The 57,671-nt window shown below is 34.9% G+C and carries 54 protein-coding genes and 1 riboswitch (2 of these 55 only partly in view); of the genes, 23 read left to right on the forward strand and 31 right to left on the reverse strand.

Going from position 1 to position 57,671, the window contains the following annotated elements:
• Together BUA89_RS09385 and cphA are read right to left on the reverse strand one after the other, a co-directional pair.
• A protein-coding gene (locus BUA89_RS09385; RefSeq protein WP_143152306.1) for a hypothetical protein crosses the window boundary here: on the reverse strand, nucleotides 1-571 show its 5' portion. Its footprint begins 140 nt before the window's first position; only the first 571 of its 711 coding nucleotides appear in the window; its start codon is at nucleotides 569-571; its stop codon lies beyond the left edge, outside the window.
• An 81-nt stretch (nucleotides 572-652) separates the two neighbouring features.
• The gene (cphA, locus tag BUA89_RS09390; RefSeq protein WP_072956263.1) at nucleotides 653-3,280 is read right to left on the reverse strand and encodes a cyanophycin synthetase; all 2,628 of its coding nucleotides are present in this window, start codon (nucleotides 3,278-3,280) and stop codon (nucleotides 653-655) included.
• A 201-nt stretch (nucleotides 3,281-3,481) separates the two neighbouring features.
• On the opposite strand from cphA, the gene BUA89_RS09395 reads away from it, so the two are divergent.
• The 3 genes from BUA89_RS09395 to BUA89_RS09405 all read left to right on the forward strand — a co-directional run bounded on the left by BUA89_RS09395 (nucleotide 3,482) and on the right by BUA89_RS09405 (nucleotide 5,686).
• Nucleotides 3,482-4,369 carry a cyanophycinase gene (locus tag BUA89_RS09395; protein ID WP_072957099.1) on the forward strand — a complete coding sequence of 296 codons (888 nt, stop codon included), beginning with the start codon at nucleotides 3,482-3,484 and terminating at the stop codon, nucleotides 4,367-4,369.
• A 140-nt stretch (nucleotides 4,370-4,509) separates the two neighbouring features.
• The gene (locus tag BUA89_RS09400) at nucleotides 4,510-5,352 is read left to right on the forward strand and encodes an isoaspartyl peptidase/L-asparaginase (RefSeq protein ID WP_072956267.1); all 843 of its coding nucleotides are present in this window, start codon (nucleotides 4,510-4,512) and stop codon (nucleotides 5,350-5,352) included.
• 97 nt (nucleotides 5,353-5,449) lie between these two features.
• The gene (locus tag BUA89_RS09405) at nucleotides 5,450-5,686 is read left to right on the forward strand and encodes a YtxH domain-containing protein (RefSeq protein ID WP_072956270.1); all 237 of its coding nucleotides are present in this window, start codon (nucleotides 5,450-5,452) and stop codon (nucleotides 5,684-5,686) included.
• Between the two features lie 50 nt (nucleotides 5,687-5,736).
• Here BUA89_RS09405 and BUA89_RS09410 read toward each other — a convergent pair whose 3' ends face one another.
• The 6 genes from BUA89_RS09410 to BUA89_RS09435 form a co-directional block, all read right to left on the reverse strand.
• Nucleotides 5,737-6,534, reverse strand: a complete 798-nt coding sequence (locus tag BUA89_RS09410; protein ID WP_072956273.1) for a class I SAM-dependent methyltransferase — start codon at nucleotides 6,532-6,534, stop codon at nucleotides 5,737-5,739.
• Nucleotides 6,535-6,559: 25 nt separating this feature from the next.
• The gene (locus BUA89_RS22910; RefSeq protein ID WP_072956276.1) at nucleotides 6,560-7,387 is read right to left on the reverse strand and encodes a PH domain-containing protein; all 828 of its coding nucleotides are present in this window, start codon (nucleotides 7,385-7,387) and stop codon (nucleotides 6,560-6,562) included.
• 22 nt (nucleotides 7,388-7,409) lie between these two features.
• Nucleotides 7,410-8,339 carry a PH domain-containing protein gene (locus BUA89_RS22915; protein ID WP_143152322.1) on the reverse strand — a complete coding sequence of 310 codons (930 nt, stop codon included), beginning with the start codon at nucleotides 8,337-8,339 and terminating at the stop codon, nucleotides 7,410-7,412.
• Nucleotides 8,340-8,498: 159 nt separating this feature from the next.
• Nucleotides 8,499-9,848 (reverse strand): histidine--tRNA ligase, encoded by a 1,350-nt coding sequence (gene hisS, locus BUA89_RS09425; protein ID WP_072956282.1) that lies wholly within the window; start codon nucleotides 9,846-9,848, stop codon nucleotides 8,499-8,501.
• Between the two features lie 209 nt (nucleotides 9,849-10,057).
• Nucleotides 10,058-10,510, reverse strand: a complete 453-nt coding sequence (locus tag BUA89_RS09430) for an HRDC domain-containing protein (protein ID WP_072957102.1) — start codon at nucleotides 10,508-10,510, stop codon at nucleotides 10,058-10,060.
• Nucleotides 10,511-10,528: 18 nt separating this feature from the next.
• Nucleotides 10,529-10,861, reverse strand: coding sequence for a single-stranded DNA-binding protein (locus tag BUA89_RS09435; RefSeq protein WP_072956285.1), 333 nt, complete (start codon nucleotides 10,859-10,861; stop codon nucleotides 10,529-10,531).
• An 817-nt stretch (nucleotides 10,862-11,678) separates the two neighbouring features.
• Between BUA89_RS09435 and BUA89_RS09440 the strand changes: the two genes are divergently transcribed.
• From BUA89_RS09440 to BUA89_RS09490, 12 genes are all read left to right on the forward strand, one after another.
• Nucleotides 11,679-12,281, forward strand: a complete 603-nt coding sequence (locus BUA89_RS09440; RefSeq protein WP_072956288.1) for an HPP family protein — start codon at nucleotides 11,679-11,681, stop codon at nucleotides 12,279-12,281.
• A gap of 5 nt (nucleotides 12,282-12,286) precedes the next feature.
• Nucleotides 12,287-12,631 (forward strand): hypothetical protein, encoded by a 345-nt coding sequence (locus tag BUA89_RS09445; RefSeq protein WP_072956292.1) that lies wholly within the window; start codon nucleotides 12,287-12,289, stop codon nucleotides 12,629-12,631.
• Between the two features lie 18 nt (nucleotides 12,632-12,649).
• Nucleotides 12,650-13,552, forward strand: coding sequence for a TIGR01777 family oxidoreductase (locus BUA89_RS09450; RefSeq protein WP_072956295.1), 903 nt, complete (start codon nucleotides 12,650-12,652; stop codon nucleotides 13,550-13,552).
• A 27-nt stretch (nucleotides 13,553-13,579) separates the two neighbouring features.
• On the forward strand, nucleotides 13,580-14,161 hold the full coding sequence (gene nudK, locus BUA89_RS09455; protein WP_072956298.1) for a GDP-mannose pyrophosphatase NudK: 582 nt from the start codon (nucleotides 13,580-13,582) through the stop codon (nucleotides 14,159-14,161).
• A 16-nt stretch (nucleotides 14,162-14,177) separates the two neighbouring features.
• Nucleotides 14,178-14,756, forward strand: coding sequence for a hypothetical protein (locus tag BUA89_RS09460; protein ID WP_072956301.1), 579 nt, complete (start codon nucleotides 14,178-14,180; stop codon nucleotides 14,754-14,756).
• An 11-nt stretch (nucleotides 14,757-14,767) separates the two neighbouring features.
• On the forward strand, nucleotides 14,768-15,229 hold the full coding sequence (locus tag BUA89_RS09465; protein ID WP_072956304.1) for a hypothetical protein: 462 nt from the start codon (nucleotides 14,768-14,770) through the stop codon (nucleotides 15,227-15,229).
• Between the two features lie 10 nt (nucleotides 15,230-15,239).
• Nucleotides 15,240-16,004 (forward strand): hypothetical protein, encoded by a 765-nt coding sequence (locus BUA89_RS09470; protein ID WP_072956308.1) that lies wholly within the window; start codon nucleotides 15,240-15,242, stop codon nucleotides 16,002-16,004.
• 12 nt (nucleotides 16,005-16,016) lie between these two features.
• Nucleotides 16,017-16,439, forward strand: coding sequence for a hypothetical protein (locus BUA89_RS09475; protein ID WP_072956311.1), 423 nt, complete (start codon nucleotides 16,017-16,019; stop codon nucleotides 16,437-16,439).
• A 70-nt stretch (nucleotides 16,440-16,509) separates the two neighbouring features.
• A riboswitch (cobalamin riboswitch) is annotated at nucleotides 16,510-16,694 on the forward strand.
• A gap of 516 nt (nucleotides 16,695-17,210) precedes the next feature.
• Nucleotides 17,211-19,526: a 5-methyltetrahydropteroyltriglutamate--homocysteine S-methyltransferase gene (metE, locus tag BUA89_RS09480; protein ID WP_072956314.1), complete on the forward strand. Its 2,316-nt coding sequence runs from the start codon at nucleotides 17,211-17,213 to the stop codon at nucleotides 19,524-19,526.
• Nucleotides 19,527-19,645: 119 nt separating this feature from the next.
• Nucleotides 19,646-20,848 (forward strand): DUF2075 domain-containing protein, encoded by a 1,203-nt coding sequence (locus BUA89_RS23375; RefSeq protein WP_262487537.1) that lies wholly within the window; start codon nucleotides 19,646-19,648, stop codon nucleotides 20,846-20,848.
• Nucleotides 20,833-21,594 (forward strand): DUF2075 domain-containing protein, encoded by a 762-nt coding sequence (locus BUA89_RS23380; RefSeq protein ID WP_262487538.1) that lies wholly within the window; start codon nucleotides 20,833-20,835, stop codon nucleotides 21,592-21,594. Before BUA89_RS23375 ends, BUA89_RS23380 begins: the two co-directional genes overlap by 16 nt.
• 93 nt (nucleotides 21,595-21,687) lie before the next feature.
• Nucleotides 21,688-22,134 (forward strand): KTSC domain-containing protein, encoded by a 447-nt coding sequence (locus BUA89_RS09490; RefSeq protein ID WP_072956317.1) that lies wholly within the window; start codon nucleotides 21,688-21,690, stop codon nucleotides 22,132-22,134.
• 251 nt (nucleotides 22,135-22,385) lie between these two features.
• On the opposite strand, the gene BUA89_RS09495 is transcribed toward BUA89_RS09490, so the two are convergent.
• The 5 genes from BUA89_RS09495 to BUA89_RS09515 all read right to left on the reverse strand — a co-directional run bounded on the left by BUA89_RS09495 (nucleotide 22,386) and on the right by BUA89_RS09515 (nucleotide 29,693).
• Entirely contained in the window at nucleotides 22,386-25,571 is a 3,186-nt protein-coding gene (locus BUA89_RS09495; RefSeq protein WP_072956321.1) for an efflux RND transporter permease subunit, read from the reverse strand.
• A 7-nt stretch (nucleotides 25,572-25,578) separates the two neighbouring features.
• Nucleotides 25,579-26,640, reverse strand: a complete 1,062-nt coding sequence (locus BUA89_RS09500; RefSeq protein WP_072956326.1) for an efflux RND transporter periplasmic adaptor subunit — start codon at nucleotides 26,638-26,640, stop codon at nucleotides 25,579-25,581.
• Nucleotides 26,641-26,646: 6 nt separating this feature from the next.
• Nucleotides 26,647-27,999, reverse strand: coding sequence for a TolC family protein (locus tag BUA89_RS09505; RefSeq protein ID WP_072956332.1), 1,353 nt, complete (start codon nucleotides 27,997-27,999; stop codon nucleotides 26,647-26,649).
• Between the two features lie 95 nt (nucleotides 28,000-28,094).
• Complete coding sequence (locus BUA89_RS09510) at nucleotides 28,095-28,688, reverse strand: TetR/AcrR family transcriptional regulator (protein WP_072956337.1); 594 nt, start codon at nucleotides 28,686-28,688, stop codon at nucleotides 28,095-28,097.
• A gap of 180 nt (nucleotides 28,689-28,868) precedes the next feature.
• Complete coding sequence (locus BUA89_RS09515) at nucleotides 28,869-29,693, reverse strand: CvfB family protein (RefSeq protein WP_072956342.1); 825 nt, start codon at nucleotides 29,691-29,693, stop codon at nucleotides 28,869-28,871.
• Nucleotides 29,694-29,791: 98 nt separating this feature from the next.
• On the opposite strand from BUA89_RS09515, the gene BUA89_RS09520 reads away from it, so the two are divergent.
• A complete protein-coding gene (locus BUA89_RS09520; RefSeq protein WP_072957105.1) occupies nucleotides 29,792-30,238 on the forward strand; it encodes a hypothetical protein in 447 nt (148 codons plus the stop codon).
• Nucleotides 30,239-30,272: 34 nt separating this feature from the next.
• On the opposite strand, the gene BUA89_RS09525 is transcribed toward BUA89_RS09520, so the two are convergent.
• Nucleotides 30,273-31,133, reverse strand: a complete 861-nt coding sequence (locus tag BUA89_RS09525) for a DUF4476 domain-containing protein (RefSeq protein WP_072957108.1) — start codon at nucleotides 31,131-31,133, stop codon at nucleotides 30,273-30,275.
• Between the two features lie 137 nt (nucleotides 31,134-31,270).
• Here BUA89_RS09525 and BUA89_RS09530 point away from each other — a divergent pair, with 137 nt between their 5' ends.
• Complete coding sequence (locus BUA89_RS09530; protein WP_072956345.1) at nucleotides 31,271-31,759, forward strand: hypothetical protein; 489 nt, start codon at nucleotides 31,271-31,273, stop codon at nucleotides 31,757-31,759.
• Between the two features lie 129 nt (nucleotides 31,760-31,888).
• Here BUA89_RS09530 and lpdA read toward each other — a convergent pair whose 3' ends face one another.
• The 6 genes from lpdA to recQ all read right to left on the reverse strand — a co-directional run bounded on the left by lpdA (nucleotide 31,889) and on the right by recQ (nucleotide 38,064).
• Nucleotides 31,889-33,292, reverse strand: a complete 1,404-nt coding sequence (gene lpdA / locus BUA89_RS09535; protein ID WP_072956348.1) for a dihydrolipoyl dehydrogenase — start codon at nucleotides 33,290-33,292, stop codon at nucleotides 31,889-31,891.
• Nucleotides 33,293-33,414: 122 nt separating this feature from the next.
• Complete coding sequence (locus BUA89_RS09540; protein WP_072956351.1) at nucleotides 33,415-33,771, reverse strand: DUF2489 domain-containing protein; 357 nt, start codon at nucleotides 33,769-33,771, stop codon at nucleotides 33,415-33,417.
• A 21-nt stretch (nucleotides 33,772-33,792) separates the two neighbouring features.
• Nucleotides 33,793-34,143 carry a hypothetical protein gene (locus BUA89_RS09545; RefSeq protein ID WP_072956356.1) on the reverse strand — a complete coding sequence of 117 codons (351 nt, stop codon included), beginning with the start codon at nucleotides 34,141-34,143 and terminating at the stop codon, nucleotides 33,793-33,795.
• Between the two features lie 70 nt (nucleotides 34,144-34,213).
• A complete protein-coding gene (locus tag BUA89_RS09550) occupies nucleotides 34,214-35,293 on the reverse strand; it encodes a glycosyltransferase (protein WP_072956359.1) in 1,080 nt (359 codons plus the stop codon).
• A gap of 10 nt (nucleotides 35,294-35,303) precedes the next feature.
• The gene (locus BUA89_RS22920) at nucleotides 35,304-35,507 is read right to left on the reverse strand and encodes a hypothetical protein (protein WP_143152307.1); all 204 of its coding nucleotides are present in this window, start codon (nucleotides 35,505-35,507) and stop codon (nucleotides 35,304-35,306) included.
• Nucleotides 35,508-35,859: 352 nt separating this feature from the next.
• Nucleotides 35,860-38,064: a DNA helicase RecQ gene (gene recQ, locus BUA89_RS09560; RefSeq protein WP_072956366.1), complete on the reverse strand. Its 2,205-nt coding sequence runs from the start codon at nucleotides 38,062-38,064 to the stop codon at nucleotides 35,860-35,862.
• A gap of 157 nt (nucleotides 38,065-38,221) precedes the next feature.
• On the opposite strand from recQ, the gene BUA89_RS09565 reads away from it, so the two are divergent.
• From BUA89_RS09565 to BUA89_RS09580, 4 genes are all read left to right on the forward strand, one after another.
• The gene (locus BUA89_RS09565; protein ID WP_072956369.1) at nucleotides 38,222-39,181 is read left to right on the forward strand and encodes a KpsF/GutQ family sugar-phosphate isomerase; all 960 of its coding nucleotides are present in this window, start codon (nucleotides 38,222-38,224) and stop codon (nucleotides 39,179-39,181) included.
• An 85-nt stretch (nucleotides 39,182-39,266) separates the two neighbouring features.
• Nucleotides 39,267-40,094, forward strand: coding sequence for a twin-arginine translocase subunit TatC (gene tatC, locus BUA89_RS09570; RefSeq protein ID WP_178362446.1), 828 nt, complete (start codon nucleotides 39,267-39,269; stop codon nucleotides 40,092-40,094).
• Nucleotides 40,095-40,381: 287 nt separating this feature from the next.
• Nucleotides 40,382-42,010 (forward strand): M1 family metallopeptidase, encoded by a 1,629-nt coding sequence (locus BUA89_RS09575; RefSeq protein ID WP_072956372.1) that lies wholly within the window; start codon nucleotides 40,382-40,384, stop codon nucleotides 42,008-42,010.
• Between the two features lie 160 nt (nucleotides 42,011-42,170).
• Nucleotides 42,171-44,027: a M61 family metallopeptidase gene (locus tag BUA89_RS09580; protein ID WP_072956374.1), complete on the forward strand. Its 1,857-nt coding sequence runs from the start codon at nucleotides 42,171-42,173 to the stop codon at nucleotides 44,025-44,027.
• A 56-nt stretch (nucleotides 44,028-44,083) separates the two neighbouring features.
• On the opposite strand, the gene BUA89_RS09585 is transcribed toward BUA89_RS09580, so the two are convergent.
• From BUA89_RS09585 to pepE, 4 genes are read right to left on the reverse strand one after another with little or no spacing between them, the layout of a single operon-like run.
• Nucleotides 44,084-45,238, reverse strand: coding sequence for an ATP-binding protein (locus BUA89_RS09585; protein ID WP_378125873.1), 1,155 nt, complete (start codon nucleotides 45,236-45,238; stop codon nucleotides 44,084-44,086).
• Nucleotides 45,239-45,244: 6 nt separating this feature from the next.
• Nucleotides 45,245-46,615 carry a D-alanyl-D-alanine carboxypeptidase/D-alanyl-D-alanine endopeptidase gene (gene dacB, locus BUA89_RS09590; protein WP_072956379.1) on the reverse strand — a complete coding sequence of 457 codons (1,371 nt, stop codon included), beginning with the start codon at nucleotides 46,613-46,615 and terminating at the stop codon, nucleotides 45,245-45,247.
• 43 nt (nucleotides 46,616-46,658) lie between these two features.
• A complete protein-coding gene (locus BUA89_RS09595) occupies nucleotides 46,659-47,513 on the reverse strand; it encodes a hypothetical protein (RefSeq protein ID WP_072956382.1) in 855 nt (284 codons plus the stop codon).
• A complete protein-coding gene (pepE, locus tag BUA89_RS09600; RefSeq protein ID WP_072956385.1) occupies nucleotides 47,513-48,205 on the reverse strand; it encodes a dipeptidase PepE in 693 nt (230 codons plus the stop codon). The genes BUA89_RS09595 and pepE overlap by 1 nt, the downstream gene beginning before the upstream one ends.
• A gap of 200 nt (nucleotides 48,206-48,405) precedes the next feature.
• Between pepE and BUA89_RS09605 the strand changes: the two genes are divergently transcribed.
• Nucleotides 48,406-48,933 carry a hypothetical protein gene (locus tag BUA89_RS09605; protein WP_228420546.1) on the forward strand — a complete coding sequence of 176 codons (528 nt, stop codon included), beginning with the start codon at nucleotides 48,406-48,408 and terminating at the stop codon, nucleotides 48,931-48,933.
• A 260-nt stretch (nucleotides 48,934-49,193) separates the two neighbouring features.
• Here the strand turns inward: BUA89_RS09605 and BUA89_RS09610 are convergent, their stop codons facing one another.
• The gene (locus BUA89_RS09610; protein WP_072956391.1) at nucleotides 49,194-49,679 is read right to left on the reverse strand and encodes a YdeI/OmpD-associated family protein; all 486 of its coding nucleotides are present in this window, start codon (nucleotides 49,677-49,679) and stop codon (nucleotides 49,194-49,196) included.
• A gap of 232 nt (nucleotides 49,680-49,911) precedes the next feature.
• Between BUA89_RS09610 and fsa the strand changes: the two genes are divergently transcribed.
• Entirely contained in the window at nucleotides 49,912-50,565 is a 654-nt protein-coding gene (gene fsa / locus BUA89_RS09615) for a fructose-6-phosphate aldolase (RefSeq protein WP_072956394.1), read from the forward strand.
• A 59-nt stretch (nucleotides 50,566-50,624) separates the two neighbouring features.
• On the opposite strand, the gene BUA89_RS09620 is transcribed toward fsa, so the two are convergent.
• From BUA89_RS09620 to BUA89_RS09645, 6 genes are all read right to left on the reverse strand, one after another.
• A complete protein-coding gene (locus BUA89_RS09620; protein WP_072956398.1) occupies nucleotides 50,625-51,464 on the reverse strand; it encodes a GLPGLI family protein in 840 nt (279 codons plus the stop codon).
• Between the two features lie 21 nt (nucleotides 51,465-51,485).
• Nucleotides 51,486-52,052 (reverse strand): sugar O-acetyltransferase, encoded by a 567-nt coding sequence (locus tag BUA89_RS09625; RefSeq protein ID WP_072956401.1) that lies wholly within the window; start codon nucleotides 52,050-52,052, stop codon nucleotides 51,486-51,488.
• An 87-nt stretch (nucleotides 52,053-52,139) separates the two neighbouring features.
• The gene (locus BUA89_RS09630; RefSeq protein WP_072956405.1) at nucleotides 52,140-53,030 is read right to left on the reverse strand and encodes a GLPGLI family protein; all 891 of its coding nucleotides are present in this window, start codon (nucleotides 53,028-53,030) and stop codon (nucleotides 52,140-52,142) included.
• 88 nt (nucleotides 53,031-53,118) lie between these two features.
• Nucleotides 53,119-54,663, reverse strand: a complete 1,545-nt coding sequence (locus BUA89_RS09635; protein WP_072956408.1) for a M56 family metallopeptidase — start codon at nucleotides 54,661-54,663, stop codon at nucleotides 53,119-53,121.
• Nucleotides 54,664-54,760: 97 nt separating this feature from the next.
• Nucleotides 54,761-56,587, reverse strand: a complete 1,827-nt coding sequence (locus tag BUA89_RS09640) for a M56 family metallopeptidase (RefSeq protein ID WP_072956412.1) — start codon at nucleotides 56,585-56,587, stop codon at nucleotides 54,761-54,763.
• Nucleotides 56,588-56,641: 54 nt separating this feature from the next.
• Nucleotides 56,642-57,671: the 3' portion of a M56 family metallopeptidase gene (locus BUA89_RS09645; RefSeq protein ID WP_083531645.1), read on the reverse strand. The gene runs 236 nt beyond the window's last position; the window shows 1,030 of its 1,266 coding nt (coding positions 237-1,266); its start codon lies beyond the right edge, outside the window; the stop codon is at nucleotides 56,642-56,644.

The following is a 57,671-nucleotide window of genomic DNA, read 5'->3' on the forward strand; positions in this document are numbered from 1 at the left end:
ATCCAAAAGCTTTTTCAATAAATTTCAAAAGTGTGTCTTTATAATTATTTTTATTTATATAAACAGGATCCTTAAGTTTTTTTTCCATCAAATAATCTAGTGATTTAGTTTTATAAAACTCTAAACTTTCTCTGTAATTGTCGTCCCAAAATTTTTCGTACAAATAATGATCCGTAAATAACAAAAATCCTTCAATACGGCTCAGTTTGTTATCTTCATTGAGCATTTTTTTCTCATATTCCTCAGAAATCGGATATTTTTTTTCTTCAAAATACTTAACATTTTCATAAGGATTGTTTATTTCCAAATAGCTTTTAAGATCCTTTCGTAAGTCATTCATTTTATTTTCCAGATAAAATTCTCTTCCAAAATTTAAACTATCTCTTCTGATGTATCCCTCAATATTATCATCAACAATTTCAAAGTGTTTAGCAGCACCATAACCAATATTAAAATTATCATCAGCTATCAGGTAAAATTTTAAATTATTCTCATGAAGACCAAATCCTATTACCAAATAATTCTCTAAATTTTTAAAATTCTGAAGATCTTTTGTAAACCGTACTTTCATAAAATCTTTATTTATTATAAAATAAAGTTTCGGCGGCATCTTCGATGCCGCCGAAACTTTTAGCTTAGTTAAATAAATTATTTAAATCTTATCATCTTCAAGCAATTCCCTCGCCTGATATTCCTGAACGAGGTCTATCGCATTAGAAATCACATCACTTAAAGCGGTGATGAAAGTTCCTTCTTCAGCCATTCCCATTGCGTGTTTCAGGGCTTCAATTTCTTTTGGAATGATTTCATAGCTTACATCTCTTCCGGAAGCCTGCATTCCGTCGATAATCAACCCGTTGATTTCATCTTCTGTTCTTCCACGCAGATGTTTTTCGTTTCTGATAATAATATGATCGAACATTCTTCCTGCAATCTTTCCGCATTCTCTGATATCGTTATCCCTTCTGTCTCCAACCCCCGAAATAATTCCTATTTTCTTGGTGGCTTCCACATTCTTAAGGTAATCTTCAATAGCCTCATATCCAGACGGATTATGGGCAAAATCAATTAACACTTTAAAGCTTTTAAACTTGAAAACATTCAGTCTTCCCGGTGTCAGCTGGGCACTCGGGATAAAGGTTCTCAAAGAATTGGAAATATCTTCAATCCCGAAGCCGTACAGATAAGAGGCAAGACTTGCCGCCAACACATTCTCGATCATGAATTTGGCTTTGCCTTCCATCGTAATCGGGAAATCTTTCGCTTTACCGATTCTTATCTTCCAGTCTCCTTTTTTAATCGTCACAAAACCTTCTTCATACACACAGGTAATTTTTCCTTCTTTCGCAAATTTTACGATATGAGGATTGTTCTCGTTCATGCTGAAAATAGCAACATTACTGTCCAGATCATTAATAATCTTCATAGAGTATTCGTTATCTGCGTTCAGAATGCTCCATCCGTTTTTCTTTACACTGTCCAGAACAACTCGTTTTACCCTTGTAAGATCTTTCAGGTTATGGATATCATTCATGCCTAAATGATCTTCTTCAATATTCGTTAAGACACCAATATCACATTGCGAAAAACCCAATCCGGAACGTAGAATTCCACCTCTTGCGGTTTCTAAAACAGCAAATTCTACTGTTGGGTCTTTCAGGATAAACTCAGCAGACAAAGGCCCTGTTGTATCTCCTTTCGATAACATCGTATTCTGAATATAGATTCCGTCGGAAGTTGTAAATCCAACCCTGTAACCATTACTTTTAACGATATGGGAAATCAGTCTCGTTGTCGTCGTTTTACCGTTTGTTCCCGTTACCGCAATAATCGGAATAGTAAAAGGTTTTCCCGGCGGATACAGCATATCAACAACCGGAGCGGCAACGTTTCTGGGCAAACCTTCGCTTGGTGCCAGGTGCATCCTGAATCCGGGAGCTGCGTTTACTTCAATAATGGCACCGCCGCTTTCTTTTAAGGGTTGTGTTAAGTTTTCGGCCATAATATCAATTCCACAGACATCAAGACCGATGATCTTTGAAATTCTTTCGGCCATCGTGATATTTTCGGGGTGAACCATATCGGTAACGTCTATAGAAGTACCTCCCGTCGAAAGATTTGCTGTTGATTTTAAATAAACGACTTCACCTTTATGCGGAACTGTTTCTAATGTATAATGAAGTTTGTCAAGAAGTTCTGTTGTATCCTTATCAATTAAAATTTCGGTTAAAACATTTTCATGACCGTAGCCTCTTCTTGGATCTTTATTTTCTTTATCAATCAATTGCTGAAGATTCAGTTCACCGTCACCAACTACGTGGGCAGGAACTCTTCTCGCTGCAGCAACCATTTTATTGTTGATCACCAAAACCCTGAAATCATAACCTGTAATGTATTTTTCGACAATTACTTTTCTGGAGTACTTCTGGGCATGTTCCAATCCGATTTTAGCCGCTTCCCAATCATTAACATTGATGGACGAACCTTTTCCATGGTTTCCGTCCAATGGTTTTAAAACAATCGGATAGCCAATTTTTTTGATAACATGATTCAAATCCTCTTCATCCACCACCAAATCTCCCGTCGGAACAGGGATTGCGGCATCATGAAGCATTCTTTTTGTTAATTCTTTATTACATGCAATATCTACAGCAATTGAACTGGTCTTTCCGGTAATGGTTGCCTGAAATCGTTGCTGATTCACACCATACCCCAGTTGTACCAGAGAATTTGTTCCCAAACGAATCCACGGGATTTTTCTGGAAACCGCTTCTTCAACGATGCTTCCAGTAGACGGACCCAGACGAACCCTTTCCCTGATTTCTTTTAATCTATGAATACAGGCATTTAAATCGTACTCTTCCCCTTTAATTAAAGCTTCAGCAATTTTCACAGATTCTTCGGCTGCATAAATTCCTGCATTTTCTTCAATATAATTAAATACTACATTATAAATTCCGGGAGTTTTTGTTTCGCGTGTTCTGCCGAACCCAACATCCATCCCTGCCAAAGTCTGAATTTCCAAGGCAATATGTTCAATGACATGCCCCATCCATGTTCCTTTTTCTACACGGTGAAAAAAGCCGCCTTCAACCCCTTCGGAACATCTGTGCGTAAATAAAGAAGGGATAAGCTTTTCTATCCTTTCTCTGAAACCCTCGATTTTATTGGTAGGGAAATTTTCCATTTCTTCAAGATCCAACCGCATCTGTATCAGCTTCTTTCTTCTGATACTCCAGATATTCGGGCCACGCAACGCCTGTATCTTTTCAATTTTCATAATCTATTTGCATTTTTAATAGTTAACAATAACTTCATTTAAAATCAAAGATAATGTAAAACCCTAAACGAAACTATACCACAGTTCAACATTTACTAAAAAATAAAGAAAATTTATTAACAATTCTAAAATCCTCAAAATCATTTATATGAATATATGATTTCGTCAAATATTAATTATTTTTTAAATTTGCAGTCTATGATGAAACCTGTTGGAAAATTAATTGTTATCGGTGGCGCTGTAAACAAAGGTAGTTTTGCAGAAACCGATTTTGATCAGAATATAGAGAAAAACCTGAATTTTTTTGAAAGAGGAATTCTCCGAAAAATCATTAATGAATCTAAACATAAGGAAGATTCTGTTATTGAGATCATCACAACCGCTTCTCAGATACCTCAGATTGTCGGCTCAGAATATAAAAAAGCATTCGAATTTTTGGGTGCTAAAAACGTTAATATCCTCGACATTCATAATCGTGAAGAGGCTAATTCTGATGCCATGGTTGCCAGGGCAAACGCGGCAGATGTTGTCATGTTCACCGGGGGAGACCAATTGAGACTGACTTCAATTCTTGGAGGAACAAGATTTCATGATACGATTTTACTAAAATATCAGGAACAGGATTTTATTTACTCTGGTACTTCTGCCGGAGCGGCTGCCGCTTCTGAAAATATGATCTATCAGGGAAGCAGTTCTGAGGCCTTGCTGAAAGGTGAAATTAAAACGACACAAGGTTTAGGATTAATTGACAACGTTATTATCGATACGCACTTTGTACAGCGGGGAAGAATCGGGAGACTTTTCCAGGCTGTTGTGAATAATCCGAGAACGCTGGGAATCGGTTTGGGAGAAGACACAGGACTCTTCATTCATAATGATGTGATGACAGCTGTAGGCTCCGGACTGGTAATTTTGGTAGACGGAAGATTTATTAAAGACACCAATCTGACGAATATTAATCTTGGAGAACCTATTTCTATTGATAATTTAACCGTTCATGTAATGTCAATGAACGACCATTATGATTTGACCACGAAAACTTTAACCATTGAAAATTCCCAGTTTAATCCGATTCCGCAAGACAGATAATTGAATTATAAATTATAAATGATTAATTATGAGTTTTAAGACGCAAATAAATTGTAGATTTTAGCTCAGATTTAATTTATATAAAATAAAACATACCTTCTCAAATCACTCATAATTTATAATTCATAACTTTCAAAACTATGAAATTAATCATTCACGGAGGTTTTTTCTCAGAAAGCGACCAAAGCCACGAAGTAAAAGTTGCCAAGCAGAAATCTTTAAAAAATATAGCCCAGAAAGCATTCGAATACCTTCAGTCTCATTCCGCATTTGATACAGTAGCGTACGCCGTTTCCCTTTTGGAAGACGATCCTTTATACAATGCCGGAATCGGGTCACAAATCCAAAGCGACGGTGTCATCAGGATGAGTGCTGCCATCATGAATGGCGAAACCCAGAAATTGAGTGGTGTCATCAATATTCAGAATGTAAAAAATCCGATTTTTGTTGCGAAAGATTTAATTACTGAAGACGACAGGGTTTTAGGTGGAAATGGCGCGAAAATCTACGCCAATGAGAATGGTTTCGAAGATTTTTCAACCGAAATTCCTCAAAGAAGAAAAGAATACCAGGAAAAACTTAATAATGGCGGAAAAGGAACAGTTGGCTGTGTCGCCATTGATAAAGATGGTAAATTAGCTGTTGCCACCTCTACAGGAGGAAAAGGTTTCGAAATTCCGGGAAGAATTTCAGATTCTGCCACGGTTGCCGGTAATTATGCGAATTCTTTCTGTGCCGTAAGCTGTACCGGAGTAGGTGAAGATATTGTAAGTAATGCCACAGCCACAAAGATTGTAACAAGAGTGACTGACGGAATGACTCTTGAAAATGCTTTTACGAAAACTTTCGAAGAGCTTAAAGCCATCGATGGGTTTGCCGGCGCCATTGCCATTGATAAAGATGGAAATATCTTCCATCAGGATTCTTATCCCACTATGGTTTTTGCGAGCTTTGACGGAGAAAATTTTGAAATTTTCAATTAATTTAACATTATTTTATAAGTCATCAGATTTTTTTTGGCACACATTTTACATGATACCTAACATCAAACTTTAATATTAACATTAAAAAATAGAAATCATGGGAAATAAGACAAAAGGTTTATTAGCGCTAGTAGGATTAGGAGCATTGGCATATTGGAAGTATAAAAACTCTTCTGATGAAGAAAAACAAATGGTAAAAGATAAGATCAATACCGCAAAAGACAACCTCAATAAATGGGGAAACGATCTTAAGGATAAAGCCAATAATCTTGCCTCTCAGGCTCAGGACAAAGTAGACGAAGTGAAAAACAAAGCACAGGAGTCTGTAAGTTAAGACTAGTTTATTTAACATTCATATATACAGAAAGTCATCGTAGTTTTTAATTACGATGACTTTTTTTGTGCATCAATAGCAAAAACCAGTGGTATTTTGTTTCCGAACTGCGGAATTCTCCACTTTCCTTTTTCAAATTCTTCCACATGTTTAAAGCAAGGATATGGCGACCAATCGAATTCTTTGAATTTTTTTATCTGAATATTATTTTCAATTAAATTCTGAAGGATATCCGACAAAGGATGATTCCACATGACATAATCCTGAACGATATCAGCCGACTGATCGGCATAAGTACCCTCGTAAGTTTCTACGATTGGTTTTTCATTGAAATAATTATATTTTACGCCTTCAAAATCATCGTCAAACATCCAGACCATGGGGTGAAATTCTGCCATGATAAATTTTCCGTCCGGTTTCAGGAAATGATTAATAATTTTTGCCCATTTGTTGAGATCCGGAAGCCAGCCAATGGTCCCATAACTTGTAAAAACGATATCGAATTTCTGGTCTAAAACATCAGGAAGGTTATAAACATCCGTACAGATAAACTCCGTGTCCATTTCTGCTTTTTTTGCTAAATCCCGAGCCGTTTCAATCGCTTTATCAGATAAGTCAATTCCGGTCACTTTCGCTCCCAATCTTGATAACGAAATAGAATCCTGGCCAAAATGACACTGCAAATGTAAAATGGTTTTATCCTTCAGATCCCCTAAAAGTTCTAGTTCGATCGAGTTTAATGAAGTTCTTCCTTTTAAAAATTCATCAACAAAATAGAAATCCGATTTTACATGTGTATCTACTTTGGCATTCCAAGAGTTTTTATTGATTTCTAAATAATTTTCCATTGGTTTTTAGTTTTATGATAATTATTTACAATTTATCTAGCAATTTTTTCTTTTGTTCTGCAAATTCTTCTTCGGTTAAAATTCCACTTTCTCTCAGTTGAGCCAGTTTTTCAAGCTGCTCGAAAACCTCCTCTGAGGAAAACTTTTTCACTTCTTCTGAATTTGTCTGAGGTTTTTCCTTATTGTAAATTTTTCCGATGAAATTATAAAAATCTTCGGCGTAATCTTTATTAAAAAAAGACTCGAACTCGGCAATTTTATCGGCTGTATGAATTTTAATAACCGGTGATAAAAAATTTTTCACAAAACTGACCTCCACAATATTTTCATTAAGATATTCGTGAACTTTTGCCAAAGAAAACATGACTTTTGAAACAGAAATAATCCTTTTCGGAGTTACCAGCAAAATCCCGGCGTCAGTTGTTTTTACAAACTGTGCGTCTGTAATTGCTAATATAGTCTCATCAAGACCTAAAATATGGGGCAGTTCTTTGATCTCTCCTTTGGTAAACATAGAAAGATTAGCTTTTAAACCTTCTAATTCCCGTTTTATTTCTTTCAGTCTTTTTTTATAAAGATCTTTGGACAATACATTTTGATTAGAATTTACAGCGAGTGGCAAGTTCTCATCATCCTCAAACGTATTTTCCTGAACTACAGTCCCACTTTGAATAAGACTTTGAATATCTTTGATGCTGAATTGATGCAGGTCTGAAAGTAATTCCTGATTGATGTTGCTTGCTTTTTCCAGACATTTATTGCAAAGGATATTTCCGTCTGAAAGTAAGTTCTCCCCCAGCATCGTATCCATTGAGGTCAGTTTATTCCCGCACAGTCCGCAATGATCATTCATTTTTTAATTGAAATTTTAATATTTAAAGCCTTTCTAATAATTTTTTCTTCTGTTCTGCGAATTCTTCTTCTGTTAAAACGCCCATTTCCCTTAGTTTTCCAAGCTTCTCCAATTGATCAAAAATAACTTCGGCAGATTCTTTTTTCACTTCGGATGAACTTTGCTGAACAGGAGCCGAATTGCTTTGCTGCTGAAACGGATTTTCCGATGTCGGTAAATTATACAAATTAAAAGATGATGCTTGAATTTGTTGTTGTTGCGGAACAGGCTGCTTTACAGAGCCATTAAGATAAGCGTTTACTGCATTGCAAAATGTTTTCCCATCATTTTTATTATGAAGTTTAAATTCTGCCATCGAACCGCTTTTCGTAAAAACCTTTAATGTTGAATATAAAAGACTTTCCACATGATCTACCGAACGGATATTCTGATATAAGTATTCGTCTTTCTGAACGTTTCCAAAGAATTTTTTATCAATAAAAACCACTCTTTTCTGCGTTGAAAAAATCAAACCTTCAATTTTTCCGGGTATAGTTAATCCTTCAGCGATAGCAGTAAGCCTTTCATCTTTTTCCAAAACATTTACAAGCTCTTTTACTTCCGCATTGGCAAAAACGCTCAGTCTCGCATTCAAAGCAACAATCTGATCCTGAATCTCATCCAGTCTTGTCGGTATTCCACCAAATCCAAAACTTGGTGTCTCAGTATGTTGGAAACCCGAAGTTTGTGAAGCTGCTGGACTTTCAGATTCCCCGATTTTACTCTGAAGAATAAATCCTCTGATCTCAGGAAGGAAAAACTGGTTCAGGTTATTGACAATATCTTTATTGATGCCGGTCGCCTGATTCAGGCATTTGTTGCACAAAACATGGCCGTCTGCCAGTTTATTTTCTCCCAAAAGCGTATCCATAGACGTTAAAGGTGTTCCGCACAATCCGCAAATGTTGTTCATCTGGTTTTATGTTTAATAGTTTTAAAATCATCAATAAACCTTGTTCAGGTTTTATGACACTCTAAAATACAAATTTTGTATTTAATTTTCATCTTTAAAACGATAAATGAGAAAAGCACTATCAAATGATAATGCTTTCAGTTTTATATCTGTTAAATATTAGCCTAAAAACTCCTCCAGAGAAACCGTTTTCTGTTCTCCCGCCTCAAGATTTTTATAGGTAATATTTCCGTTTTTAATCTCTTCCTCGCCCAAGAAAACAAGGTTTTTAATTCCTTTCTTCTCAGCATAGGTGAACTGTTTTCCGATTTTGGCAGCTTCAGGATAGATTTCTGCAGAAACTCCTTTTTCTCTTAACTGTCTGATCAGTTTTAAAGCTTCAACCGTTTCATTTCCTCCGAAATTGGCGAATAAATATTCTACTTTTGAAGTGGCTTCTTCAGGGAAAAGTCCTAATTCTTCCATCACAAGATAAATTCTGTCAAGACCGAAAGAAATTCCGATTCCTGGAATATTTTTCACTCCGAACACTTCTGTAAGGTTGTCGTATCTTCCGCCACCACCGATAGATCCCATCTGAACCTCATCAGCTTTTACCTCGAAAATCGCTCCGGTGTAATAATCCAGCCCTCTCGCCAGGGTAATATCAAAAACAAGATTCTGAATATCGACACCAAGATCTATAGATTGCGTGATTACGGTTTCCAATTCTTCAACACCTTTTAACCCCACCTCATTTCCTGCAAATTTTTCTTTTAACTGAAGAAGATTTTCCAAAGCATCATTTGATTGTGTGAATAAGAAATCCAGCTTATCAATCGATTCTTGAGCAATTCCTCTTTCCAAGAGCTCCTTCACTACTCCATCTTTCCCGATTTTATCTAATTTGTCCAGAGCGACCGTAAAATAAATTAATTTATCTGTAATCCCGGCAAACTCTGCCAAACCTGAAAGAATTTTTCTGTTATTAATATGAATCGTTACAGAAACTCCAAGTTCTGCAAAAGATTTTAGATACAATTGAACCAAATCAACCTCCTGTAAAAGACTTTCACTTCCTACCACATCGGCATCACACTGATAAAACTCTCTGAATCTTCCTTTCTGAGGGCGGTCTGCTCTCCAAACCGGTTGGATTTGATAACGCTTAAAAGGAAAAGTCAGTTGGTTGTGATTCATCGCCACAAATCTGGCAAAGGGTACAGTAAGATCATAACGAAGAGCTTTATCTGAAATTTGAGAGGTCAGTTTCTGATGACTTTTATTCTCCCAATCCTCCTGATTCACTTTTGCAGTATAGTCTCCTGAATTTAAGATCTTAAAAATCAAGCGATCTCCTTCTTCTCCGTACTTCCCTGTTAAAGTAGAAAGATTTTCAAAGCTTGGAGTTTCCAATGGCTGGAAACCGAATAACTCGAAGTTTTTCTGTAAAACATTGATGATAAATCGTCTTCTTGCAACTTCCAATGCTGTAAAATCTCTCGTCCCTTTTGCTAAACCTGGTTTCATTTTATAATTGATAAATGATGATTAATATGTCTAAGTCTTGCAAAAATAGGGAATTGAAAAGACTTTACCGAAAGTACGTCCAATAAAAACTTTTGAAAATGTTTAACCCGTGTAAACAGATCTCAATTGTAATAAAAAAAGCCGGAGAATCAACTGCTCCGACTTTCCTCGTAATAATTTAAATCATTTGTATATATCTTCGGAAAAAATCAGATGCTTTCTAATATTTCCAGGATCTCTTCACCATAGTTTTCAATCTTATGTTTTCCGAAACCCTTGATATCAAGCAATTCTTCCTTTTTTGCAGGTTTGTATTTGGCAACAGACATCAGTTCTTTATTAGTGGCAATAAAGTAAGACGGTAAATTCTGTTCCTTTGCTTTTTCCGATCTCCATTCTTTCAAAGCATTCATTATTATCTCTTCATCAGGACTTAGCACATCATCTTCAACAGAATATTTTGTATTTTTTGAATCCTTAACTGTATTCTGAACAATTTTCAATTCATCAAAATACAACACGGCAGACCAGTATTTTTCATCCTGTATAAAAGCCGTTTCCACTTTAATGATCTCATGGGACTCTAAAAAAGCATCCAATACCCGTTGATCCTGATAAAGGAATTCATCATCCAATCGTATTTTAAAAATTTTGACTTTCATGGTTTCCATTTTTAAAGATTATTTACCTCCTAACAAAAGAATTTCCTCTACCCGAATCTCGGTGATATATCTTTTTACTCCATCTTTATCATCATACGATCTGTAGGTAAGTTTACCCTCAATAGCAATTTCCTTTCCTTTCGGGACATATTTCTGAAAAATCTCAGCAGTTTTACCAAAAGCAACCAGATTGTGCCATTGTGTTTCTTCTACCTTCTCCCCTTTTGCATTCGTGTAATGATCGTTTGTCGCAAGAGAAACGGTAGCTTTCACCGCTCCATTTTCGAAATTTACCATTTCAACTTCTTTTCCTGTATAACCAATTAATGTTACTTTGTTTCTTAGTGACATAACTTTGTATTTTTTTAATTAATATTCAGATAAGAGACGTTCACTGTTTTCTCAAATCTCTGTTGCAAAGATTGCGGAAAGCTGAGAATCAAATCGGTAGAAAACTATTTAAATTCATTTGTAGTCGTTTGAAAACGGGTTTGCTTTCACTTGTGAATCATTTAAAAGTCTTCTGTTAAAGACATTGATAAGAATTTGGACATTTACCACGTATGAAACTTATCAAAGTAATACAAGAATTTTATATTACTTGATAAACGAAGTGGCATTGTTTAACTTAAAAACATTTCATCTTCAATATTTTCAAATAACAATAGAATACTTTAGTTAAATGTTTTCATATTCTTCTGTGCGAAACAACATTAAGACGTTGGCAAGTTACATTCTTGTGTTGTAGGTTTACATTTTTGCAATGCAGATCCACTTTTTTACGATGTAAAACAACATTGGCACGTTGTAAAGTTACATTCTTGCGTTGCAAGTTTACATTTTTGCAATGTAGATCCACTTTTTTACGATGTAAAACAACATTGGCACGTTGTAGAGTTACATTCTTGCGTTGCAAGTTTACATTTTTGCAATGTAGTTCCACTTTTTTACGATGTAAAACAACATTGGTACGTTGTAGAGTTACATTCTTGCGTTGTAAACTTACTTTTTTCCATTGTTATAACTCAATCTATCCGGCAAGTTAAGCTTCAGAATTCCGGCAAATTGTAATTTTAGCTTTTCATACAAAAACTGAGATGATCTGTACAGCATTTAATTGAATACATTATCCGTTTGCAAATGGATAATTCCGTATCTTTGAACATATATGAAGAAGACCATACAAAGAACATTCAGGGTATCAAAATATGTAATCTATAAAGAAACGCTGGTAGATTACAAAGAACATTTCTGGTCATTTCTGGGAGCATTTTTTGGCATCGGAATCATTGCTTTTATCCAGTCGCATACCCTTTCTGCTACGGAAAACATTTTCCTGATCGGATCTTTTGGGGCATCCAGTGTTTTGATTTACGGGGCAATTCAAAGCCCGCTGGCACAACCGCGAAATTTAGTTGGCGGTCATGTTCTTTCTGCATTGGTCGGAGTAACTGTTTATCAGATTGTTCCTGATATTATCTGGCTTTCTGCGCCTTTAGCTGTTGCGTTTTCTATAGTTTTAATGCAGTATACCAAGACATTACATCCGCCCGGTGGCGCTACAGCCCTGATTGCAGTAAGTTCAACAGGAAAAATTCCTGAATTGGGCTTTTGGTATGTTCTGTCGCCCGTTCTTTCAGGTTGCATCATTTTATTGCTTGTGGCATTGTTTTTTAATAATATAACTCCGAATAGAAGCTATCCTACCCACAGCAGATTCAAAAAATTACTGAAGAAAAAACATGCACATCCGCACAAAATGAAAAAATAAAAATTATGGACTGTCTCGAATGCGGCGAAAAAATTATCGGAAGATCAGACAAAAAATTTTGTAATGATGCCTGCCGAAACGCCTACAACAATAAGCAAAACAAGGATTCTAACAATCTTATGCGAAATATAAACAACAAACTTCGCAAAAATTACAGAATCCTGACAGAAGTAAATACCGACGGAAAAACAAAAGTTGCCAGATCTAAACTTGATGGCTTGGGTTTTGATTTTGATTATTTTACCAATCTGAAGGTTTATAAAAATGGTTCCGAATATAAATTCATCTATGATTACGGGTATAAACTTTTGGATGATGATTTTGTTTTGATTGTTAAAAATCAGTCGTAACCACTTAAAATTATTTGCATGAAAGAAATTGTCCTGATTACCGGAGCCAACGGTTTAGTCGCCAAAGAATTATCAAAACAGCTTGAAAAAGAATATACACTCCGGTTTCTGACCCGGAAAAAGCAACGAAATAATGAGTTTGAATGGAACATACAAAACGGGACAATTGACGAGAGTGCCTTCGAAAATATTTCACATATTATCCATCTGGCAGGAGCCAATATTTCTGAAAAACGCTGGACCGACGAAAGAAAAAAAGAACTGATTTCAAGCCGTGTGGATTCCGCAGGTTTGATTTTAAAAACGTTAAAAAAAAATAATCTCAAATTAAAATCTTTCATATCAGCATCCGGAATCAATTATTACGGAACAAAAACGACAGAGAAAATTTTTACTGAACATGATGCCTCGGGAAATGATTTCTTAAGCGAAGTTGTTGTAGTCTGGGAAAAAGCCGCAGATGATTATAAGGAACAAAATATAACAGAAAGAGTGGTTAAGATTCGGACAGCCGTTGTACTTTCTGAAAAGGATGGTGCTTTAAAAAAGATGATTCCGACCATAAAAATGGGGATTGGTTCGCCTCTCGGAAACGGAAAACAATACATGCCCTGGATTCACATTAAAGATATTTGCTCGATCTACGAGTTTGCTTTAAAAAATTCAACTTTGGATGGAGCTTTTAATGCTACTGCTCCCGAACATACTACCAATGAAAATTTAACAAAAAAAATAGCGGAAGTTTTAAAAAAACCTTTATTTATGCCGAATGTTCCGAGCTTTGTTTTAACATTGCTGTTCGGAGAACTGGCAAGTGCTTTGCTGGAAGGTTCAAGAGCTTCTTCGGAAAAAATTCAGAAAATGGGATTTCAGTTTCAATTTCCTGAATTAAAAGGTACTTTGGAAGATTTATTAAAATAAAAATTTTAAATAAGATTGTAAAAATCTATGCAGAATATTAAAATAAATATTGAAAAAACGGAAATTTTATCAGACAACTGGTACACCCTAAAAAAAGTAACTTTCAATATTCAAAAAGAAGACGGAACTATTGAACTGCAAAGCCGTGAAGCCTACGACCGAGGAAATGGTGCCGTTATTTTGTTGTATAATAAAAATACTGGAACGGTGATCCTGACCCGACAGTTCAGATTGCCTACCTATATTAATGGAAATACTTCCGGAATGTTGATCGAGGCATGTGCCGGATTATTAGACAACGACAACCCTGAAGACTGTATTAAAAGGGAAACCGAAGAGGAAACCGGCTACAAAATTTCGAAAGTTGAAAAGATTTTTGAAGCCTATATGTCACCAGGCTCCGTAACGGAAATTCTCTACTTTTTCATTGCAGAATATTCTAAGGAAATGAAAATTGCTGATGGCGGCGGACTCGATGAAGAAGGTGAAAACATTGAAGTTCTTGAACTTTTGTTTGATAAAGCACTGGAAATGATCGATTCAGGAGAAATTAAAGATGCTAAAACAATAATGTTGCTTCAGCATTTAAGAATTAAAAATATTTTATAAATCTACCCCACACATCATGAAAATATTATATACTGTAAGCCTTTCTTTACTATTATCTGCACCTATTTTTGCCCAAAAAACTGAAAAAGCGGGATCAAAAGATAAAGCAGTTGTTGAGCATTTTAAAAACGATTATAAAAAGAAAAACTATAAAAAATTTACCGGAAATATAGTTATTAAAGATAATCAGGCAAAATTTGATGATAAGGTTATCTATTTTGATAAATCTGATAAAATTACCGCTGCTATACTCCAAGAAGGCTTAGTTTATCCTCAGCTTTTAACAGAATTCCAGGTGGATAAATTCGAAAATGAAGACAGCGACAGAACACAAAAAAGATTTGCCAAACTTCAGAAAAACTGGAAAGATGCTTTCGATGTGAATAATATTAAGCTGAGCAATGCTTCTGAGTTGGTTTTCCTGAGTTCAGATGAAAAGGTTAAAAGAATTAAAATAGTCTGCAAAGATCCAAAATTTCCTAATCTGATGATGTATTATTTCGAGTTTACCAACAAAAATGCTACAAAAGATACTCCGATTCAGGATTTCATTAAAAATGCTAAACTGACGTATATTTTTCAGCGAACAGAGTAAAAAAAAACGTAATGATCCAAAAAATTAAGTTTTTATTTTTTTTCTTGTTATTTCCTGCCTATTATTTTTCGCAGGACGGATCAGATATTTCTTATGTAAAAATCAATGAAATCGATAAAAATCTTATCGGAAAATTTATTCATCTTGATTTTTATCACAGATCTTTTGGCAGAAATAGTAATCAGGATCATGTTAATTTATCAGTCAATAAGCAACAGGTACAATTTTTAGAAATCCGAAAAGATACAGGACACAACAATTGGTTTTCGGAGCAGTCATTGCTGTCCGTTTCAAAAATAAAAGGTGAAAAATTACAAATCGAGAAATTTCAAATAACAGGATTTGATGATAAAAATTTATATGTCACAGCTTTTATTAACTATTTGAAACGCAATAGAATTGTAAATAAGGCGCAGGAAAACATGGCTATTGAGAAAAGTAAAGTAGTAGAAATTTTGGTTGAACAAGATTAAATTTGTTTCAATGTACAATCCATTCAGAAGAAACAGAAATATTGGAACCGAGAATCAGGGGTTTGGTCAAAATAATAGGCTTAAAATTTCAACACCGTACGGAACACTAAAATCCTTTTACGAAAGGATTGAAAAATATCAAATTGAAGTCAGAATTATCAACGGACATGAATTTTTATTCATTATTGAAGAAACTCGGCAAAACTGTTTTCATTCATGCTCTGTTGAGGATTTAGCAAAAATTATTCAGCACATACCAAAAGAAGATTATGGAGATTTGAAGTTCATTATTCTTCGCCAACCCAAAAGAAAAGAAGAAATAATTTCTCCGGTTTGGGGACGATTAATTTATAGTTTCTATTTTGAAAACGAATATTTTCCGGCAATAATTTTAGATTCTATTGATTTAAATAAAAAATTAGTCTGGCCTAAAAAACAAACTATAGAAGATCAAAAAGAATTTGTAAGATTAAAAGATGACGGACATATTTTTATCGAAAATAAAAGAGATTTTATTGCTGAATTAAGATTAGAATCTTGCAGAAACACTCAGCTTTACAGAACTTTATTGCATGAATTTGGGCATTATGTTCATTATTTAGAAGTTGTGGAAAGAGCTGGAAATGAAGATGAGGATTATGAAGAAAAAGAAATTCGTGATGATTATTATATGAGCCTTCCAAAAGTTGAGAAAGAAAAGTTTGCTCATCAATATGCTGATCGTTTAAAAAAGAAATTGATCGAAGACAGGATTATTCCTTTTGAGAGAATTTAATTAAACACTAATATGATTGATACAAGCCATCCCGATTCTGAATTTATATTTCGGGCAGGAGCATTCACAGATAGAATTAAAAATTACTGTAGAAAATATATTTTAGAATCATTTGAAGAGCGAAAAATCACTTTTCAGGATATGAAAATTGAAGCTTTGTTATTGTTGGAATTTTCAGAACTTCATTTCAAAGAAAATCTAAATAGTATTTCTAAGTCGGTAAATGATTTAAACGTAGAAATCGACAAATTAGAAGCTATTAATATAAGTAACGAAGATGGAAACTGCACTGTTTGCAATACAAAACTTGAGACTTTCGACACTTTAATCAAAGAAAAAGATTTTAGGTTCATAACTATTTGCAAAAAGTGCCCTAATGAGATTTATAACATTTTAAATACTATTGATTGGGCAACCGGAGCTGCATTTATTTAATTTTAAATTCAAAATTCTAAAAACTCAAACAAATATTCCCTACATTTGCCCCGAAACAGTTCTTTTACATACTTCATCAAACGGAAAAGGTTTTACTTAAGGTAGATTAATAGGGAATCGTGTGAGAATCACGAGCTGTCGCGCAACTGTAAGTAACACACCAAAGGTTTTTGTCCGCGTATATCCACTGTGCAAACGGGAAGGATGACAAAAGCTGTTACAAGTCAGGAGACCTGCCTGTTCCGAATTGACAATGCTCTCGCGGTTTGGAGTTTTTTGGTCGAACAGATGATACTTTTGAACGTATTTTTGGTTTAAAATTTTAAATTAATTTTAATTTTTTTAAACGCAAAGATTTTTTTGTTATGACTTCTTATTTTTAAGGAGCAAAGAGTTGCGACTTTGTCGCTGATGAAGTGTATGTTTTATACCTCCGCTTCTTAAAATCAATGTATCGATTCTTCTTTGTCCACTTAAATAATAAAGAAAAATTAGATTAAAACTTTGCGTCAAAAAATTTAACATTAAGTATTTGAGAATTTTAAGTTTAAAGATATTTTAAGTTAGGCATAACGCTTAAAACATCTTTGATGTTTCCTTAATAAATCTTAACCACTTAATTTTTCTTAATGGTTTAAATTTTAATCTACCTAAGGAAAATTGCGTCCTCACTGTATCTCCTCTACTCCATAAAATTTCTTTTTACGACTGCATTGCGAAGCATCTGAAGAGCTTTTAAAATCATTGTTTAATTTAAAAGTTTTTAAGAAAATGCAAACGCACATTCTTGGCTATCCGCGAATTGGTAGCAACAGAGAACTCAAAAAAGCCTGCGAGCAATATTGGACGGGCAAAATCGAAGCAAACGACCTTTTGGAAGTCGGAAAAACCATCACTCAAAACAACTGGAAACTGCAGCAGGAAGCGGGAATTGACCTTATTCCCTGCAACGATTTTTCGTTTTATGACCAGGTTCTGGACATGACTTTAACAGTCGGAGCGATCCCGGAACGCTATCAGGAAATTGCCTTCAAAAAGTCTGAACTGAATCTTTATTTTGCAATGGCGAGAGGTTTCCAGAAAGATGGATTGGACATCACCGCGATGGAAATGACGAAATGGTTTGATACCAATTACCATTACATCGTCCCTGAATTTCAGAAAAATCAGGAATTTACATTATTCTCCCATAAAATTATTAAAGAATTCATCAGCGCAAAACAGGCAGGAATCAATGCAAAGCCTGTGATCATCGGTTTGCTGACATATTTATTATTGGGAAAAGAAAAAGAAGAAGGTTTTGATAAATTGGATTTAGCACAAAACTTACTTCCTGTTTATATTCAGATTTTAAAAGAACTTGAAAATCACGGTGCTGAATATATTCAGTTTGATGAGCCGTTCTTAGCTTTAGATTTAACTGAAAAAGCGAGAGAAGTCTATCAGTTCATTTATGCTGAAATCAGAAAACAATTCCCAAAACTTAAATTTATTGTTGCGACTTATTTTGAAGGATTAAAAGATAATTTGTTATTGGCAACTTCCCTTCCGATCGATGTTCTGCATATTGATTTAGTTCGTTGCCCTGAACAGTTGGATGAAACTTTAGATATAATTCCAAATAATTTAAGTCTTTCTTTAGGAATTGTTGACGGAAGAAATATCTGGAAAAACGATTTCCAAAAATCATTAAATAGTATTAAAACTGCCGTTGAAAAAATTGGCTCGGAAAGAATTTTTATCGCTCCGTCCTGTTCGTTACTGCACTCTCCTTTCGACCTTGATTCTGAAAAAAACGAAGAGATTTTATCTCACGAAATCAAACAATGGATGGCTTTTGCAAAACAGAAAGTGACTGAAATTGTTAATTTAAAAAAATTGGCTTCCGAAAACCCTGACTACAATGCTTTACAAGCTTTAGCCGAAAATAAAAAAGCGATTGAAAACCGAAAAATTTCAAAATTAATTCACAGTCAGGACGTAAAAAACCGTGTTGATGTGACGACTGAAGATGATGCGAAGAGAAATTCTCCATTCAATATCAGAAAAGAAATTCAGCATGATGTTCTTAAGCTTCCTTTGTTTCCTACCACGACAATCGGTTCGTTTCCGCAGACAAAAGAGGTGAGAAACTGGCGAGCAAAATTCAAAAAAGGTGAATTAAATGCCGAACAATATGACACTTTATTGAAACAGGAAACCGAAAGAACGATTCGCTGGCAGGAAGAAATCGGGATCGACGTATTGGTTCACGGAGAATTTGAGCGAAACGATATGGTGGAATATTTCGGGGAACAACTATCCGGATTTGCATTTACACAAAACGGTTGGGTTCAGAGTTACGGAAGCCGGTGCGTGAAACCTCCTGTGATTTTCGGAGACGTTCACAGACCGCAACCAATGACAGTTTATTGGTCGGAATTTGCGCAATCTTTAACTCAAAAATGGGTAAAAGGAATGTTGACCGGACCTGTGACGATTCTTCAATGGTCTTTTGTGCGTGACGATCAACCTCGTTCGACAACTTGTAAACAGATTGCACTGGCGATTCGTGATGAGGTGAATGATTTGGAAAAAGCGGGAATCAGAATTATACAGATTGATGAGCCTGCCATTCGTGAAGGTCTTCCATTAAGAAAATCTGACTGGCAAAATTATCTGAAATGGGCAGTTGAAGCCTTTAGAATTTCGGCCAGCGGTGCGGAAGATGCGACGCAGATTCATACGCATATGTGTTATTCTGAATTTAATGACATCATCCAAAATATCGCCGATATGGATGCAGATGTGATTACGATTGAATGCTCCAGAAGTCAGATGGAATTATTGAATGCTTTTGCAGATTTCAAATATCCAAACGAAATCGGGCCGGGAGTTTATGATATTCACTCGCCGAGAGTTCCGTCGAAAGAGGAAATGGTGAAATTGCTGAAAAAAGCACAAGCCGTCATTCCGGCACAGCAACTTTGGGTAAATCCTGATTGTGGCTTAAAAACCCGTCATTGGGATGAAACGGAAAAGGCATTGATTGCGATGGTGGAGGCTTCGCGGGAAGCGAGTAAGGAGTTTGCTTTGCAGATACTTTGATTTTGATATTTTTTCGGGAGCCCAAAAGGCTCCCGTTTTGTTTTATTTAATTAATTTTAACCATCAATTTGTTTAATCTAAGCCATTCTATTATTTTCACTCAAAACTAATTAATATAAATGCTAAGAAGTTATTATAACAGTTCAATTAACAATTTTTTACAGGAAAATACTGACTCGATTTTTGGTAAATTATCTCAAAAGTACACTCATTCTCTAGAAGATTTACAAAAAGTAGCTTGGAAAAAACAAATTGAAATTTTAAAACAAGTCACAAAATCTTTAGAATCTGGAAGCATTTATTTTGAATTTTCTATTCCAAGAATGGGAAAAAGAGTAGATAATATTATTATCATTAAAGATTTAATATTATTATTAGAATTTAAGATAGGTAGCTCTGAATATTCAAAAAATGCTCAAAATCAAGCAATCGATTACTGCCTGGATTTAATTAATTTTCACGAGGGAAGTCATAATAAAAAAGTCATTCCAATTCTTATAGCCTCAAATGCAGAAAATATAGAAAATGATATTACTAACTCAACATCATTACAAAAGTGCATTCTTTGCAATGAGGGAAATTTAGAAACAAACATATTAAAAATTATAAATAAACTTTCTTCAGAAACCCCTATTGAAATTGATCAATGGGAAAGTAGTGCTTATAAACCTACTCCAACTATTATTGAAGCAGCGCAAGCTTTATATAAAAAACATACTGTAGAAGAAATTTCAAGAAATGACGCAGGCAAAGATAATCTTGCAAAGACTTCAAAAATCATCAATGAAATTATTGAGTACTCAAAAGAAAATAATCGAAAATCTATTTGTTTCATAACTGGAGTTCCCGGTGCTGGAAAAACTCTTGCAGGACTTAATATTGCTAATGAACGTTTAAAAATTGATGAAAATGAACATTCAGTTTTCTTATCTGGCAATGGTCCTCTTGTAGAAGTTCTTCGAGAAGCTCTTACAAGAGATACCATGAAGAATGAGAATTTAAAACGACCAGATGCAGCCAGAAAAGCAAAAAGTTTCATTCAAAATATTCATCATTTCAGAGATGATAATTTAGGCTCTCATACAGCACCTACAGAAAAGGTTGTTGTTTTTGATGAAGCACAAAGAGCTTGGCAAAAAAGCTCCGTTGCTAAGTTTATGAAAAACAAAAAAGGTATTGAAAATTTTGATATGTCTGAGCCAGAATATCTTATTAGTGTTATGGATAAACACGAAAACTGGTGTTGTATTGTTTGTCTTATCGGAGGCGGACAAGAAATTAATACTGGAGAAGCTGGAGTTTCTGAATGGTTGAGTCATTAAAAAACAAATTTGAAGATTGGGATATTTATCTATCTGAAAAAATACTAAATGATAATGTTTATTTAAAAAATGAAGATTTAATTAACTGGGTGAAACAAAATAGCGAAAAAAAATCTGATTTGCATCTATCCGTTTCAATTCGTTCATTTAGAAGTGAAAAAGTTGCTTTTTTAGTACAAAACATTTTAAATAACAGTGACAAAACTTTAGAAATTTATCAATCTCTCAAAAATAATTACCCAATATATCTTACTCGTGATATTAAATTGGCTAAAAAATGGCTAAAAGAAGTATCAAAAGGAACAGAAAGAATTGGCATAATTGCAAGCTCAGGTGCTAAACGTTTACGCTCAGAGGGAATAAGTGTTAAAGAAAAAATTTCAGCTGCAGATTGGTTTCTTAACGATGAAAATGACATTCGTTCATCTTATTATTTAGAAGATGTTGCTACAGAATTCGATATTCAAGGTTTAGAAATAGACTATACATGTTTGGCTTGGGATATAAATATGTATTATGATAATGAGTGGAAATTTAAACATTTTATAGGTTCAAAATGGACTGAAATGAATGAATCTAGACAAAATTATCTACTCAATTCTTATAGAGTCTTATTAACCAGAGCAAGACAAGGAATGGTAATTTTTATTCCGGAGGTTGATAACTCAGATTGGACTCGACCAAAAGATTTATATGATTCAACTTTTGAATATTTTAAATCTTGCGGATTTGATATTTTACAATAGATAAAATTTTATTTAAAACAAATTAACAATCAAAAACTTACAATTTCAAAAATAAAACCTTAATTTTGCACCCCGAAATAAGGATCATCCATTATGAAAAAATTAGGCGAATACAGAAAGCTTCTTGAGGTTGATAAAAATGTAACTTTAAAGGAACTGAAAACAATTTACAGGAATACGATGAAAGATACGCATCCTGATAAATTCATCAACGATGAAGCGGGAAAGCTGGAAGCAGAAGAAAAAAGCAAGTCTGTGATTGAAGCCTATCATTTTTTGGTAAGCATTAATCCTGAAACGCAGGAAAAATATAAGGAAGAATATACGGAAACCATTACAAAATCTAATATTCAGGATTTTTATTTGGAGAAATCTGTATTAACGGTTCAGCACTTGAACGGAAATATGTACGAATACATCGGTGTTCCGAAAAACACATACATCAAAATGGTAAATTCCGATTCTCCGAGCCGTTTTGCAAGAAGACATATCTATGGAAGTTTTGTCTACAGAAAGTCTGGTGAGGCGATGGCGGATTAATTTTTTGTATGATAAAATATATGAGCTTTCAGTGAATTCTGGAAGCTTTTTTTGTTGTGCTGAGTCTTTATTTTTAACGCAAAGAGCGCTAAGTTTTTTTTATTATTGAGAATATTTTTCGTTCGCAAAGGCGTTTCACTCAGCAAATGAGCATTCATGTTTTTTCTTATCTTCTATGTTGCACTCCTCACAATGACAAAAAAAAGCGCATCATTTCTGATACGCTTTTTCGGTTAATTAAAGATTTTATATTAGTCTAAATGCTTCGGAGTAAATCCATCATCACTTAGTTCTCTGTGCTCGTAGTCGGCTTTTATTTCAGCTTCATAGTCAATTTTCTCATCTTTGCCCATTCTTCTCAAAATTGAATCAAATAAAGAGTAAACAACCGGTACAATTATTAATGTAAGGAATAATGACGACGTCAAACCTCCGATAACTACCCAGGCAAGACCTTTATTAAACTCTGCTCCTGCACCGTTTGCCAATGCAATCGGCAACATACCGAAGATCATCGCAATCGTTGTCATCAAAATCGGACGGAGACGTGCGTGATTTGCCTGAACCAATGCATCATGGGTATTTGAACCTGCGGCTTTTCTGGCATTTGTAAAGTCAACGATCAAAATCGCGTTTTTCGCAACCAAACCAATCAACATGATCATCCCCAACATCGTAAAGATATTTAATGAATTCCCCGTCAAAGCAAGAATCAGCATTACCCCGATCATTGCCAAAGGAATTGAGAACAATACCACGAAAGGATACACAAAACTGTCATACAATGACACCATTACCAAATACACCAATACAATCGCTGCTAATAAAGCAATACCCAATGTACCGAAACCTTCCTGCTGGTTTTCCATATCTCCGCTCCAGATGTAGTCGACCCCTGCAGGTTTGTTTTTGCTGTCCATAAACTGTGCAGCCCATTCGTTGGCAACGTCTCCCACTGGTCTTCCTACCGCTTTAGCTCTTACTTTTACAGAAGGGGCTTTATCTCTACGTTCCAATAAACTTGGTCCGGAACCCATCTTCACGTCTGCAAACTGGCTTAAACGGATCTGCTGTCCCTGAGTATTGGTAAACATCAGGTTTTTAACATCATCAATTGACTGTCGGTTTACATCTCCAAAACGGATGTTGATATCATATTCATATTCCCCTGCTCTGAATTTTCCATCTGTATTCCCATTAAATGCAGTCTGCATTGTTTGTCCTACATTGGAAAGGTTTAATCCTAAAGAAGCCATTTTATCTCTGTCGATATTTACCTGAACTTCAGGGTTTCCTGTATCCGTTGATAATTCAGCGTCTACTGCTCCCGGAACTTTTTTCAGTAATTCTAAAATTCTGGTTGCTTCTTTTACTGCTGTTGCATTATCCGATGCGGTTACTACCATTTCGATCGGAGCATTTTCTGCTCCTAAGATACCGATCGGAGCTGTTTTAAACTCAACACCTGTAAATCTCTCTTCCAACTGTCTTTTGATCTTTGCAGCCTTAATATTAGTGCTTTCAGAACGTTCGGATTTGTCCGTTAAATTTACCTGAACTTCTGACTGATATGTTGTTGCCTGTGCTCCGCCAAAACCTGTTGACTGCTGACCTACTGTTGTAATAAGATCGACAACATCTTTATCATTTCTTAAGAATTTTTCAACGTCTAATGTCAATTGGTTGGTTTTTTCAACACTTGCATCTTTTGACAATTCCATCTGAACCAGGAACTGACCTCTGTCAATCGGCGGGAAGAATTCTCCTCCGATGAACCCGAAAGCCACTAACATAAATGATGATATTAAAGCAACAAATGTAATGACAACCGTCGAAACTCTTCTTAAAGTTGTTTTTAAACACCACTCCAGAATTCCTGTAATCCAGTGTGTGAATTTATCGATCATTCCTTCAAACCAAAGAATGAATTTCTCAAACCAGTTTTTGCCTGTTAAATGCTCCAATTTTCCAAATCTTGATGATAACCAAGGAATAATGGTAAATGAAGCCAATAAAGACAACATTGTCGCAATAACAACCGTGACGCAGAACTGTGCCAAGATATTGGCAACAAGACCTGTACTCATCGCAATCGGCAAGAATACCACCACAATTACCAACGTAATCGCCGCAACCGTAAATCCGATCTCTGAAGCTCCGTCATACGCTGCCCTGATCTTACTTTTACCCATCTCCATGTGACGGTAAATATTTTCCAGCACCACAATCGCGTCATCCACAAGAATACCAACCACAAGCGAAAGCCCCAGTAAACTCATCAGGTTTAATGTATATCCCATTAAATTCATTCCGATGAAAGTAGCAATCAATGAAGCCGGAATTGAAACCATTACAATAAATGCGTTTCTGATGCTGTGAAGGAATAGCAACATTACAATTGCTACCAGTACGATTGCCAGGAACAAGTCAAAAATAACGTGGTTTGCAGATTCCAGGGTAAACTCTGTCGTATCATTTACCACTTTTGCCTTGATACCCTGAGTTTTATAAGCTGCTTCTACCGTTGCAATAGTTTTCGCAATACTTTCAGATACCGCAACGGCATTGGCATCAGATTGTTTTTTTACCTGCATCAAAATAGTAGGAAACTGATTGAATCTTGCTACTTTTTCAACATCTTTCTGAGAGTCAAATACTGTTCCTATATCTGATAAACGAACCTGTGCGCCATCTTTATTAGATACTACCAAATTGCTTAACTCTGCAACCGATTTATACTTTCCTGATAATCTGATCGTAGATTTTGAAGTTCTTGTTTTCAAGCTTCCTGTAGGAAAGTCTAAGTTTGATGAAAGAATTGCCTGTTGTACATCTCCAATTGAAAGCCCGTAACCCTGCAATTTCTTTTCATCAAGATTTACCTGAATTTCTCTCTCCTGTCCGCCTACAAGATCAACCTGAGCCACACCGTTTACACGGGAAAAGATCGGTTCTATTTTTTTATCTAAAAGATCATAAAGGTCTTTGCTGTTTAGTTTATCAGATGATACACTCATCGTGATAATCGGAAGATCATCTAAGGAAAACTTATTCAGAGAGGGTGCGTCCACATCATCGGGAAGATCTCCAAGAATAGCATTTACTTTTCTTTGTGCATCATTTAAAGCAAAGTCTACATCTGCTCCGTTATTCAACTGGATGCTTATTACAGACAAACTTTCGTACGAAGATGATTCTACTTTTTTTACATTTTCCAAAGAACCTACCGCATCTTCTATCTTTCTGGTAACAGACGTTTCTACCTCTGCCGGCGAAGCTCCCGGATATACTGTAGAAATTGTTACCATATTGGTTTCAAATTTAGGGATCAGTTCGTATCCCATCATCGTGTAGCTCAGTAAGCCACCCAATGTGAGTATCGTAAACAATACGATAATCAGAGAGGGTCTTTTAATCGATATTTCTGCTAACTTCATAAACCTTCTACTTTACAATGTTCACTTTAGACCCGTTATCAAGGTTGATCTGTCCGCTTGTTACTACCTGTTCTCCTCCGTTCAATCCACTTAAAACCTGAACTTTGTCTCCATACACTTTTCCGATCGTAACTTTGATCAATTTAGCAACACCATTCTGAACAACAAATAATTGTCCTGAACTTACCCCATTTACAAACGCTTCCGCAGGAACTGTCAGCATATTCTGAGTTTCTGCGCCATTATTTGTTTTAAATGTTGCCGTTGCATACATTCCTGCTTTTAAATTTCCTTTGTTCTGAACTTCAATTTCAACCGGGAAATTTAAAGAAGCATCACTTTTCGGAGCAATAAAAGTAATTCTGCCCACGAAAGAATCTTCCGGCAAAACATTTACTTTAATTGGAACTTCCTGACCTAACTGAATTTTGCCAATCTGGCTTTCATCCACTAAAACTGAAAGTTTTAAGCTGTTAATATTTACAATTTCGAACATTGCTGTTCCAATAGAAACTACAGTTCCCGGTTCAACCATTTTTTTGTTGATGGTTCCGCTGATTCCCGCACGGATACTTGTATCATTTACTCTTACTCCCTGTGCTTTTACTGCAGCCTGTGCATTTTTAAGCTGTAATCTTGAATTATCCAACTGTTGTTTCGTAACGCCTCCTGTTTTATAGGCATTTTCATAACGCTGATTATCAATAATGGCATTCTGTAAATTATTTTGAGCCTGAGAAATATCAACTTCGATGGCATCTTTTTTAATTGTTGCCAAAGTCTGCCCTGCCGAAACTCTGGAACCTTCTTTTACCAAAACACTTACGATACGGCCTGAAATTTCAGAAGACTGGTTCATTTCCTGTTTTGGAAGGAAAGTTCCGTTCGCCGAATAATCTGTGTCAATATTTTCTCTTGTCGCTGTTATAACATTTACATTGATCTTATCAACCTGCTTAGCAACTTCTTTTACTTCCTGCGTCTGTTTTTCTTTATTTCCGGCAATCTTATAAGCCGCTAAACCTACAAGAACGGCTGCTACGATGATATATATTAAAGTCTTTTTCATAGTTTATTACGGGTTTTGTAGTGTGTTTAATTCTCCTTTTGCTTTAATTAACTTAATTTCAGCCTGTTTGTAATCCAATAAAGCGTTGGCATAATTCTGTTTTGCCTGAGTCAGTGCATTTTCGGCATCCAGAACTTCTGTAAGCGTTGCCAAACCATATTGATAGTTCGACTGTGTATTTTTCTGAACTCTTTCTGCCAAGCCTACATTATCCTGCATGCTTTCAATATTAATCAATGCATTTTCCATATTAGTCACTGCATTTTTATAATCTAAGCTTAGCTGAAGCTGGGTATTCTGAATATCCTGATCTAAATCCTGAATATCGATTTCCGCCTGATTGATCTTCGCTTTTGTAGCTCCTCCCGTGAAAATCGGAATATTAACATTTAAACCAATTGCTGAATAATCACTCCAAAGAACTCCGTTGTTAAGACCGTTTGTTAAAGGGAACTTTGCTCCGGTAGCCCCCCATCCGTAGTTACCCACTAAACTTACCGTAGGATACAGATAAGCCTCGGTTGCTTTTTTATTGAATACCAAAAGCTCTCTGTTTTTGTTTAAAACTTTTACTTCTGTTCTTTCATCAAGGTTTACCGTACTGGCAATCAGTTCAGGTTTTGGCTCGATTGTTTTTTCTTCAAGCTCAATATCTGTGCTGATCGGGATTCCCATATAAAATTTCAAAGCATTTTTTGAAAGTTCTACAGAATTAATCAAAGACTGCTTGTTGGAACCGATATTGGTTAACTGAACATTTGTTCTGTCTAAGTCGATTGCTTTTGCCAATCCGTTATCCACCAGGCTTTTAATCACATTTCTTGTTTTCTCTGTATTGGCGTAGCTTGCTTCTACAGCTTTCAGGTTTTCTTCCTGTACAAAAACCTGATAGTAAGCGGTTGCCACGTTTTCGATAATCTGTTCGTTGGTAAGCTGAGCATTTAAAACATAGAACTCTCGTGTCGATTTTGCTGCTTTAAGCCCTGTAAACACTCTCTGGTCGAAAATTGCCTGCTGAACCTGTACGGAAGCAGTTGAACTCCAAGGCTGTCCCAGCTGTGCTCTGATCTTTTCCCCTCCGAATTCAAGCAAGGATTCCTGAATAATAGGATTGTACGTTACACCCGCAGTTGCACTTATCTGTGGCAAAGCTCCGGCTCTGGCTTCATCAATTTTATATTCGGCTTTTTTAATCTGTAAAGCAGCTTTTTTAGCTTCTGCTTTGTTTTGAAGTGCCTGCTTTATAGCTTCCTGTAAAGAAATTTGCTGTTGCGCAGACACCGATGAAAAACCGAACAACATAAATGCAGCAGCTATTCCTATTTTTAGCTTTTTTGCAGTTATACGTTTTCTTTTCATAATCTTATACTTCGTTTATTTTTTAATGTAATTGATATCCTTCATGCTACTATTTCTAAATGACGGATCATTTTTTAAAATACTTTAACATTTTTTTAATTTTTAAACAACATATTCAAAATGATGTCTTTTCTCTCTGAAATGATTTTATCAAATTCCTCCTCGCTGATCATTAAATTTTCCATGAATAAAGGTCTTACGGCACTGGGAAAAACCAAAAGAGAAACCATATTCAACACAAACTGAATAGGCTTCATTTTCGTAATATTTCCTAAATCCATTTCAATTTCTATATCCTTGTAAAGCTTATCAAGCTCGTCTTCTTCAATATCTTTTTTGTGGCAATTCCCTTTATTGATTTGAGATACAATATATGTTTCCAGATACGGATATTGTAGGCTTGTTGACAGACTTCCTTCTATAAACTGGCTGATTTTATCTTTAAAAGGCAAATCAGAATTCATGATAATTTCAGATTTTTCCTTTTCAACTTTCTGCGCCTCATCAAAAACAATTTGAATCAGATTATCTCGTGATCTAAAATAATAATTGATCAACGTTCTGTTGACTCCTGCTGCGTCGGCAATTTCTTGTGTAGTAGCATCGAATTTCCCCTTCACAAAGAATAAATTCTTTGCAGTCTCTTTGATTAGCTCTTGAGTTTGGTCTTTTTTTGCTTGATTTGACATTTTTGTTAAACAAATTTGTGCAAATATAAATCAATCAATTTTTTTGACAAAATTGTTAAACAAAATAATTAAACAAAATTGTATGATATGCATCAGGTTTTTCTTTATTTAAAGTTTGGACCTAAAAAAAAAACGGAGCAGAAATTTCTGCTCCGTTTTAATTTATTTCAAAAAAATCAATTACAACAATCGAATTTTGTCCTCTAAGATATCGATGATCTTATCCTTGTAAAGTCCGCCGATCGCTTTTTTAAAGTTTTTCTTACTCATCTGGATTTCGTCTTTAATCTCTTCCGGCGAAGATTTGTCTGAAAGATGCAGCAAGCCGTAGTTTTCTTCCAATTTATCCAGAATTTTCTGTTTAAACTCATCAATATTTTCAAATCCCTGAGGCTGTAAAGAAACATCTATTTTACCGTCTTCTCTGATCTCTTTGATATACCCGTTTTCTTCCGATAAAGGATACAATTTCTTGAAAACGTCAGAACTGTAGATCAATCCGATATATTTTTTATTGATGACCACATTCCAGCCCAGTTCGCTTTCATTCATCATGATAAGATCTACTTTATCACCTTTTTTGAAGGGCAGATCCTGATATTGCGGATTTCTTTTGAATTTTGTTGTTCCTGTAATTAAATCCAGATCTTCATCTACATAAATGTAAACCAAATATCTTTTACCTTCAATAATTTTAGTTTTTTGCTGTTTGTAAGGAATAAACAAATCTTTGATAATTCCCCAATCCATAAAAGCTCCGCTTGGCAGACTTTGTACACAGCTCATTACTGCAAACTCTCCCACTTCAGCCAAAGGAATTTCAGTTGTTGCTTTCAGTTTGTGATCGTCCTGATAAACGAAAACTTCCATTTCATCACCAATTTCTTTTTCATCCTGAACAAAAATTTTAGGTAAAAAAGCTTTTTCACCAGTGTCATCTGTCAAGATCCATCCTGAATTGTTTTTGTCTGAAATTTTTAAAGTCTGAGTTTTTCCGGGTTGCATGTATGATAAAATTAGTCTGCAAAGGTAAACATTATTAAAATATTTAAATCTATTTTACTCTTAAAAAACAAATGATTATCTTGAACAAAAAAATAAACGTGAAGAAATTAATCATTCTTTCTTTTTTTCTCACATCCATCCATCAGCAAGCACAGATTTTTAAAAGAACCAGTATTAATGCAGCATATCGCTACACTGGAAGAAATGTAATACAGGGAGGGCTGGAATATAGATTACCCAAAAGTTTTTCGAATTTTATTGTCGGAGCCTCTGTTTTATATACTTCTATAAATGATAAGGCAAAATTTATCCCTGAATTTAATTTTTATGCTTCGAATTTGGGATTACTGGGAGTCTCTGTTAATCCTTATTCCATTGAGCCAAGATTTGGTTTTTCATTTCTGAATACGATAATGATCAATACAGGATATGCCATTCCTATTCATAATGAAAAATATTTTAAAGGAATTACTTTTGGAGTACAATTAAATTTCCCTCTAACCAAAAATTCTGAATTTTATCATAATTATTCGGTAATTAAATAAAAAAGAGAAGCACCCTACTTCTCTTTTTATCATATTAATATCCTGAAACAAAATCCATCAGTTCTCTTCTACTGCTTTCAAAATCAAAAGCATCATAAACAATAAAATATTTCTGTTTGTCTACACATTTGGAAAATAACGATTTAGCTAATGCAATCTTATTTTTATCAAAGCTTAAATCTTTCACTAAAATCCCAATCTGTTCCGAAGTAAACATTGCGTGACGTCCTTGTTGATTAATAAATGCTATTTTCTTATCATCAAACCATGCGTCTTTCTTCATCGTTGTAAAAAACTGCTGAAAAGTCTGATTATCCATCACATTTGGGTAATTTATGTTTCCACTGTTGCCTGAATTTCCGTAAGGATTATTCCAGACATCATTCCAATTATCAAACTCATACGATAGATTTTTCACAAGATAGGAATCTAATAAAAACAGACCTTCATTCGTAAAAAAATCCAGTACCAATCTGCTGTTATTTCTGACATTTAAAGTCGTTCTGTATAATAAATATCCGTTATCATAAATAGAAACCGGAATTCTTCCCGACGGCAAATCGAAAAAACGGAATTTTCCGGAATTGTTTGAAATAAACTGATCTCCCAATTCTACACTGAAAAACCCCTGTTCAGGAATCCTCAGAAAAACCTCAGAATATCCATAATTCTGATTCCATTGATAGGTTGGATTTTTTATTCTTGACCCTGTACTATTTGGATTTCTGAAACCCGAATTATTACTATTTTTTGAACCTAAATTTTTATTGGAACTTATATTTCCTATTTCGGTTTTTGAAGCTTCATTTCTTAAAAGCTCACCTGCTTTTCCTGCTTCCTGTCCGAAAGAATAAACTGAGACAAGAAACAACACACCCGTCAATATATTTTTCATAAATAATTTTTTAATCTCGATGTCCATTTTTATGCCAAAAAAGATCATAGTAAACTTCTGATCATTCACTTTTAAGATAAATTTCAAAAAAATACATTTATCAAAAAAAATAATCATAGTTTTATAAAAACATATATATGTCTCTAAGAAAACCAATCACTTACACTCTTTTTATAGTATCCGGAATAATTTCCTGCTCAAAAACACCCAAAATCAATGATGAATTCCGGGATGCCGTAATTTCAAAAATGAATCTTCATCAGGATACGCTGCAGGTTTTTAATCAGTTTTTGGATCATCTGGATTCGAAAAATAAAGCTTTTGGAGATTATTACATCAAAACCCATCAGGATATTCAAGACTCCTGCGACAAAGTTTTAGCCGCTAAATATGAGCCTGAACATTTTGTTTATAATGAACACACCCCGGAAGATTTTGAATATCTGCATAAGATCACAGCACAATCACATAATGAGTATTATAAGAAATTAGATATCGATACCAGCAAAATTTATATGATTGAATGGGTTACCAATTCCAGCCCTGATATTAAAAAGTACTTAAATCAAAAATATGGTCTGCAACTCTTTATTCCGGAAGATTACCCTCAAGATGCAGTAAAATAACATAATCTTCTTTTTTATGAGATTAATTATAATTGCCTTGAATGAAGCACTGCTACCATATTGATAAAACAAAAAAGAGAGACTTTTGTCTCTCTTTTATTATTAAAATGATTAATTTCTAATCAAATATTACATGTGAATCGGTCTTTTTGCTGTAGCATCCAAAGCCGCTTCTTTAATAGCTTCTGCATACGTTGGGTGAGCGTGTGAACTTCTTGCGATATCTTCTGCACTTGCACGGAATTCCATTGCAATTACCCCTTCTGCAATCAAATCGGCAGCTCTTGCTCCTACGATGTGCATCCCTAAAACTTCGTCCGTTTTTTCGTCTGCAATGATTTTAACCAAACCATCAACATCACCACTCGCACGGCTTCTACCTAAGGCTCTCATCGGGAAAGATCCCACTTTGTAAGCTACACCTTCTTCCTTCAATTGCTCTTCAGTTTTACCAACTCCGGCAACTTCCGGCCAAGTATACACAACACCTGGAATCAGGTTATAGTTAACGTGAGGTTTTTGTCCTGCCAAAGTTTCAGCAACGAAAACTCCTTCTTCTTCAGCTTTGTGAGCCAACATCGCACCTTTGATCACATCTCCGATTGCGTAAATGTTTGCAACGTTTGTCTGTAAGTGATCGTTTGTTTTCACTCTTCCTCTTTCGTCTAGCTCAACACCTGCTTTTTCAAGTCCAAGTCCGTCTGTGTAAGGTTTTCTACCTACAGAAACTAAACAGTAATCTCCTTCTACAACAACCTCTTCTCCTTTTTTATCTTTAGCTGTGATCTTTACAGTATCTCCGTTTCTTTCAACTGCAGAAACCGCCGTAGAAAGCATGAACTTCATTCCTTGTTTTTTAAGAACTTTAGTTAATTCTTTACTTAAGGCTCCATCCATTGTAGGAATAATTTTATCCATGAACTCAACCACAGTTACCTGAGCACCTAATCTTAAATAAACAGAACCAAGCTCAAGACCGATAACTCCCCCACCGATAACTACTAAATGCTTAGGAATTTCCTTCAAATTTAAAGCTTCTGTAGAAGTAATCACTCTTTCTTTATCTAAAGTAATGAAAGGTAAAGAAGATGGTTTAGAACCCGTTGCAATGATTGTATATTTAGAATCGATCGTTTCAGTAGAACCGTCGTTTTTCGTTACTTTGATCTGAGTGGCAGACTCGAAGCTTCCAACGCCTTCAAAAACAGTAATTTTGTTTTTGTTCATCAGGTAATTGATTCCGTCTGTATTTTGTTTTACTACCTCATTTTTACGCTCAATCATTCTTGCGATATCAGCTTGAGGTTCGTTGATAATGATTCCGTGACCTGCAAAATTGTGTTTTGCGTTCTCAAAATGCTCAGAGCTGTCTAGAAGTGCTTTTGACGGAATACATCCCACGTTAAGACAAGTTCCTCCCAAAGTTGGATATTTTTCAATAATTGCTGTTGTGAAACCTAATTGTGCGGCACGAATTGCAGCAACATAACCACCAGGACCAGAACCGATTACGGTAACATCGAATTGACTCATGTTATTTTATGAATTTGTTTATTATTAACTTTCTTAATTCTTACAAATTTAACGATTAATTACCACGTGAGAAAGTGAGATCTGTCAAATTTTGAAGATAGAAATTAAGCTTTAAAATATTTTCAACAAAAGTCTTTAATATCTTTAAATTTCTCAATAATTTCTTTACATTTTTCATTAAGCAAAGCTTTATATTTTTTGTCTATCAATTCTAATTTTGAATCGAGCTTTTTGAGATATTCCTTATTGTAAAGTTTTCTTTCTTCACCGATAGGATGAAATTGAATTTCGTTGTAATATTTTTTAAATATATCTAAATCTATATTATCTAAAGACTTAATATCATTTATTCTTCCAATCAGATAATTCATTTTAAAATATCCTGAATGAATCTGAATTTGATTTGTAGTAATCGCAATTGCGTTGGAACGCAGTTTTTTAATAAATCTATTACGCTTTAATTCATCAAACTTATTCATCTTACTTTAACAAAGAAAATTTTAAAGATCCACATTCAATTTTCCCTGCCCAAATTCTCCCGTGCTTTCAAAATATGAGCCTCCAAACACATACCATTCAAGGCTTTCAAGAAATTCTACTGCATTTTCAGGAATTATATTAGGGCGGTCTTTTTTAGAAACGATTCCTTTGTACCATCTTCCAGATTTAGAAAAGCTTTCAAACTCAACAAAATAACGAATCCATATTCTCTGGCACAATTTACACTGCTGAATACTTACTTCCGCCTCTCTTCCGTTTGTATGATCTATCCCTAATTCAGAACTTCTGTATTCAGTATAGTTTGACGTAGGTTTTTCGCAAGCACATCCTAATTTCTGGATTTTATTCATTGAATTGATATTGATTTTAAAGGGATCAAAAGTAAGAAAATATGCTTTTATAAGACAAATGAGATTATTCTTATTTCACAAGATCCAATAAAACCCGCTCATATTTATCCAAGATAATATTTTTTGAAAACCTTGATTTAATAGAATTTTTTATGGAATCTTTGTCATAACTTCCATGAAGGATCCTCATAATTTTTTGAGAAAAATCTTCATAATTTTCAATATCAGAAATTTCTCCGTTCGTGCTATTCTGTATAATTTCATTGATTCCCCCCGGGCAATTATTAGCTAAAGAATAGGTTCCGCAAGCTCCTGCTTCCAGCAATACATTCGGAAATCCTTCGTATCTTGAAGAAAGGATAAACAGATCCGCATACTTCAGAAACTGGTACGGATTTTCTTGTTTTCCGTGGAAAATTACATTTTTTAAATCTAAGAAATCTTTCATTTGATGTAAAATTTCCCGATCCTTGCCGTCTCCTAATATATGGAGTAAAATATTTTCATTTTTAAGTCTTGAAAAAACTTTCAGCAAATTATCAAAACCCTTTCTGGCAGATAAATTACCTATCGCTACAACATTTTTGTAATTGTATTTATAACATTCCGGTTTGCAGGAAACAGCCAATTTTTCATCAATAAAATCAAAATCAACAGGATTATTTATTTTAATTATTTTGCTGGATTTAATTCTGAAATTTTTCGTCAGATCTTTCAGCATATCATCGCTTTGCGCAATGATTTTATCATAATTATTATAAAAATTATAGAAGAATTTTATTTCTTTTCGGGTAACATGCCGCGTAACAACATTCGTTTCTCTCGCAATGAATTTTGTTTTTGGAAAAAGCTTTACAAATGCAGATAAATAGGCATTCACTTCTCCGAAACCTGAAAACACAATATCCGGCTTCCGTCTGTAAATTTCTCTCAGGATTGGCTTTAAGGAATGTCTGATTCTTTCGGTGTCAATATCAATAATCTCAACATCATCTTTCAAAAACTTGAGGTAGCCGCCTGTTTTACGCAAAAGCAAAATCTTAGGCTCAAATCGATCTCGGGAAAGATGATTCGCAATGGTGGTAACAATCCTTTCTGCGCCTCCGGTTTCCAAATCCGGCAGAATAAATATGACAGAAATCTTTTTCATCACTGTAAAATTAGTAAAAAGTTTTGGAAACCTTCAATCCAAGCTTTTCAAAAACAGGAATAATTTCATTAATATTGTCAACGCTTGTGAAAGCATATTTATCTTCACTGAAATTCATTCCTCTTTTTCCAAAAAAAGAGAATGGTTCATTATTTTTCCCAAAAATATTCTCCGGTTCTCCAAAAATAATATTTCCGAAAAATTTAGTATTCATTTCATCATTTATCTGATTAATTTCTTCTATTTTTTTATACTTTATAATTTTACCACTTTCTTTTGTTGCAATAATAATCCTCTGACTGGTAATTACATAATAATAATTTCTCAGACGAAAATATCGAACAATCCATCTAAAGAAAGTAATATATAAAGCACTGCAAAATAGAAAAATTGCGATGAGTGAAAATAAGACAAATTCCGAATTTCTAATATTTGTTAAAAAAAGAACAGAAACAGCCAGATAGAAACATGAAAAAACGATTCTAATTTTTTCCGTCATATTAAAAAAGAAACTCTTCCTCGGAAGAATTTCTTTCATTATAATTTCGTTATTGTTTAAAATTATTTTAGTTGGCAACGTCACTGATGAATTTTATTCTTAACATTCTTACTTCTTCATCAGACAATTCATCCCCAAATTCATCCAACAAAACCTTCATGCTGTCGCTTTCAGATTCTGTCATGAACTCCATAAATCCGTCTACAATATCTTCATCAAAATTATCTTCAATATAATAATCTATATTCAATTTAGTACCCTGATAAACAATACGTTCCATTTCCTTTAATAATTCATCCATGGAAAGGTTTTTAGCTCTTGCAATATCTTCAAGATCAATCTTCTTATCTGTACTCTGAATAATGAAAACCTTATGACTGGATTTATTGGCAACCTGTTTCAGGACCATGTCCTGAGTGCGTTCGATATTGTTGTCTTCTACATATTTGCTGATAAAGTCTGCGAATTCTTTCCCGTATTTTTTGGCTTTTCCTTCTCCGACACCGTAGATTTTTGCAATTTCTTCAACGGTAATCGGATACTGAACCGTCATATCCTCCAAACTGGGATCCATGAAAACCGTATACGGTGGAATTCCGTGCTTTTTGGCAACTTTTTTTCTTAAGTCTTTTAATAAAGTAAATAAATTCTGGTCTAATCCGCCTCCAGACTGCTGCTGAATCTGGTCACTTTCGGCTTTCGCCTGAGTTAAATCAAATTCCCTGTCTTCCGCAATGATGAAAGAGTGCTCTAACTCTCCGTTGAGCACCAATTTTCCTTTTTCAGCGATTTTTAGAACTCCATACGTTTCAATATCTTTTTGCAGATAATTCTGAACAGTAGCCTGCCTTAAAATTGTTTTCCAATGGTTCTCTTTTTCATCTTTTCCGAAACCAAAATAGGAAGCCTGCTCCAGTTTATAAGATTTTGTAACAGCAGTTTCTTTTCCTACAATTACAGAAATAAGATCTTTGGACTTAAACTTTTCTCCGGTATCATTGATAAGCTGTAAAACTTTTTTCAGATCATCCGTTGCATCTTTTAATTTCGGAGGATTTGATGAATTATCACACATTTTTGCACCTTCACCGTTCACTGGGTCAAAGTTTTCCCCAAAATAATAAAGGATATATTGTCTTCGGCTCATTGAGGTTTCGGCATACCCAACGACTTCATTCAGTAACTGCAACCCGATTTCTCTCTCAGAAACAGGCTTTTGCGCCAAGAATTTCTCTAATTTTTCAATATCTTTCGGATCATAGAAGGCTAAACAATGTCCTTCTCCTCCATCACGTCCTGCACGGCCGGTTTCCTGATAATAGCTCTCCAGAGATTTAGGAAAATCATAGTGAATCACAAAACGTACATCTGGCTTATCAATTCCCATCCCAAATGCGATCGTTGCTACAATGACATCAACTTCTTCCATCAAAAACTTATCTTGATTCGCCACTCTTACTTTTTGGTCGAGACCTGCATGATAAGGCAAAGCATTGATTCCGTTTACCTGTAAAAGCTGTGCAAATTCCTCAACTTTTCTTCGGCTTAAACAGTAAACAATTCCGGATTTTCCTTTATGCTGATTGATAAATTTTACGATTTCTTTATCAATATTTACCTTTGGCTGTACTTCATAGTAAAGATTTGGTCTGTTAAAGCTTTCTTTAAAAACCAAAGCATTGGTCATTCCTAATGTTTTTTGGATATCATCCTGAACTTTAGGAGTGGCGGTTGCCGTTAATGCAATTACCGAAACGTCTGCAATTTTATCGATAATTGACTTTAAATTCCTGTATTCCGGGCGGAAATCGTGTCCCCATTCTGAAATACAGTGCGCTTCATCAATAGCAAAGAATGAAATCTTCACTTCTTTTAAAAAGTCTAAATAATCCTCTTTAATTAAGGATTCCGGGGCGACATACAGTAGTTTTGTCTTCCCACTTTTAATATCATCGAAAACCTGTTTGGTCTGCGTTTTATTTAATGATGAATTTAAAACATGTGCTACTCCGTCTTCAGATGAAAGCCCATTGACAGCATCCACCTGATTTTTCATTAACGCTATTAAGGGCGAAACTACAATTGCCGTACCTTCCGAAATAAGCGCCGGAAGCTGATAGCATAAGGATTTACCACCTCCGGTCGGCATCAGGACAAAAATATCCTTCCCATTCAACAGGTTTTCTATAATCTGTTCTTGCTGACCTTTAAAAGTAGAAAACCCGAAATATTTTTTCAATTCGCCTGATAAATTGGCTTTTTTTGCGCTCATCTAATTTTCTATTGCTAAATTTGCATCTAATCCAAAGTTAATAAATTTCTGCTTAAAATAAAAGCGAACGAATTTATAAAAATTAAATTTATATTAAAATACCGTTTTAAAATATAACGTTTTTTTAGGTATTATTTATATTCTTTATAAAGTAAAAATGGAAAAATCCGATATTATTTCAATAGCAAAAAGCACGTTGGAAATAGAAATTTCAGAACTTCAAAAATTAAAAGAAAGAATTGATGATTCTTTTGTAAAAGCAGTAGAGATCATTCATTCTGCAAAAGGAAAATTAATTGTCGTAGGAATCGGAAAATCTGCCCATGTCGGAAATAAAATTGTAGCCACTCTTAATTCCACAGGAACACCTTCACAGTTTCTTCATGCTTCAGAAGCTATTCATGGGGATCTTGGGGTTATTCAGAAGCAGGATGTTGTTTTATGCATTTCACTTTCAGGGAATTCTCCTGAGATTGTAAACCTTCTGCCTTATTTAAAAGATTATTCTTCTGCATTGATCGGAATGACGGGAAATAAATCCAGCAAGCTTGCCGAATATTCAGAAATTATCCTGGATACGCATGTTGATATGGAAGCCTGCCCGAATAAACTGGCTCCGACAAGTTCCACAACTCTACAGATGGCTTTGGGAGATGCTCTGGCAATTTCTTTAATGGAGATAAATGATTTTAAAGCCAATGATTTTGCCAAATTCCACCCGGGAGGAAGTTTGGGGAAAAATCTCATTTCAAAAGTCGATGATTTCCTTTCTTCACAAAAACCTCAGGTTACGGAGAATGATACAGTCAAAGACGTCATTATCTCAATCAGCAGCTCAAGACACGGAATCACAGTGGTAACCAATGAAGCCGAAATTATTGGAGTCATTACCGATGGAGATCTAAGAAGAATGCTGTTAAAAGGGGATGATATTTCTAAAGTTCTGGCGAAGGACATTATGTCTGCAAACCCAAAAACAATAGAAAGAACCGCTTTGGCTAAAGAAGCGATGAAAATTTTAAAGGGAAATAATATCGGACAACTTGTAGTAACAGAAAATGGAAAATATTTCGGGATTATTGATCTGCATAAGTTGTTGGATGAAGGGATCAATTAAACTTCAATGCCAAACTTTAAACACCGAAACTTCCCGCTTTACTGAAACTTTTTTCATAAATTTGAAACCTTAAAAATATTATTCCGTGAGTGAAGGTAAAGACATGTCCTTTTGGGGGCATATTGGAGAATTAAGAGGTCACCTCATCCGCTCGATTATTGCAATTATCGTTGCTGCAGTGGTCATCGGTTTTAATATCAACTGGATTATGGATCATATCTTTTTTGGTCCTACCAGAAACGATTTTACGACTTTTGAAATCGTCAATCACTTTTCCAAAATGATTTTGGGTGAAGAAAGCATTCATCTTCCGAAGGATTTTCCGGTTCGCGCGAGCAAGCTTTATCAGCAGTTCAATGTGATGATGGCGGTTTCCATTTTTGGTGGGATTGTGGCAGCTTTTCCCTATATCGTCTGGGAACTTTGGAGATTTATAAGTCCTGCACTGCATCCGAAGGAAAGAAAAAATTCCATCTTCATCATCAATTCGGTATGGATTTTATTTATGACAGGCGTTTTGTGCGGATATTATCTTATTCTGCCTTTCGCCGTAAATTTTGGAGTGATCTTTAAGATTTCGGATATTATCGTTCCGCTTTACGATTTAAGTGATTACACTACCATCTTTTTGCAGGTTGTTTTGGGAATGGGCGTTATTTTCCTGTTTCCTGTACTTATATATTTCCTTACATCTATCGGAATTCTGACACCGATATTTATGAGAACATACCGTCGCCACGCAATTGTTTTAATCATGGTGGTTGCAGCCATCATTACGCCTGCCGATGTTTTAAGTATGATGATGGCAGCTCTTCCACTGGTCTTGCTGTACGAAATCAGTATTATCATGTGTTCTTATACGTATAAAAAAGTTCAGAATGCAGCAGGAAACCTTCCCGTAGTCCAGAAATAAATTGCTTACAAATTAGTTCAATATATTCCCGTAGAATTTTTCTGCGGGATTTTTTTAAGAAGCTATTCCCTGCTTTCCGTTGCAATCTTTTTTTTCAAAAAAGGATTTTCACTGCAATCAGGGCTAGGCTTTTGTCATTAACAACAATATTCGTCAACATTAAATATTTCACGAAATGTAACAAAATTTTATTTCCTTCGTCTAATCACGAAGATTCTAATCATTGTTTTTTTAAACATAATAACAACCGATTAATTCTTATTTTTGATTAATAAATTTTAATTCAGATGAAAAAGATTTCATATTCGCTTTTATTGGCATCAGGACTGGCTTTCGGACAGTTTTTCGAAAAAGATAAAGTTTTTACCAAGCAGGATACTTTAAAAGGTTCTGATACTCAGTTCCGAAATTTCTGGGACGTAAAAAAATATGATCTTTCTGTAGAACCCGATTTTGCTCAGAAAAGCATTAAAGGAAACAATAAAATCAGTTTTGAGATTACAAAAGATGTGACGAATCCTACTTTCCAGATCGATCTTCAACAACCCATGAAAGCTGATAAAGTGGAAGGAAGTTTCCCGATTGTCAATTATAAGCAAGAAGGTGATTTTATCTGGATTACTACCAACAAAAGCTTCAAAAAAGGCGAAAAATACACAATTGATATAGCTTATTCAGGAAATCCTACGATTGCTAAACGTGCACCTTGGGACGGAGGATGGGTTTTCACCAAAGATGAAAAAGGAAATCCGTGGATGAGTGTTGCCGACGAAGGCATCGGAGCATCAATTTGGCTGCCGACCAAAGATATCTGGAGCGACGAGCCCGACAACGGAATCGTGATGAAAATTATTACGCCAAAAGATCTGGTAGGTGTAGGAAACGGCAAACTGATCGACAAAAAAGCTATGGGAGATAAAATGGCGTATACCTGGGAAGTTAAAAACCCTATCAATGCGTACTCTATCATCCCTAACATCGGAAAATATGTCAATTTTAAAGATACTTTTAACGGAGAAAAAGGAAAACTGGATCTTGATTATTGGGTGATCGATTATAATTTAGACAAAGCAAAGAAACAGTTCCAGCAGGTAAAGCCGATGCTTTCCGCCTTTGAATATTGGTTTGGTCCCTATCCTTTCTACGAAGATTCTTACAAACTAGTGGATTCTCCTTATCTGGGAATGGAACATCAAAGCAATGTAGCCTACGGAAATGGATATCAGAATGGATATATGGGTCGGGATTATTCAGGAACCGGAGTTGGATTGAACTGGGATTATATCATTGTTCATGAAAGCGGACATGAATGGTTTGCCAATAATATCACGGCGAAAGATCAGGCAGATATGTGGGTTCATGAAGGCTTTACGATGTATTCTGAAGTCTTGTTCACCGAAAAATATATGGATAAAAAATCGGCAGACATATACGCACAGGGAATCCGAGAAGGTATTCAGAACGATGTTCCCATCATCGGAAAATACGGCGTAAGAAACGAAGGGAGCGGCGATATGTATCCAAAGGGAGCTAGCATGCTCCACACCATCCGCCAGGTGATTAATAATGATGAAAAATTCAGGGAAATTTTAAGAGGTATTAATAAAGATTTTTATCATCAGACCGTTACCACCCAGCAAATTGAAAATTATATATCCAAGAAATCGGGAATTGATTTTTCAAGTGTTTTCAACCAATATCTGAGAACCACGAAAGTTCCGGTTTTAGAGTACTCTCAAAAAGGAGAAGAGCTGAAATTCCGCTACACCAATACAGTTAAGAATTTAAAGCTTCCAATCATTGTAGACGGAGTGACCATCAGCCCGACCGATCAGTGGCAAACAATAAAACTGAAGAAAGGAAGCCCGGTAGAATTTAACAACAATTATTATATAGACTATCAAAAAGTTCAGTAATAGAAAAAGCAAAATCGCAAAAGTGGTTTTGCTTTTTTATTTGTAAATAGGTTTATTCAATACATACATTCTCAGCCTTCAATAATTTTAACAAAAATTTAATACAATAACCGTAACAAATTTACTTTTTCAGCAACTACTTAATTATAAATTATACCCAATGAAAAAAATAGCACTAAGTGTAGGAGTTTTAACTGCATTTTTGGTTAATGCCCAGTCTATAAAAACAACCATCGATCTTGTGAATGTAAAAGATGATAAAGTTGCCGTAACCATGGAATTCCCGAAAATGAAATCCGGAGATGTGAAGTTTCATTTTCCTAAAACGGTTCCAGGAACCTATTCTGTGGACGATTACGGAAGATTTGTAGAAGGAATTAAATTTTTAGATAATAAAGGAAAAGAAATTACTTTCACGAAAGTAAATGACAATACCTATTCTTTAAAAAATGCCCAGAACTTAACGAAAATCACTTATCTGGTGAATGACAGTTTTGATGAAGAAATGGACGACTCCAAGCACAAAGCGGTATTTTCACCTTCAGGAACAGATATTGAAACCGGAAAAGTATACTTAATCAATACCCACGGATTTGTAGGATATATCGACAATATGCAGGATGTTCCTTATCAGCTGATTATTCAGAAACCGACGGATTTCTACGGAACAACAGCATTGGTGGATCAGGATAAATCTGAATCTACGGACACTTATACTTTAGCCAACTATGCTAAAGTAACGGATTCGCCGTTAATGTATACAAAACCGGATTATATTACCTTTAATGCAGGAGGAATGGACCTTGTTTTGGGAGTATACTCGCCGACAGGAAAATATAAAGCGGCAGATTTTAAAGAAAATTTAGAGAAAATGGTTGTTGCCCAGAAGAAATTTTTGGGCGATATGAATACCAACAAAAAATATGCAATCATGCTGTATCTTTCCGGCATGGGAGAACCTCAGATCAAAGGTTTCGGAGCATTGGAGCACCATGAATCCACCAGTGTTGTGTTACCTGAAATGATGCCGAAAGATGCGATCGACAAAACCATTACCGACGTTGTTTCTCACGAGTTTTTCCATACGGTAAATCCTTTGAAAACACATTCTGAGGAGATTCATTATTTTGATTATGCAGATCCTAAAATGTCTCAGCATCTTTGGATGTATGAGGGAGGAACAGAATATTTTGCCAATTTATTCCAGATTCAGGAAGGATTGATTACTAAAGACGAATTCCTGCAGAGAATGAGCGAAAAAATCGCCAATTCTAAGAACTATAATGACACCATGCCTTTCACGGTAATGAGTAAAAATGTCCTGAAAGACGAATACAAGGATCAATACAGAAACGTTTACGAAAAAGGCGCGCTTCTGGCTATGTGTCTTGATATTGAACTGAGAAAACTATCGAACGGCGAAATGGGCTACCGTGACATGATCAGAAAACTGTCGCAGAGATTTGGTGAGAATAAGCCTTTCAAAGACGATAAATTAATTGATGAATTGGTAGCAGTTACGGGATATCCGCAGGTAAGAGATTTTTACAATAAATATATTGCAGGAGACCAGCCGACACCTTATACGCAATACCTGAGCATGGTAGGTGTAGAAGCCAACAAGCAGGAAACTCCGCCTATTTTCTGGTTTGTAAAAGATCCTCAGCAGACAGGTTATGATGATAAAGACAATGCATTTATCTTTGATGAAAGTTCTGCGTTGTCCCCATTCTCAAAAAGCATAGGGTTTAAAATTACCGACAAAGTGGTAGCTTTAGACGGAAAAACCATCAGTATTCAAAACATCCAGGCTTTTGTAGAATATGCTAAAACCATTAAGGAAGGTCAGAACGTAACGTTAACCGTTTTAAGAAAGAACGGTGATAAAACCGAAAAAATCGACCTTAAAGGAAAAGCTATTTTAGATAAAATGACGGTTGAAACCCTTCAGTTTAAATCTAATCCGACTCCGGCAGAACAAAAACTGCAGAATCAGTGGCTGACCGGAAAAAAATAACTCAGTAAGAATAGAAACAGAAAAGCGGAGAAATTCTCCGCTTTTTTATTATAATTTTATCCTTTTCTAATGGTAATTCTAAAAGTTGTTCCTTTTCCGACCTCGGTTTGTGCGATTTTAATATCTCCGTTGTGATATTCCTGAACCACTCTTTTTGCCAAAGACAGACCTAACCCCCAGCCTCTTTTTTTCGTTGAATAACCGGGTTTAAAAGCATTTCTCGCCTGTTGTTTAGTCATTCCGCTTCCGTTGTCCTGTACTTCCACCACAATATTTTTATTCCGCTCGATAACAGACATGGAAATAGAACCTTCACCTTTCATCGCATCAACCGCATTTTTCACCAAATTTTCAATTACCCAGCTCATCAGAATTCTGTTATGGGGAACCAAAATCGTATAATTGGGAAGATGCAGCCCGAAATTTATTTTACGGGAAATCCTGGTTTTTAAATAATCATAATTTTCCTTAATCGTAGCATTAAAATCAGTATCGTTCAGTTCAGGGACAGAACCTATTTTTGAGAATCTTTCGGAGATTGTTCTCAGTCTTTCGATGTCTTTTTCAATTTCCTGCACCCCTTCAGAATCGGGAGTATCCAGCTTCATAATTTCCATCCAGCCGATCATGGATGACAGAGGCGTTCCGATCTGATGGGCTGTTTCCTTTGCCAGTCCCGCCCAAAGATACCCTTCATCCGTTTTTTTAATAGTTCTGAAAAACCAGAAAGAAAATCCAAAATACGAGAGAATAAAAAGCCCTAAAATATACGGTGAATATTGAAGATTGTTAAGCAAAGGAGAATTGTCATAAAATACAATCTGTTTGTTTCCTTTTACAAGTTCAATCTCAATCGGAGTATAGCTTTTTGCCATTTTTCTGGCCAGGGCAATTATCTTTTCAGAATCATTTTCTACATCTTTAGGGATGTTTTTGTGTTCTATAATTTGGTCGTCCTTATCCAAAATAATAAGCGGAATACTTGTATTGGAGCTGTAAATCTGAAGAAGCAAAGCCTGAATTTCCAAATTAGGATTTTCCACTTCCTGCTGAAACTTTAACGCACTCACCAAGATATCCACCCTTTTGATTTCTTCCCTACGGAGAAACGTAATTAAAATCGTAGAAGCAATGACTACCGTTAGAACAACGATGGTCATCAGGACGAATATGATCCAGTTATTAAATCTTGCAAATATTGATTTTTTCAAAGATATTTATTTTAAAACATTCAGGATTTTCTGTAACTCTGCGCTTCCACTCCCCTGATAATTATTAATAATGATTGAAAATACATATTTTTTCCCGTCTTTCGAGGTGTGGAAACCTGCAAAAGATTTCGTATCTCTCATGGTACCGCTTTTCATTTTCATGCCGTTATCCTGCGTTGGAAAACCGTCGTAATAAGAATCAAACCAAGGTTGCTTTTTCGCGTACAGCAAAGCCTGAACTTCCGCTTTAGCAGCCACATAGTTTTGTGGTGAAAGCCCACTTCCGTCGGCAAAATTAATCATATTGGGATTGATTCCCTTGGATTTCCAGAAGTCTTTCAGAAACGCAACTCCACTTTTAAAGCTTGGGTTTCCTTTTTTCTCTTTTCCTAAGGTTTTAATTAAAGTTTCTCCATAAAGATTGATGCTTTTCCTTAAAAACCAATACACAATTTTATCTAAAGTCGGCGATTCATAAGTGAGAATAATATTATTTTTCGGAACTTCCAGAGCTTTTTTACCTTCAATTTCAAGCTGTGAATTGGTGATGACTTTTCCGGATAATTCAATACCTGATTCTTTCAGCCACTGCTTAACTTCAACACCCAATTGCAAAGGCGGATTTGGTGTGGAACCAGAAACCGTAACGAGTTTTGAGGGCAGTGTTCCGTTGATTAAAGCAACATTAGAATGCGGTGCCGTGAAAATTAAACTTTGATCGGAACTTCCACCGGCTTTTAAATCATTCAGCCAGTTAACCCCTTCCAAGGGATAAGAAAAACTCTTAAATTCTGTCCCGTTGATATTAATATCGAACTGATTTTCGCGCCAGTTGATTCCCCAGACTCCTGCTCCATAATAGTTTCCCAGATCGTCCCAAGGCCAGCCTCCGGGAATTGTCTGATGATCGAAATACGAATCATCAACAATCAGATCACCTGAAATTTTTTTAATTCCGGATTTCTTGATCGCTTCGATTAGTTTTTGTTTAAAATTTTCAGGTTTATAACCATCATATCTCCAACTTCCTAAAGTCGGGTCACCTGTTGAGCTGATGAAGAGATTTCCGTTCAGATTTCCACCTGAAATATTTCCTGAATAGCCTGAAGTGGTTTTAAAAGTATAATTTTTCCCTAAAGTTTCCAAAGCCGCCGCCGCAGTGAATATTTTCTGGGTTGAAGCCGTAGACAGCCCTTTATTTCCCTGATATTCGTAAATTAAGCTTCCGCTTTCGTCCGTAACATAGAATGATAAATTCGAGGAAATTGCACCCGAAGAATCCATTAAGCCTTTGGTAGCAGCATCCAGCTTCTGGGTGATATTTTGGGCAAAAATAACCTGTGTGGAAAGTAAAAATATAGCTAGGGAATTTTTCATTAAGAATTATTTATTCAAATATAATTTAAAAATACTGCATTTTTTAGTCGTACATATCCTTTTCGTATTCCCGCAGTTCATTATCATTGAAAAGAATTTTATGATCCGGAAGTTTCTCAAATGATCTGTCATGTTGAAATACCTTTTCATTATCATCTTCATCAATAAAAAGATCCATCTGGCAATGTTTTATATATTGGGATTTGCTTTCGTAATCTTCTAAAAAAGAATTCTTCCAGGGATCATTAAAACATCTTAAACAATGACTTTCACTCAACGATTTATGTCCGCAAACCTCACAATCATTCAGATTTTCAAACAGAGACTTTATATATTTTTGGTCTTCTTCCGAAAATAAATGTAATGCGATCGATCTCAGCAACAGATAATAATTGGGTTGTCTGCAATGAAAACCATAATATTTTTCCTGACCTGAAAAATAGATCCTTATTCCTCTGAAAGAATTATCCGTTTCAGCTTTATTAATATCATTAAGATTACCGATAATTTTATCATTAATTTCAATATCATTATTCCTAATTTCAATAAAATAAATCGACTCAGAGTAATGTTTAAAACACAATGTGGCCTCCCAACCATCTACATATCTTCCTTTTGCTTCTTCTCCACAGATCTCGCAGGTTTTCCCAGATAATGCGGAATATTTATCTACAATTTTCCGGATTTCAATATTTAATTCTTCATCCGTTGAAGTCGAATAGCATCGCAGTCCTCCAAATTTTTCTTTTCCGCTTACTTTCTCGTTTAAATTCCAACCAGCAAGACAAAACTCTTCAAGCATATTCCTGATCAGATTATGCCATCCTGAACCGTTTATTGAAAAATTAAGCAAATTATTTTCAATAAACCGATCCATTTCTTCTCTTGATAAATCCATTATAATTGGGAACCCGTTTCGATCTCGTAAGGTTCTTTATCTTTTTCAAAAATTCTTGTCAGCTCTCTTCCTTCAACGGTAATTTTATCACCGATTTTTCTGATCCAGTTTCCTTCACGCAATCCTACCACTTTCAGGTCATTTTGCGTTAAAAATTCTTTGATTCTGGTTTCTCTGGTTTCGCCATTATGCTTCAAATCCGGATTTGGATCAAGATAATGAGGATTCAAATTAAAAGGAACCAATCCCATACACTCAAAGCTTGGCGGATAAACGATCGGCATGTCGTTCGTGGTTTTCATGTTCTGTCCACCGATATTGCTTCCTGCACTGCAGCCTAAATAAGGTTTTCCTTTTTCAATATTTTCCTTTAAAACAGACATTAATCCTTCTTCATGCAACGTTTTTACCAATAAAAAAGTATTTCCGCCTCCGGTAAAAAAGCCTTTTGCATTGTTGATAGCTTCCATTTTATTTTCAAATTCGTGAAGTCCTTTTACTTTAATATGAATTGTTTCGAAGAAGGAACGGGCTTTTGCCGTATAATCATGATGAGAAATTCCGCTTGGTCGTGCAAAAGGGATGAAAATAATTTCATCAATTCCTTCATAAAGCTGAATTAATTCTTCTTTTAAATATTCCAGATATTCTCCACCAAAAAGTGTGGAAGTTGAGGCTAATATGATGTTCATATAAAATCGTATTGATTAAAATAGTTGAATGACAAAGATAACTCAAACCGTAACGAATCAAAAATTTAGATAAAAAAATAGTTAATCCCGTTAATATTTTCTAAAAAAACCTAAAGGTTCTAAAAATCGGGTTTTTGTGGAATTATTATTGAATTTTAAAGTATACAATTTGAAAATATAAGATTATGAAAATGATTAGAATGAACATCAAAACCCTGTTTGTAGGGATGATATTAGCAGGAAGTGTAACTTTCGTAAATGCACAGACAACCCAAACAGATTCTGCGGCCGCAACAAGCCAAACAAGCAACCCTACGATTGATGGTCTTAAAAAACAAATCGAAGCCAACCCACAAGATACAGATGCCTTAGCAAAATTGGCAGGAGCTTATCAGGATGCATCAGACTGGACAAATGCTATTGAAACATGGAAGAAAATCTCTGCACTGTTACCAGATTGGGCTCCTTCATATTACAGCCAGGCTTATGCATATCAATCTGCAAAAGATGATGCTAATGCAAAACTGGCTTACGAAAAATATATTGCGACTGTAAAACCTGAAGAAATTGAAGCCAACAAGAAAAATTTAGCCTATGCATATTTTTATGTTGCCTTCTCTGAGCAGACGACCGATAAAAACAAAGCCAAGGAACATATTGCAAAATCTATTCAGTATGATCCGACCAACCAAGACGCGATAAAGCTGAGTCAAGCTTTAAATTCATAGTTGTAAGAAGATCCGGAATTATTTCCGGATCTTTTTTGTTTTTCAGAATGCGCTTAGACTTTTTATTTAACCATAAAAGGCACAAAAGATTAGATAAAATATTTAAAGTCTATAATTAAACTTAAAAAAAGTACACATAAGCCTTTAAAAATATTTGATTTTTATTTATTCACTTCTGCAAAAAATTAAGTATAAGCTTTAAAAAAGAACTTTTGTCACTTTTACGGTTAAATAACATATCTTTAATTTAAATCTCAGATTTAATTTATTTTCTTTCCGAAAAAATCTGTTTCTCCGTGTAAGTATTTGATAATTTTTTCAATGTTTTTACTGATGCTGGCTTCGGTTTTCAGATTGTTGATGTAGCGAATGAGCTCTAATCTTCTTGACGGAATTAAATTTTCAAAATTCTTTGCCGCCAGCGCACTTTCTTTAATTGCTTTTTCCAATTGCGGATGAAAAGGAATTGTTCTGTCGGAATCGTCAAATTCAATAAAAATTTCGATCGTTTCTCCAATTCTTTTGGGTGAGTTTTTAAGCATGGTCAGATTAATGTATAATCTCCATTCTCCTAAATATTTCATTAAATTCTGCCTGAATTCTTTCCCATTTACCGTACCTTTTACCGGAATCGGACTTTTATTTCTTCCCGACTCTTCAAAAATGTCATTTAAAATTTCTTCAGGTATGAAAACAAAAGGATTGATCCCGATGATCTGGAGTTGAGCTGTGAATTGGTTTTTCATGATAAACAAATATAATTATTTCGTTGTAAGGTTTGAAGTTTTAGGTTATAAGTTTATGGTTTAAAGTTTAATGACAAAAAGTAAAATTTAAAACCTGAAAAAACAAATCAATATCAAAACTTAAACATTTAATCAAGAATATAAAGCGAAACTATTAACACACAATCTCACTCCAAATTAATTTTCTACTCGAAATGGAATGATTATATTTGTGTAATAAATCAGAAAACAAATGAAATTTTTTATTGACACTGCTAATTTAGAGCAAATAAAAGAAGCGAAAGATCTTGGAATCCTTGATGGGGTAACAACAAACCCTTCATTAATGGCAAAAGAAGGAATTCAGGGCGCTGAAGCGATCAAGAATCACTACAAAGCAATTTGCGAAATCGTAGACGGAGATATTTCTGCAGAAGTTCTTTCTACAACTTACGAAGAAATGATTAAAGAAGGGGAAGAATTGGCAGCAATCCACCCAAATATTGTGGTAAAAATTCCGATGATCAAGGATGGTGTTAAAGCGTTAAAATACTTTTCCGACAAAGGAATCAAAACAAACTGTACATTGATTTTCTCTCCGGGACAAGCTCTTTTGGCTGCAAAAGCCGGGGCAACTTACGTTTCGCCTTTCCTAGGAAGATTAGACGATATTTCAACTGACGGATTAAATCTAATCCAGGAAATCAGACTGATTTTTGATAATTATATGTATGAAACTGAAATTTTAGCAGCTTCTATCCGTCACTCTATGCACATTATCGACTGTGCTAAAATCGGTGCTGATGTGATTACTTCACCACTTCCTCCGATCTTGAGTTTGCTGAAACACCCTTTAACAGACAGCGGATTGGCTCAATTTATTGCAGATTCTCAGAAACTGTCTTAAGATTTAACGGCTATGTATAATCATTACGGCGCGGAAACGAAGTTTCCGCGCCGTAATGATTATTTCAGCAGATCAAGCTCTAAAAGATTATTGTTTTTTGCGTTCTGTTCTTTTCCTTCTTTCTCTCGCATCCTCAATATCGTTTGCTGCTCCAGCGGCTTTCCGCTCTCATCCACCATCATGAGTTTTCTGCCGGAAGCAAACATTTGACGCAATCCTTTTGTTGGATCATTCCTGTTTTCTACAAACTGTTTTTTATATTGAGCTGTATTAACCGGAATAATATTGCTGAATGATTTTTTTTCACTTTCCGAAGCCCAATCTTCACTAAGTTTTTTGATCTCCTTTAGTGTAAAAGAATGAGAATTGGTCTGGTCTTCAATTTTAACAATCATACCCGGCAGCCCATGAAATTTATACGGACCATCCTGAATCGGAATATCCGGCACGAACCATGCGTTCCATTTTCTTCCGGCAAAATCAAGAGTTGCTTTTTGTGCATTAAACTCACCAATTTTTTCTTTTTCCGTCATTATTTTCCAGGTTTGAGGTCGTTCTTCCGAAACTTTAAACCGATCCAAGCTTAGGCTTATAAAGAAAAAATTTTTGTAATCAGGATAAGATTTTTCTACTACAAAAGGAATAAAATTAAAATTAATCCCTGTAAGATCGCGAAATCCTTTTTTTAATCGATCTTCTTTGATAGAATCCGCGATATATTTTACCTCGCTGTAAAATTTTGATCCTTTTTTCGAAACATCAAGATACATCCTTTCTGTTTTCACTTCATTTTTAGCTGTAGAATCCGAGATAAATTTATATTCGTATACAAACCGTTGATTCTGGGCATTCATTGCACAACTTAGAAATACAGCAAAAACAATTATTAGTTTTTTCATTGATTATTTTTAGTTTATTATTTAATTTTCATTAATGATGCTCTTAACGACTTTACACGGATTGCCTACCGCAACCACATTATCGGGAATATCTTTGGTGACAACACTTCCGGCTCCGATCACTGAATTATTACCGATAGAAATTCCGGGAAGAACTGTAACGTTTCCTCCGAACCAAACATTGTCTCCCACCTTAATCGGGTGTGCAGATTCTAAACCTTCGTTTCTCGGTTTAACATCAATCGGATGATTTGCAGTATAAAAGCTGCAGTTCGGGCCAATAAACACGTTATCTCCAAAAATAACTTTTGCACAGTCTAGAATCACAAGGTTGTGATTGGCATAGAAATTCTCTCCTACTTCAATATTATAGCCGTAATCGCACCAGAAACTGGGCTCAATGCAGATATTTTCTTTTGTTTTTCCAATGATTTTTTTAATTAAAAGCATTCTGCCTTGCGCGTCAGAATTTTTCAGCTGATTATATTCCAGACAAAGATCTTTAACAGCAATTCTTTCTGCCGTTAATTCTTGATCATAATTGGGGTTGTATAAAAGTCCTTTTGCACATTTTTCCTTTTCTGTCATGAGATTTAAAATTTTGTATTAAGATAGTAAAAAGAAACAGGATGAAGATGAACTTCATCCTGTAATTCAAGAATAAAAACTTGCTGATTACTGATATAAATCTGGCTCTATTCTGTTATTGTTCTTCTTTATCTCTTCTTTGGCTCTTTTCTCAATATTCCTGTACACTTCGTTCATATCCAGATCTTTTCCGTCCTGATTTTTCATTTTTATCAAAGCGCCTGCAGGAAGGGAACTCATGGTTTGTTTCATATCTTTTGTAGGATCTGTCTGATAATCTTTCCAGACTTTTTTGAATTGCTTTTTATTAACATCAATTTCTTTCCCTCCAATCCCAATCATGGTTATATTTGGCATCTGCGTCTCAGTTTCTGTATTAGCTTCTACTTTCTTATTTCCGACTAAGGTCATTGTATGCGAACCAGTTTTATCTTCTAGCTTAATAATTAGCCCCGGCAGTCCGTAAAATTTGTAGGGACCATCCTGAAAAGGGATATCCTGGGTGAACCATGCAATCCATTCCCTACCACCAAACGTTGCCGTAGCTTTCTGGGTATTGTACTCGCCTATTTTCTGTTTATCAGGAAGAATCTTCCATTCCGGCTTTTGATCCTCTGCTACTTTATAGGTCATATTCCCTATTTTTTCAGAAAGTGATACCTTATAGTCAGGATAAACTTTAGTGACACTTGTATGGATTGTTCCGGATTTAACTGTTGATCTTACACTGATACTTCCTCCGAAGCCTCCTTTTGTCTGCTTGGCAATGTCTGCCTTAAATGTTGAATCTGAAACAAATTTTTCCTGGCTGTAATATTTGGATCCGTTTTTATCAATATCCAGATACATTATTTCGCTTTTTACATCAGCTCTGTCTGTGGAGTCCGGAATAAATTTATAGTCATAATAGAATCTGTTGACCTGTGCATTTGCCCATACGCTTAGAAATGCCAATATAAGCAGATAATTATTTTTCATACTTAATTTTTTAATAATATTATTCTGTAGCAATGCTTTGATTTTATTTTCAGCAGTGACTAACTTATATGCTTAAAATTTGTTTGAGTTAATCAACAATAATTTCCATCTTTTTCGCATAAGAAATTCTTTCATCTCCTACTCTTTCAATATTGAAAGCCTTAATACGGATCGGAGCATCTTTAAGATCTTTAAAGTCGGTCTGATAAGTAAGGAATTCTTCTTTATTTACTTTTTTACCATTAACAAACAGCTCGGCACCTTCTAAAGAAATTCCCATTAAATTTGTAGGCCCTACCGGAGATTTATAATTAATTTTAATTTCATTTCCGTTGATATCAAACACTTTTGTATCGGATTTTTCAATCTTAAAAAGTCCGAAACTCGATTTAACCTTATTTTGATCGTTTACATGAAGATCTCTGATTTTATCTGCATCATCTTTCAACTGCTTTTTTTCTTCATCCGTTAAAGGGTTTTTATCATAATCCCTCTGTTTATAAAATGTTTCATCAAAAGCAATTTTCTTTCTGTTGGCCTCGATAGCTTTTGTAAGCTCTTCTTTCTTTGTTATATGATTCTGTCTTTTGCTTTCCGCTTCATTGTAAAACTTTGCATATTCATTTTCTGCGATCTCTGAAGATTCTGTTATTCCGGGAACTTTTTCTATGTTTGATTTTTTTCTTGTCATTTGTGTTTTTTGCTGAGGAGAGATCGTGTCTGTTTTCATCCGGGAAACCGCTTTTTCAATTTCAATATTGGTTTGCAGGATCTCTTTATTTTTAGCATTTACCATATATGCAAATGCCACGGTACAGATTAAAGGCAGTGCAAGAATTCTTTGCACATATCCGAATTTTGTCTTAGGCTTTTGTAACATTTTGAGTCTTTTTTTAAGATTTGAATTAAGAAACGGATTGGTTGCAGGCAGTGCTGTACCCGAAAAATGACTTGCCATGAGCATCTGTGCAAACGCTTTTGTATTCGAGTGATTAACAGATCTGCTGTCCGCTAAATATTCATGAATTAAACTTAATTCTTTTTTAATGAGGTGGAAAAAAGGATTGAACCAGAAAACGGCAGTCAGAAGCTCAATAACAATCTTATCAACAGTATGTTTCTGCTCGATATGAACCATTTCATGCTTCAGGATCTGTTTCCCGATTTCTGAATCTACCGGAATTGAATTTTTCCAGAAAAGATTTTTAAAATAAGAAAATGGGGCTTCTGTAAGATCTGTTGTATAAAAATTAATCTCCTGTATTTTTTCCTTTTTAAACTGTTTTTTCAGCTGATGAATTCTGAAAATTCCAAGTAAAAATTTCAGTAAAAAATAAAGAGAAACTATTCCTAAAACGGCAGATGCAATGCTGTAATAAATATCTTCATGACCGGTATTTTCAATAGTCAAGGTTTGCATTTTATCTATCAGAAAATAAATGTCCGGGCTGACTTCAACCGTGAAATTTTCTAATCTTATTGCCGGAATCAACAAGGAAACTGGCAACACGGAAAGCAGATAAAATCTATTATAATGGTGGAATGTTTTATCCTTAAGAAAAAGATAATAATATCCCAGCAATACCGCTGTACAGATCGTAATTTTCACCAGATATATTAGCAACGCCTCCATATTTCATTATTTTTTTGAACCATAGCTTAGGAATATATTGTTAAAAGGCTTTGCCAAAAATCAATATACATCGACAAAGCCAATTGTAACTTTACAGCTATTTCGTCTTCGTTTCTATTCTTATTTCTCCCTGTATTTTTTCACCGTTGATTCTCTTTTTATTCACATCCATTCTCTGAATATCTTTGGAATCTAAAGCCTGCATATCTTCCTTCGTAGATTCTTTTCCGTTGATATAGATTTTAAGATCCTCCCCGTTATATGTTAAAGGTTCTGCTCTCCTTACTACCGCATCATTACTATACACTTTGATATCATTCCCATTGAAGAATATCGATTTGCTGTTGGACAAATTAGGTTTTGTCGTTTGGGTTTTATAGATATACACTTTAGGCTTACCTGCTTCAAACATTGCTCTTTCGGCGATTTCTCTTGCTTTAATTCCTTCATCAACAGCTCTTGCACCTATTAACTTTGCCTTTTCAGCTTCCAGTTTTGCCTTTTTTCTTTCAATTTCGATGATCTTCTTTTGTTTTTTTACATCTTTTCTTATTTTTTCTGCATTTACTTCAATATCTGGGCTCCACTTCATATCTGGTATAGTGGAATAGCCGTACATATTGATGTGAGAACCAAAAGGTGCATCCACAGATCTTGGAGGCGACGGAGGAGTCGGTGGCAGCGGAACATCTTCCATATCTTTAATTTCAACATCTACGATATGAGAAGTTTCCCAATCTAACGTTCTGTTGTTTTTTGGCTTAATTCTGAAAACTGCTGCGCCTTTTGCAAAATTTTCTGAGCTTGCAATTTTTCCTATTTCTTCAGAAAGAACACCAATTTCTTCTACATTTTTCTGAAATTCTTTACTTTGGGGATTCAGATCCTTTAAAGCTTTGCTTTTCTCACTGATTTTTTTACTCAGATCTGCTACTTTTTTCTCTTCATCAGAGTTTTTGTAAACTTTATAGATCACATTATTTTTTTTCTGATCAGGAGTTATCGTATCTTTTTTAATCTGAGAAACTGCTTTTTCAATTTCTTTATTGGTTGCTTTAATTTCTTGATTTTTTGCATTTACCAAATAAGCGAACGCAACTGTAAATACTACCGGCAATGCTAAAATTCTTCGCGCATACCCGAATTTGGTTTGAGGTTTTTGTAACATTTTGAGTCTTTTTTTAAGGTTTGAACTTAAGAACGGACTGGTTGCAGGCAACTGGTTTCCGGAAAAGTGGCTTGCTAAAAGCATCTGCGCAAATGCTTTGGTGTCCGATTGTTTTACGGCCTTTTTATCAGCCAGATATTCGTGAATTAAACTAATTTCTTTTTTAATAAGGTGAAAAAACGGGTTGAACCAGAAAACAGAACTGATAATCTCAATAAAAATTTTATCAAAAGAATGTTTCTGTTCAATATGAACCATTTCGTGTTTTAAAATCTGCTTCCCTACTTCAGAATTCAGCGTGATGGAATTTCTCCAGAAAAGATTTTTGAAATAGGAAAAAGGGGCTTCCGTTAAGTTGGTCTGGTAAAAATTAATTCCGTCAAAACTTTCTTTATCAAATTGACTTTTAAGTTTTTGTATTTTGAAAATTCCATAGATGAATCTTCCCAGAAAATAAAATGAAACCAGTCCGAAAGCTGATGCGATTACTGCATAATATAAATAATCATCATTTGTGTTTACGACTGTATTAAAATTCTGTACCCTGTTAATCAGCAAAAAAATATCATTGCTTACCTCTATTGTAAAATAGTCTATGCTCATCAGCGGCAGCAGCAACGATACAAGCAGTGCCGACAGCAGATAGAATCTATTGTAATGATGAAATGTTTTGTCCTTCAGAGAGATATAATAATATGCTAATAATACTCCCGAACAGATAACAACTTTTACTGAATACATAAACAATGTTTCCATGTTTAGATCTTTTTTATTGATTATACGACAGATTTTTAATACTGTTCTTTTTATTTAAGATTTTGCAACAGTTACTTTCACAGAATTCCCTTTATTATATTTACCGTTGATAATCTGGTCATAATACCATTTTGGATTAATTTCTTTAATAAGCTGGTGATATTTTTTTATACTTTTATCATCCATTTTTTCTATATCATCCACACTAAAAACACCATATTTTTTTTCAATGGCTCCAAATACCAAATGATCATCATCATTTGTTACTGAGCCGGAGTATGCAGTAGCCAACTTTTTATGGTTATTATTTCTAAGAAAATTTAAAAATTCTTTTTTGGTTTTTCTTTCTGAATTAATAATAAATAAAGCATTTTCTGATGCCGAGGCCACTCTGTCATTAAAACTGACTTTATCATTAGATGTCGTATCCGTCACAGATACATTTATGTTTTTTATTTCTTCATTCTGGCAGCTTACCAAGTAAGCAAACGCTAAAGAAAATACTACCGGCAATGCTAAAATTCTTCGCGCATACCCGAATTTGGTTTGAGGTTTTTGTAACATCGTTAATCGTTTTTTTAAATTTGAACTAAGAAACGGACTGACCGCAGGAAATTGATTTCCTGAAAAATGACCTGCCAACAGCATCTGCGCAAATGCTTTCGTATCCGATTGTTTTACAGCCTTTTTATCGGCCAGATATTCGTGAATTAAACTAATTTCTTTTTTAATGAGATGAAAAAACGGATTGAACCAGAAAACGCATCCAACAATCTCAATAAAGATTTTATCGAAAGAATGTTTCTGTTCAATATGAACCATTTCATGCTTCAAAATCTGCTTTCCGGTTTCAGAATTCATTGTGATGGAATTCCTCCAGAAAAGATTGTTGAAGTAGGAAAAAGGAGTTTCTGTTAAGTTGGTACGGTAGAAATTAATCCCGTAAAAACTTTCTTTTTCAAACTGATTTTTAAGCTGATGGATCCTGAAAATCCCATGGACAAATCTTCCTAAAAAACAGAAAGAAACCAGTCCCAAAGCTGAAAAAATAATTCGAAGATAAATGTAATCATTGTTTGAGTTT

The sequence above is a fragment of the Chryseobacterium arachidis genome (assembly GCF_900129245.1).
Classification (GTDB): Bacteria; Bacteroidota; Bacteroidia; order Flavobacteriales; family Weeksellaceae; genus Chryseobacterium; species Chryseobacterium arachidis.

Coding starts and splice junctions, on each gene's coding strand:
- cphA (WP_072956263.1), bottom strand. CDS start 3,280: ATGAAAATTGAAAAGATACAGGCGTTGCGTGGCCCGAATATCTGGAGT.
- BUA89_RS09395 (WP_072957099.1), top strand. CDS start 3,482: ATGAAACCTGTTGGAAAATTAATTGTTATCGGTGGCGCTGTAAACAAA.
- BUA89_RS09400 (WP_072956267.1), top strand. CDS start 4,510: ATGAAATTAATCATTCACGGAGGTTTTTTCTCAGAAAGCGACCAAAGC.
- BUA89_RS09405 (WP_072956270.1), top strand. CDS start 5,450: ATGGGAAATAAGACAAAAGGTTTATTAGCGCTAGTAGGATTAGGAGCA.
- BUA89_RS09410 (WP_072956273.1), bottom strand. CDS start 6,534: ATGGAAAATTATTTAGAAATCAATAAAAACTCTTGGAATGCCAAAGTA.
- BUA89_RS22910 (WP_072956276.1), bottom strand. CDS start 7,387: ATGAATGATCATTGCGGACTGTGCGGGAATAAACTGACCTCAATGGAT.
- BUA89_RS22915 (WP_143152322.1), bottom strand. CDS start 8,339: ATGAACAACATTTGCGGATTGTGCGGAACACCTTTAACGTCTATGGAT.
- hisS (WP_072956282.1), bottom strand. CDS start 9,848: ATGAAACCAGGTTTAGCAAAAGGGACGAGAGATTTTACAGCATTGGAA.
- BUA89_RS09430 (WP_072957102.1), bottom strand. CDS start 10,510: ATGAAAGTCAAAATTTTTAAAATACGATTGGATGATGAATTCCTTTAT.
- BUA89_RS09435 (WP_072956285.1), bottom strand. CDS start 10,861: ATGTCACTAAGAAACAAAGTAACATTAATTGGTTATACAGGAAAAGAA.
- BUA89_RS09440 (WP_072956288.1), top strand. CDS start 11,679: ATGAAGAAGACCATACAAAGAACATTCAGGGTATCAAAATATGTAATC.
- BUA89_RS09445 (WP_072956292.1), top strand. CDS start 12,287: ATGGACTGTCTCGAATGCGGCGAAAAAATTATCGGAAGATCAGACAAA.
- BUA89_RS09450 (WP_072956295.1), top strand. CDS start 12,650: ATGAAAGAAATTGTCCTGATTACCGGAGCCAACGGTTTAGTCGCCAAA.
- nudK (WP_072956298.1), top strand. CDS start 13,580: ATGCAGAATATTAAAATAAATATTGAAAAAACGGAAATTTTATCAGAC.
- BUA89_RS09460 (WP_072956301.1), top strand. CDS start 14,178: ATGAAAATATTATATACTGTAAGCCTTTCTTTACTATTATCTGCACCT.
- BUA89_RS09465 (WP_072956304.1), top strand. CDS start 14,768: ATGATCCAAAAAATTAAGTTTTTATTTTTTTTCTTGTTATTTCCTGCC.
- BUA89_RS09470 (WP_072956308.1), top strand. CDS start 15,240: ATGTACAATCCATTCAGAAGAAACAGAAATATTGGAACCGAGAATCAG.
- BUA89_RS09475 (WP_072956311.1), top strand. CDS start 16,017: ATGATTGATACAAGCCATCCCGATTCTGAATTTATATTTCGGGCAGGA.
- metE (WP_072956314.1), top strand. CDS start 17,211: ATGCAAACGCACATTCTTGGCTATCCGCGAATTGGTAGCAACAGAGAA.
- BUA89_RS23375 (WP_262487537.1), top strand. CDS start 19,646: ATGCTAAGAAGTTATTATAACAGTTCAATTAACAATTTTTTACAGGAA.
- BUA89_RS23380 (WP_262487538.1), top strand. CDS start 20,833: ATGGTTGAGTCATTAAAAAACAAATTTGAAGATTGGGATATTTATCTA.
- BUA89_RS09490 (WP_072956317.1), top strand. CDS start 21,688: ATGAAAAAATTAGGCGAATACAGAAAGCTTCTTGAGGTTGATAAAAAT.
- BUA89_RS09495 (WP_072956321.1), bottom strand. CDS start 25,571: ATGAAGTTAGCAGAAATATCGATTAAAAGACCCTCTCTGATTATCGTA.
- BUA89_RS09500 (WP_072956326.1), bottom strand. CDS start 26,640: ATGAAAAAGACTTTAATATATATCATCGTAGCAGCCGTTCTTGTAGGT.
- BUA89_RS09505 (WP_072956332.1), bottom strand. CDS start 27,999: ATGAAAAGAAAACGTATAACTGCAAAAAAGCTAAAAATAGGAATAGCT.
- BUA89_RS09510 (WP_072956337.1), bottom strand. CDS start 28,688: ATGTCAAATCAAGCAAAAAAAGACCAAACTCAAGAGCTAATCAAAGAG.
- BUA89_RS09515 (WP_072956342.1), bottom strand. CDS start 29,693: ATGCAACCCGGAAAAACTCAGACTTTAAAAATTTCAGACAAAAACAAT.
- BUA89_RS09525 (WP_072957108.1), bottom strand. CDS start 31,133: ATGAAAAATATATTGACGGGTGTGTTGTTTCTTGTCTCAGTTTATTCT.
- BUA89_RS09530 (WP_072956345.1), top strand. CDS start 31,271: ATGTCTCTAAGAAAACCAATCACTTACACTCTTTTTATAGTATCCGGA.
- lpdA (WP_072956348.1), bottom strand. CDS start 33,292: ATGAGTCAATTCGATGTTACCGTAATCGGTTCTGGTCCTGGTGGTTAT.
- BUA89_RS09540 (WP_072956351.1), bottom strand. CDS start 33,771: ATGAATAAGTTTGATGAATTAAAGCGTAATAGATTTATTAAAAAACTG.
- BUA89_RS09545 (WP_072956356.1), bottom strand. CDS start 34,143: ATGAATAAAATCCAGAAATTAGGATGTGCTTGCGAAAAACCTACGTCA.
- BUA89_RS09550 (WP_072956359.1), bottom strand. CDS start 35,293: ATGAAAAAGATTTCTGTCATATTTATTCTGCCGGATTTGGAAACCGGA.
- BUA89_RS22920 (WP_143152307.1), bottom strand. CDS start 35,507: ATGAATACTAAATTTTTCGGAAATATTATTTTTGGAGAACCGGAGAAT.
- recQ (WP_072956366.1), bottom strand. CDS start 38,064: ATGAGCGCAAAAAAAGCCAATTTATCAGGCGAATTGAAAAAATATTTC.
- BUA89_RS09565 (WP_072956369.1), top strand. CDS start 38,222: ATGGAAAAATCCGATATTATTTCAATAGCAAAAAGCACGTTGGAAATA.
- BUA89_RS09575 (WP_072956372.1), top strand. CDS start 40,382: ATGAAAAAGATTTCATATTCGCTTTTATTGGCATCAGGACTGGCTTTC.
- BUA89_RS09580 (WP_072956374.1), top strand. CDS start 42,171: ATGAAAAAAATAGCACTAAGTGTAGGAGTTTTAACTGCATTTTTGGTT.
- dacB (WP_072956379.1), bottom strand. CDS start 46,615: ATGAAAAATTCCCTAGCTATATTTTTACTTTCCACACAGGTTATTTTT.
- BUA89_RS09595 (WP_072956382.1), bottom strand. CDS start 47,513: ATGGATTTATCAAGAGAAGAAATGGATCGGTTTATTGAAAATAATTTG.
- pepE (WP_072956385.1), bottom strand. CDS start 48,205: ATGAACATCATATTAGCCTCAACTTCCACACTTTTTGGTGGAGAATAT.
- BUA89_RS09605 (WP_228420546.1), top strand. CDS start 48,406: ATGAACATCAAAACCCTGTTTGTAGGGATGATATTAGCAGGAAGTGTA.
- BUA89_RS09610 (WP_072956391.1), bottom strand. CDS start 49,679: ATGAAAAACCAATTCACAGCTCAACTCCAGATCATCGGGATCAATCCT.
- fsa (WP_072956394.1), top strand. CDS start 49,912: ATGAAATTTTTTATTGACACTGCTAATTTAGAGCAAATAAAAGAAGCG.
- BUA89_RS09620 (WP_072956398.1), bottom strand. CDS start 51,464: ATGAAAAAACTAATAATTGTTTTTGCTGTATTTCTAAGTTGTGCAATG.
- BUA89_RS09625 (WP_072956401.1), bottom strand. CDS start 52,052: ATGACAGAAAAGGAAAAATGTGCAAAAGGACTTTTATACAACCCCAAT.
- BUA89_RS09630 (WP_072956405.1), bottom strand. CDS start 53,030: ATGAAAAATAATTATCTGCTTATATTGGCATTTCTAAGCGTATGGGCA.
- BUA89_RS09635 (WP_072956408.1), bottom strand. CDS start 54,663: ATGGAGGCGTTGCTAATATATCTGGTGAAAATTACGATCTGTACAGCG.
- BUA89_RS09640 (WP_072956412.1), bottom strand. CDS start 56,587: ATGGAAACATTGTTTATGTATTCAGTAAAAGTTGTTATCTGTTCGGGA.